We start from the raw sequence: 57,671 nt of genomic DNA, 5'->3' as shown, positions 1-57,671 counted from the left end.
TGCCAATACATATAATGCGATGATGGTTTGCTACCTGGCAAACCTGGTGCTACCCCGGGCAGGAGAGGTAATACGTTGCAGTATGCTAAAGCGTACAGATGATGTGCCTGTTAATACCGCTTTAGGTACTGTTATAGCAGAACGTTTTATAGATATGATTATGCTGGCGGTGGCAGTAGGCCTCGCTTTTTTGTTTGAGTTCTACAGAATCAGGGACTTCTTTTTAGATCTGCTGACAGATAAGTACAATAGCTTGGAACAAGCAGGGGCCTCTTTATATTGGCTAGGTGTTTTGCTAATTGTATTAATGGTGGTGCTTCTGATATCCGGTGCTATTTTTCTGAAGCGACTACGCCGTAACACGTACTTCTTAAAGATTGTCTCTTTTATGAAGGGAATCTTGCAGGGAGTGTTTAGTGTAGCGAAAGTAAAGAACCAGGGGCTGTTCTGGGGCCATACCGTGTTTGTATGGTTCATGTACTACACTTCCAGCTTAGTGGTGTTTTATGCATTGCCAGGTACAAGTGATTTGTCCTGGAGTGCAGGACTTTCTGTGTTGGTGGTAGGCAGTTTAGGAATGGCGGCACCTGTGCAGGGTGGAGTGGGCGTGTACCATCTGCTGGTGCAGTCTACATTGTTGCTTTACGGAGTCCCTAAGGAAGCTGGTATGGCTTTCGCCTTGTTAGCCCATACTTCACAAACGCTTTTGGTTGTTGTAATGGGAGTGCTTAGTTTTATAGCGAGTATGCTGCAACGCAATAAAGTTGCTGTTCAGCCTGCCGAAGTAGAACAAACAGCACATTACCATGAACTCGACCGATAAAATTTTTACTGTCTCACAACTGCAGAACCGCCTGCAAATCTGGCATAACCAGAACCAGACAATTGTCTTCACCAACGGCTGCTTCGATCTGCTACACCTCGGCCATGTCGATTACCTGGAGAAAGCCCGTAGCCTGGGCGATAAACTAGTGCTTGGTCTTAACACTGATGCCTCCATTAGTCGTATCAAAGGTCCGAGCCGTCCGCTCCAGGACGAAACGTCCCGGGCCAGAATTATGGCATCTTTATTGTTTATAGATGCAGTAGTGCTTTTTAACGAAGATACCCCCCTTGAGCTTATAAAGATCGTACAACCAGATATACTGGTAAAAGGTGATGATTACACCGTAGAAAGTATAGTAGGGCACGAGGTCGTATTGGCCAGGGGGGGAGAAGTAAAAACTGTTCCGCTCGTTAAAGGGTACTCTACAACAAATATTGTAAAGAAAATAGAGCAACAACTTAAACTAAAGTAAAATAGCTATGCTAGGTATATATTTCATAGGTATTATTTTTATGCTGGTAAGCATGGCCGTTAGTGCCCGCTTAAAAAGCAAATTTCAAAAGTACTCCCAGACACCGCTTAGTTCGGGCCTTAGTGGCCGTGAAATAGCCGAGATGATGCTGGCGGACAATGGCATAACAGATGTTCGTGTAATTTCGGTAGCGGGTAAGTTAACAGACCACTACAACCCTGCAGACAAAACCGTGAACCTCAGCGAATATGTGTATGAAGCACGTAGTGCAGCTGCTGCTGCCGTAGCTGCGCACGAATGTGGCCACGCTGTGCAGCATGCAAAGGCTTATAGCTTCTTGAAGTTCCGTTCTGCCATGGTGCCAGCGTTAAGCATTGCCTCACGTTACATGCAGTGGATTATACTGATTGGTATCTTTATGCTGCAGACAACTCCAATTCCATTGGCGATAGGGGTAGCTTTGTTTGGTCTTACTACTATCTTTAGTTTTATAACACTGCCGGTGGAGTTTGACGCAAGTAAACGTGCCCTGGCCTGGATAGACCAACGTGGTGTGGTAACAACGCAAGAGCATGGCATGGCTAAAGATGCGCTTAAGTGGGCTGCGCTTACTTACGTAGTGGCTGCTTTAGGTTCTTTGGCAACCTTGCTGTACTACGTATCCCTGTTACTTGGCCGTCGCGATTAATACTGCTTTAAATCTGCCTAATATATTTAGCGCCACCTGTTCTTAGAGCAGGTGGCGCTTCTTTTACTGTCCGGTTGTTACTCTTTCAGGTTCGTTGCTGTTATGCTGTATTGGAGAAATCTGTTAACAGGTTATACTTTTAAACTGCGTAGCGTAAACTATTAGTATGCTATAGTTGCTAAACTTTGCAGAGTGTATATTTGTTATGCATGCATACAATATAGCAGTAAATTTATAGTTTTGTATAAGAGTGACCAGTGTTTAACCATATTTTTCATCCTACTTTAGATATGAACTTTCAATTAACAGAAGAGCAATTGGCAGTACAGGCTGCCGCACGTGAATTTGCACAAAATGAACTATTGCCTGGCGTTATTGAGCGCGATGAACACCAGAAGTTCCCAGCGGAACAAATCAGGAAAATGGGAGAGTTAGGTTTTATGGGTATGATGGTTGACCCAAAATACAATGGTGGTGGAATGGATACTATATCCTATGTGCTGGCAATGGAGGAAATTTCTAAAATAGACGCCTCTGCTTCTGTTGCTATGTCTGTTAATAATTCGCTGGTATGCTGGGGGCTTGAAAAGTATGGTTCAGAAGAGCAGAAACAAAAATACCTGACACGTTTAGCAACCGGCGAGATCATAGGTGCTTTCTGTTTGTCAGAGCCTGAAGCAGGCTCTGATGCTACTTCTCAACAGACCACTGCTGAAGATATGGGAGACTATTACCTGTTGAATGGAACAAAGAACTGGATTACCAATGGCAGTACAGCATCAGTGTATTTGGTTATTGCACAGACACACCCTGAAAAGGGCCACCGTGGTATAAATGCTTTAATTGTAGAGAGAGGTGCAGAAGGGTTTGTGGTTGGCGCTAAAGAAAACAAATTAGGAATTCGTGGGTCTGACACACATTCGCTGATGTTTACAGACGTGAAAGTGCCAAAGGAGAACCGAATAGGAGAAGACGGCTTTGGGTTTAAGTTTGCTATGTCCACATTGGCCGGAGGTCGCATAGGTATTGCTGCTCAGGCTTTAGGCATTGCTTCTGGTGCCTTTGAACTGGCGCTTAAATACTCTAAAGAACGTAAAGCATTTGGGGTGGAAATAGCGAAACACCAGGCTATACAATTTAAGCTTGCTGAAATGGCTACAAACATTGAGGCTGCCCGTCTGTTGTGCCAGCAAGCTGCCTATGATAAGGATGTACATCAGGATTATGGTAAATCTGGTGCTATGGCAAAGCTTTTTGCATCAAAAGTAGCTATGGATACAACTATAGAAGCGGTACAAGTGCATGGTGGCTATGGTTTCGTAAAAGAGTACCATGTAGAGCGTTTAATGCGTGATGCTAAGATTACCCAGATATATGAAGGCACTTCTGAGATACAGAAAATAGTAATTTCAAGAGAGTTACTTAAGTAAAAAAGAGCTTAAGTAGTTGCTAGATAGCTATTTAATTGTATTTTAAGAATTGGCAAAATAAAATATATTATTTAAGTTTTTTGAATTTTATAAAGATTAATCTTAGATTTAGGCCAAATTTAAAGAATTTATAGTAATAAAGTTAGTGGGTAACACACATGGAAGATTACAATAAAATTATTGAATCGCTTGGGGTGCGCTTCATTAAGGCTAAGAACCTGGTGTTGCAACAGCCTTTCACGGTTCGCAACTTCTACGATGTAGGCAATAACCTGATCCTGCTTCATAAAGGTAGCATCTTCTTTGGGGGAGAAGAGCAAATGGTTGAAGAGGGAGAGTTGTTGTTTATACCTGGTGGTCGAAGCACACAAGTAACGTATGGTCCTGTTGGCGAAGGAAGAACTATCTCAAATGATGATTTGATCACTAACAGAGAGAAATTCTACAGAAGCAACAACGATCTGGACCTGATTGGTGACGCAGAAGAGAGCCACAGTTATGTAAGTTTTGAGGCAAAAGTATTTGACTCAGTTAATTTCTTTGCATCGCTGGATGTGCCGGCTTTCCTGATTTCTAATAACAATAAACTGGCCAATCTGGTTATTAAAGTTGTAGAGGAGAGCATGCAGGAGTTGCCTGGCAAAGAGCGTCTGATCAGCCTGTATACAGAGCAAATTGTGGTAGAGATTGTGCGCCATATTCTGCGTAACAGAATGTTCGTTGAGCAGCTGGCGACAAACAGTACTTATTTCAAAGACCCTCGTCTTATTGACCTGTTCAACTATATTAAAGAGAACATTGGCGGCGACCTTTCTAATAAAGTGCTTTCAAATGTAGCAAACGTGTCTGAGGATTATGTTGGACAGTATTTTAAAATGCTGACAGGCATCAACCCACAAGACTATATTGAATATCAGCGTATGGAGCGTGCAGTATTCTTACTGCGCACGACTAAGAAGAGTATTCGCGAAATTGGTAAAGATGTAGGTTACAAAGATACTGCTTACTTCTGCCGTCGCTTTAAAATGATGTTTGGTATACCTGCCGGTAAAATGCGTCGTCGTGAATCAGCGACAAACATCTAAGGTAATATTGTACGAAGCTATAATACCAGAAACCTCGGCCAAAAAGCCGGGGTTTTTTTCTATGTGGTTACCAACAACTAGTACGTCTGCGCCAGCTTCTAAAGCTGCCCTGGCCTTATCTGGTGTATTTATGCCTCCTCCAACTATAAGAGGAATTTCTACTGCCTGTCGTACAGCAGCAATCATTTCTGTTGAAACAGGATATTGGGCCCCGCTTCCACCATCTAAATAGATGTAGTTAAGGCCTAATAGTTCTCCAGCCATGGCTGTACAAGCTGCAATAGCAGGCTTGTCGTAAGGAATAGGGGTGGTACCACTCATGTAAGAGGCGGTAGTTTGTCGGCCAGAGTCTATTAGCATATAACCTGTCGGATAAACTTGGAGCTGGCTTGCCTTAAGCATGGGAGCTGAAACTACATGCTGCCCAATCAGAAACTCTGGGTTGCGGCCCGAAATAAGCGAAAGCAGCAGAATGCCGTCTGCCTGGTTATTTATGTGCTGGCTGTTGCTTGGGAAAAGAATAACAGGCGTAGTGCTGTTGTCTTTTATCAGGCCAATAATTGCTGCCTGGTTATTAGTAGTGATAAGGCTGCCACCTACAAAAAAGAAATCAACAGGGTTAGCTTTGCTCAGCGAGAGCAGCTGCAGGCAGCTAGCCTTATTTAGGTTGTCTGGGTCTAACAGTACCGCTAAGTGCTTTCTGCCTGATAATTGCTGTTTTTGTCTCTGGTGAAGGTTATCAAAGGGCATCCTTTTCCGGATAAATATATTCTGTGCTGTCTACTTCTATTACCTTGATAGGCGCAGGTTCAGGTGCAATATCGGTATTTTCAGGAACTCTGTTTAAATATTCTTCTATCTTTTTAGTAGCGTAGACCATCGCCAGTGCTGCCAGCTGATTAGTTACCAACTGAGCCAGCTCAGATTTTATAAAGCTTTTACCACCTTCAGTTTTTTTTTTATCTGAGTCCTGAGGATGGTTTGCCGTTTCAGAAGAGAGAATATGGTAGTTGCTCTCTGTAGAATAACCTCCGTCTATTCTGTAGCCCATTTCATCATAAGTAGCATTAGGGTCACGCTTAGGTAAAGTTTCTTTGCTTTTCTTCCCTTTCTTTAGCTTTGGAGACTTTACTTTAGGTGGTTTTACTTTGTTTTTTTTCTTTCCCCCGCTAAACAAACGCCGAACAAGGAAACCAGCTAGCAAAACGCCACCTGCCACGGCTGCTTTTTTGCCTATTTCCTGTCCTTGGCTCTTAATCTGTTCTACATCACCCATCAGGGCATTTTTATATTCTTCTTTCTGGCGCTCTAATAAATCTCGCTCGTTGTTAAATAGGGGGTTGTTTAGCTCACTCATATTGATTCTTCTCTTTTGTCTGATTTGTAAATAGTATTATCAAAAGTTTTGTCGGCTATGCCCTGGAACACCTTCTTATCGAGCCCAATTACCAGCACCACTGTTAGAATTATGTAGATAAGTGCTATAATTCCAAAACCCCAAAACGAGCTGCCAAGTAGGTGGTTAAGCAGTAAACCTAAGAAAATGTTTAAGAATATAAAACTCATAAAAGCGGCAAAACCTAACAAAATCACGTGAAGAAGACCAACAAAAGAAGCTTTTAGCTTTTCCTGTATCTCCAGCCGTATAATGTCAATGCGGGTATCGATGTACCCCATCAAGTGCTCTATAAGATTGTTGTTTTTCTCGCGTGTGCCGTTGTCTTGTGTAGCCATAATATTTTTTAGCTTTTTTATACTTTCTCTGTATACGAGGGTATACTTAAAAATTTACAGAAAGTATGAACTGTTAAAAAGTTAGTACGAATTTTGATGTATATTGCTCATTAATAGTTATTTTTAAGACTAATCTTTTTATAGATTTGCCTGCTTGGATTTGAATTACTATAGTATTCTGGGTATAAGCCAAACTGCCACCTCTAAGGAGGTTAAACTAGCTTATAAACAGCTAGCGATAAAATATCACCCTGATAAGAACCCTGGTAATGCGCGTGCCGAAGAACTGTTTAAGTTAATAAATGCAGCGTACCAGGTACTATCCAATCCCAATAAACGAGCACAATACGACTTTAAGTTACATTATCAGCAGCAACAGCGGCAAATTGTAAGGCAACAACAGCCATATTATGACACACGCTACCGCCAAACAAGGCCACCTGCTTCTGTGTCGGAGCGGCATTACCACAAGCGTCGGGCCAATAAGCGCTTCTCTAAAAAAGACCTGTACATTACCTTGATTTTTATAGCCGGCATCCTGCTTTTTAGCTTTTTGCTTAAAGGCATTATGGATTACGTTACTGGCGAAGATAAGTATGAAACTGCTGTTGCTTATATGGAGGATGGCAAATATAGCAGTGCTCATAGCTTGTTGTCAGATGCTATACGTTTTATGCCTAACAATGCTGAACCCTATGAGGCCAGGGCCAGTCTTGAACTAAACGTGTACGAAAACTATAAGGCAGCTCTACACGACCTTAATAAAGCCATTGCCCTGGAGGAGGAGCCATCGGCACAGGCTTATTATATGAGAGGGCAGAGCTTGTTACAGCTAACAGAGTATGAAAAAGCGGAAGCTGATTTAACTTATGCGCTGGAATTAGATAAAGAACTGTGGGAAGCATACCTGGCGCGGGGAGAGGTAAGGTTGTTTTACCTGAATAACTACGAGGATGCTATTGCAGACTTATCTGCTTATCTGGATCATGGAAGTAGTAGCGGAAAGAAATTGGTAGATGCCCTGACATATCGTGGATTCGCTTACTATAAAACAGCAGCTTTTTCTGCTGCAGAGAGAGACTACACCAGAGGGCTGGCTGAAGACAAAGAAAATGGCAGGCTACATTATTTACTTGGCAGGAACCAACTAAGGCAGCAGCAGCAGGATTCTGCCTGTGTACATTTCAACAAAGCTTATAACTTGGGTTATTCAGCAGCGTTGCTGGAGTTAAGGGCAAACTGCCACAGATTATAACCCCTTTCTTGAGCTACTGTGCTTTTCGAGAAATTAAAAATGTTGTACAGGGGAGCGCAACACACGATAAGCGAAAATAGATGCTGATAAAGAAGAAGTATGAAGAGGATATAAAACAAGGAAGCCCCACCGGTTAAGGCGAGGCTTTTTGTGGTGATGATTGGAATCGAACCAACGACACAAGGATTTTCAGTCCTTTGCTCTACCAACTGAGCTACATCACCAGCTCTGTTGTTTGCCCTTGTTCCGAAAGGGTATGCAAAAGTAGTAAGGAACTTTTAAGATGCAAACATTGCAGCAGAATTTTTTTTAAAAAATCTTTAGGCAGCTTTATTCTGTATATATCTGTATATTTTGTCGTAAATTAGTATGCATAACGAATAATTTACCGTGATAAAACTTGAGAACATAATCTTTCTGATTGTAGCGGCTGCAGGCATTGGCCTTTTTATATGGCAGATCCGCAAGATTCGTAAAAACGTACTGATGGGCCGCGACCTGGATATCACAGATAATCCGTCAGAGCGTGTTAAAAAGACGTTATTGGTGGCCTTTGGTCAGCAGAAAATGTTTAAGCGCATGCTGCCCGCAGTGCTGCACTTATTTGTATATGTAGGTTTCCTGGTTATCAATGTAGAGGTAATTGAAATACTGATTGATGGCATATCCGGCTCTCATAGGGTATTAGGTTTTCTGGGGCCGGTGTACAATGCCTTAATGTTTATCAACGAAATATTGGCGGCTCTTGTCATTGTGGCTTGTGCCATTTTTCTGTGGCGACGTAATATAATAAAGGTGCCGCGGCTTTCACGAGGCGTTGAAATGCGTGCCTGGCCAAAAGTAGATGCCAATACTATTCTCATTATTGAGATTGTGTTGATGTTCGCGCTGTTTGCCTTCAACATAGCCGGGCTAAAACTAGCCGAACTAGAAGGCGTTGCAGCAGTTGGCCGCTACCCTGTCAGTTCATTGTTTGTAAACCTGTTTGGAAATAACCCTGAAACACTGCATACAATTGAGCGTGCAGGCTGGTGGTTTCATATTATAGGTATTCTCGCCTTTATGAATTATCTGCCAAGCTCCAAGCACTTTCATATTATTATGGCTTTCCCCAACGTGTATTATTCTAAGCTGTTGCCGAAAGGTAAATTTACCACTAACCCAGCCATCACACATGAGATTAAAGCAATGCTGGACCCAAGCTATCAGCCGCCAACTCCTAAAACAGATGCAGAAGGCAATCCTGTTATAGAGCGTTTTGGTGCCAAAGATGTGGAAGACTTGACCTGGAAACAATTAATGGACTCCTATACCTGTACAGAATGTGGTCGCTGCACTGCTGTTTGCCCGGCCAACGTAACAGGTAAGCTGCTTTCGCCACGCAAGATTGTAATGGACACTCGTGACAGACTAGAGGAAAAGGGAGAGAGGCCAGCTATTTTTGCGCCAAACCACTACAAAGAGCTGGGAGTAGAGCGTGTGCATGTAACGGAAGAGAACACATTGCTGCGCGGCTATATAACGCCAGAAGAACTATGGGCCTGTACCACTTGTAATGCGTGTGTCGAAGCATGCCCGGTAGGTATAGATCAGTTGTCTACCATTATGGACCTGCGCCGCTTCCTAGTGCTGGAAGAGTCCGCTGCGCCAGCTTCGCTTAATACCATGTTCACCAACATAGAAAATAATGGAGCTCCCTGGGCTTTCTCGCCTGCAGATCGCTTTAACTGGTCAGAGGAACTCTATGTACCAAACAAAAATTAGGTTTAAGAAATTAGAAGTTAGATATTAGACTGTAGATTAACCTCCTTACGTTGGAGAATGATGAACAGTATCAATAGCTCTGGATCAGGAACATTAAATGATAATGTTTTCCAGATCTAACATCTAGCGTTTAAAGTCTAACATCTCAATATAAATCAGATGGAAGAAAATAAAAGATTAGTGAAAGTGCCTACAATGGCTGAGATGGCTGCCAATGGCGAAGAACCTGAGATTCTTTTCTGGGTAGGTTGTGCGGGCTCTTTCGATGACCGTTATAAAAGAGTAACACGTGCCTTTGTACAGATACTGGAGCACATAGGTATAAAGTATGCTGTGTTGGGTACAGAAGAAAGCTGTACAGGGGAGCCTGCCAAGCGTGCCGGTAATGAGTTCCTGTTCCAGATGCAGGCTATTACCAATATAGAGGTAATGAATGCTTATAATGTAAAAAAGATTGTAACAGCTTGCCCGCACTGCTTTAATACCATCAAAAATGAATATCCTGACCTTGGCGGGAACTACGAAGTAATTCACCATTCCACTTACCTGCAGCAGCTAATAAACGAAGGCAAAGTGCGTTTACAAGGAGGAGGAGACTTTAAAGGTCGCCGTATTACATATCATGATTCCTGCTATCTTGGCAGGGCCAACGATATTTATGAAGCTCCGCGTGATGTGTTAGCAGCCTTGGATGCTGACCTGGTAGAGATGAAGCGCATCAGGGCAAACGGCCTTTGCTGTGGAGCAGGAGGGGCGCAAATGTTCAAAGAGCCGGAGCCTGGCAGAAAAGACATAAATGTAGAAAGAACAGAAGAGGCCTTGGCAACTTTAGGGCAACAAGGAGACAGTGTTATAGCCACGGCATGTCCTTTCTGTATGGTAATGATGACGGACGGAGTGAAGAACAAGGAACAGGAAGAAAACGTAAAGGTTTTTGATATAGCCGAACTGATTGCTCAGGCCGAAGGCCTTAGTCGTTAGTGCTGCTGTTCCTCTCCAGTTTTTTGTGAATTTCTGTACGGAATATTGTCTTAGAGCAATAAATAATTTATTTAGGAGTAACCCAGAACTATGTATATACCGTTTGACCAATTGCCGCCGCAAGCGCGCCTTTGGATATATCAGGCAAACAGACCTTTAACAGAGGCTGAGCAAACCGAAATAAAACCATTGTTAGAGCGTTTTGCTACCGACTGGAGTAGCCACGGGAGAGGCTTGCAAGCTTCGGCACAATTACTACATAAACAGTTTCTGGTGCTGGCCAATAACGAAAGTGCAACTGCTGCCAGTGGATGTTCTATAGATAAGTCCGTTAATTTTGTACGGGAGCTGGAACAGCACTTTAATGTCGCTTTCTTTGATCGTACACAACTGGCCTTTCTGAAAGATGGAAATGTAGAAATGGTTGGCATGCAGGAGCTGAAAGCGAAAGTTGCGGCTGGCGAAATAGATGAAAATACCTTATACTTTGATACCTTAGTGAATAATTACGGAGACCTGCAAGCAGAATGGCCAAAGCCTGCCCGCCAAAGCTGGCTCTCCAGATACTTCTGATCCGGCTAATTCAAAAATACGTGTTCATGCATCAAACGCTAAAACTAAAACCTAAAGCCTGTCAACTAAAGCTTATTGGTATTTACTTATTTCTTTTACTGATGGTTGGTGCCTGTGGTGCAGGCAGGTATATCAGTAAAGGAGATAAACGCTTTGAGCAGGAGCAGTATCAGAGCGCAATAGAATATTACCAGCGTGCTTTAGGAAAGGCTGATAACTCAGGAGAGTTAAACTATAAAGTAGCAGAAGCTTACCGTTTGTCGAACAGGTTATCGCAGGCGGAAGAGTATTATAACGCTGCTCTGGACGCAAACTACCGCAAAGAAGATATATATTACTACTATGGCATGGCCCTTAAGGCTAATGGGAAGTATGAGCAGGCACAGGGGCAGCTACGCGATTATGTTAGGGTAGGTACTAATTCTAGGTTAAAAGCGCTTGCACAACGTGAACTTGAAAACTACAATGCCTTAAACAGTATCCTTCGTAAAGCTCCTGCTTTTGAAGTCAGGAACCTGGATACCTTAAACACCGATGCCTCTGAGTTCGCTCCTGCTGTAGCAGATAATGAACTGTATTTTTCTTCTACCCGGGGCGGACAAGAATATAGCGGCAATGGAGAAGGGTTTCTGGATATTTATGTCACTTCAATGGGTGACAGTGCCATAGGAGGGAATGTCCGGAAAGTGGAGGGGATAAATTCAGATGATCTGCATGAGGCTTATCCTACTTTTACTAACGAGGGCCGCACGATGGTGTTTGCCCGTGGTAACGAAGGAACAAAGAAAGGCCGGCAGAATGTGGACCTGTTTGTTTCCTACTTCCGCTCTAATGCCTGGACTGAACCTAAAATTTTAGGTATCAGTGATCCGCAAGCGTGGGACTCTTCCCCGGCTTTCTCTCCGGATGGAAAAACGTTGTACTTCTCGTCTAACCGTAGAGGGACGCTTGGCGGTAATGATATTTACAGGACTACAATAGATGGGAACGGCCGTTTTTCAACACCTGAAAACCTGGGGCCGGAAATAAACACACAAGGTAACGAAAGCTTTGTTTATGTAGCACCGGATGGCACGCTGTATATTGCCTCTGACGGCTTGCCAGGTTTAGGTAACCTTGATTTATTCAGGATAGAGGACGGAAAGCCTGTAAACTTAGGTGCTCCCCTTAATTCCCCCGGCGATGATTTTGGTATCTTCTATAAAGATGAAGCTACAGGTTATTTCTCTTCTAACAGAGATGGAGGAAGTGGTGGAGATGATATTTACAGTTTCACAGAGTCAGTACCAAAGCAGGTAAACTTTGTTGTTGATGGTACTTTGCTGCAACTGCGCGACGGAGCTCGACAGCAAACGGTGGTGCCAAACCATACAGTAGTGCTGCAAAATGAGGCAGGAGAGAGGCTTCAGGAAACGCAGACAGATACCAAAGGTAAGTTTACCTTTGAGCTTGAGCCGGAATCTACTTACTCTTTGATATCTCAAAAGCCAAATTTCTTTACAGCCCGGCAACAAATTACTACAGCGGGAAAAACACCTCCAGAAGATCAGTTGCAGGAGGGCGAAAACGAAGTGCGCCTGACAGCTACACTGGTGCTCAACGAAATTGTAAGAGATAAGCCAATTGTGCTGGAAAACATCTATTATGACTTGGATAAAGCTAATATCCGTCCGGATGCCGCAGCAGAGCTGGATAAGCTGGTACAGATACTAAAAGATAACCCGGGCATTTCTATTGAACTTAGCTCACATACCGACGTTCGTGGCAGTGATGAATACAACCAGGACCTGTCGCAGCGTCGTGCTGAGGCTGCCGTAGAATACATTATCTCACAAGGTATAGACAGAGACCGCATTACAGCCAGAGGTTATGGCGAGAGCCAGCTTATTGTAAAAAATGCACAGACAGAGGAAGAGCATCAGCGCAACCGCCGCACCGAGTTTAGAGTAATACGTGTGCAGGAGTAGTAGCTTAAAACCTAAACAATAAGCAGAAAGGCTGCCGGAATTTACTCCGGCAGCCTTTCTGCTTATTGTTTAAAAAGCTGAGACTGCACCTGCAAAGTGCAGGAACGAAAAGGCTGAGTTACTACTGCAAGAGGCTAAAGTCTTAAGCTTTTGTCATTAACATAGCTGGGTTCCTGACTTTTATAACCAAAGCCTGTCCGGCTTACAGGTTCTTTTACAGAGAGCGCACCGATACTTGTGGTCAAAACAGAGTTGGCGATGGGCTATCAGGGCATATAGGGTGCAACTGCTTTTATTTAACTTTAGGAACCTCAATATAGGATGTAGTACCTTTGTCTTCCTGGCTTTCAAACCAGATCTGGCCCTGATGCCACTCCACAATAGTTTTGATAATGGACATGCCCAATCCCACGGAGGGTTCATCTTTGATGCCAAGGCGTCGGGCACGGGTGAATTTATCAAACAAAGTAGCATGATACTTTTCTGGAATACCGATGCCTGTGTCAGATATTTTAAATAACACCGTTTCCTCCTTTTCTTCCAACGCCAGGGTAATTTCACCGCCATCCGGAGTAAACTTTATTGCGTTCGACAGCAGGTTATTGATCGCCTGCATGAATTTGTTGTCATCCAGATACAAGAAAAGGGTATCAATCGGAGTAACAAAATGGAAAGTTTATTAATGGGCTTGCCCGGTACTCCTGCATCATTTCTTTTAGCTTAATGACCAGGTCCACTCTTCTTTTAATTAACTCCACATTAGCGGACTCCAGAAACTCCTGCTTCACAAAATCCTGAATGAGCTGTATACCTTGCTTGCTGCTCCTTTCAATGATACTGATGACCTGCTGCATTTGCTTGAGTTCGGCATCATCTTTTATATTATCACCCAGCATGGCAGACAGGGCTTGGATATTGGCCAGTGGCCCAGCCAGATCATGGGAGAGGATGTTGAGAATAGCGTTCTTCTTGTTGGAGTACTTTTTCAGAACATCATTGTACTCCTTCTGAGCAGTGATATCCTGGGCATAGCCGATAATAAGCCCCTCTTCTGTCATCCGGGGCCTCAGGCAAACCCACCGCTGGCTTTTGTTGCGGAGTATAATCCGGAACTCTATATCATTGATAAGAACCCCTTCCTGCAGCTCGTGGTAAACTTGCTGTACATGTAGTCTATCTTCCTGGTGAATACTCTTCCATAAAGAAGTCGGATCATTCATCACTGTTCTGTGACTCCTGTTCCAAAGTTTTTCAAAGGCAGGGTTTAGAAAAGTGAACTGGGTAGACGCGATGTCGAAAGCAAAAGCTATCAGATCGGTCCCTTTGGTGAAAGTCAGTAAAACATCAAGCGCAGATTTTTCAGATGCCATATAACAGCATAACGCTGTTATCCCTTAGGCCGCTCCGTATCTTTCTGTAACTGCTTTAACCCTGAATTGATTCAGTAATTATTTTATTTTGAGTCAATCCTACACCCTTGTTTAAATTTGTGAGGCTTATCCTGATTCGTGGAAGATAGGTACTTACGACGAGATAAGTTATTTCTTCATGCAGCTGCCCTTGACTACTATATTGGACGGTTATACTCAAAGAAGTACTATCTTTCAGCGAGAGTATTTGTTTCTTAGTACTAGTTTGAGATAAGTTTACTATTGACCATATTATAAAAGTACAAGTTATTCAAGAAGCTGGTTTTAACTTTTATTTACTGTTCAAAAAGGAACAATCCTAGTTTCTGTTAGTTTGGGTACAAATATTTAATGATTAACTACTTGCCTGTATTAACAACTTTATGTAAGTTTGAGGCCAAATGAAGAAGTTGTTAATTAGATTTTTTCTATTACTGTGTATCTTCCTGTTAAGCGGGTATGGGCAACTGCATGCCCGTACATTTCAGGATGTTATACACGATTCTTCAATAAAAATCCTTAAAAAGTCTGGACATGCCAGCTTTGGCATAATGCAAAATAGCCAGAGCTTGGCTCTCAAGTCCGCTGTATTTGCTACAGAAAAAAAGAGCCACAGAACAGATGTTGCGGAGATTGAGGAGAAAGATTATGAATCTATTTCTTTCAAAAAGCTTTTAGAGGGCAGTAATTACTTTACTACACTCTTTTACGCCCTTGCTCTCGTATATTTCTTCCGATATATTAAAACAAGCTTACTTTTCTGTAAGCACTTTTCTTACACCTCATCAAAAAGAAGGTATCTCATATTCCATGTCTTCAGGATATGATTTAAAACCTCAGTAGGTATAACAATTCAATAGTCATCATGTAATTGTGCAGTCGGGTGTTGGCAGACAACATAGAACCTGACGGTATAAGCGCTAATTTTTTCTTTCGTAGTTTCTTTACACCCTGATAAAGTGGCACTACGGAGGTAGAATTCACCTATGCGCTTACATGGTGTTGTAGTTCAGCCCACTCACTCATTGTATGTGATTATATAGTGGTAACTACACAACATTGAAATTGCCTACCCATCCTCTCAATTATTTTTTAGTATCCAGTATCCAATAGCATTGTGCTAGCTGGATGCACTAATCTATCGTGTAACATACATTTTAAAGAAGTTCTCAATAAACCCTTATCGTTTAAAAAATCAAAATTATCATGAAGAGAATCCTCATGCTCATGGGCTTGTGCGCCTTGTTGTGCCATACAGGCTGTGAATCCAAGAAAGAAGAAAAGGAAACAGAAACCGAGTTCTTAGTCACCAGTCCAGTAAGAAAGGACACTACCATCACGGAAGATTATGTGAGCCAGGTGAGATCAATAAGTCATATTGAACTAAGAGCCCAGGAAAGAGGCTATCTGCAGAAGATTTTTGTAGACGAAGGCCAGTTTGTAAAAAAAGGGCAGCTGTTGTTCCAGATTATGCCTACGCTTTACGAAGCTGAACTACAAAGAGCACAAGCTGAAGCTAATTTCGCCCAGATAGAATACCAAAACACCAAGAGGCTTGCAGATAGCAGTATAGTTGCGCCAAATGAACTGGCTATGGACAAAGCCAAACTTGATAAGGCAAAAGCTGAGTTAGCCTTAGCGCGGGTTCACCTGCAATTTACCGAAATCAGAGCTCCTTTTGATGGCATCATCGACCGCTTTCATGTAAGGCTGGGAAGCCTTGTAGATGAGGGAGAACTGCTTACAGAGCTTTCGGATAACAGTAAAATGTGGGTTTATTATAACGTTCCGGAAGCTGAATACCTGGAATACCAATCAAAGGCACATACAGACAGCAAAATGAATGTAAACCTTTTAATGGCTAACAATAAACAGTTTGAGTATCCGGGTGTGGTAGAAACCATTGAAGCTGATTTCGACAACGAAACAGGAAATATCGCGTTCAGGGCCACATTTCCTAATCCAAAAGGATTACTAAGGCATGGCGAAACAGGTAACATACTCATGAGCGTGCCTATGAAAGATGTGCTGCTTATCCCGCAGAAGGCCACCTTTGAAGTACTGGACAAGAAGTATGTTTATGTGGTGGATAAAGACGATGTGCTGAGGTCAAGGGAAATTACCATAGCAGCTGAAATGCCGCACATTTATGTAGTACAGGATGGCCTGTCTGAAAATGACAAGTTCCTGTTGGAAGGCCTGCGCCTGGTACGTGAAAACGAAAAAATACACTACAAGTTCGTGAAGCCTGATTCTGTCATGTCGCAGTTAGACTTGTATGCAGAATAATCAGGTATCCTAAAAAACAGAAGAAATGTTTAGTAAGTTTATAAAAAGGCCCGTATTTGCGATTGTAATATCGGTCATGATTGTTTTTGTTGGGACATTGGCTATTAAAAAGTTGCCAATCTCTCAATTCCCCGAAATTGCCCCCACCACAGTAAACATTTTTATTGCTTATCCCGGAGCCAGTGCCGATGTGTTGGTTAAGTCCACGCTGATTACACTAGAACAGGCTATCAATGGTGTCCAGGATATGCGATATATAGCAACTGATGCAACCAGTGCCGGTGAGGCTACACTTCGGGTGATCTTCGAACCAGGTACAGACCCCAATGATGCGGTTATTAGGGTGAAAACGAGAGTGGACCAGGTAATGCCACTCTTGCCTGAACTGGTGCAGCGTGAAGGTGTTGTGATTACCCCTATTCAGCCGAGTATGTTGATGTACGTCAACCTCTACTCCAAGAATGAAAGTATGGATGAGAAGTTCTTGTTCAACTACGCTACCGTTAAGATGATCCCTGAAATACAGCGGACCAAAGGGGTAGCCAGAGCACAGATACTCGGTAGTCGCAGATATGCGATGCGCATTTGGCTAAACCCTGACCGCATGCGAGCCTACAATATCTCGGTAGATGAAGTGATGAAGGCTTTAGGGGAGCAGAGTATAATAGGCCGGCCGGGTAGGTTAGGGCAAAGCTCTGGTATAGCAGCTCAGTCACTGGAATATGTACTCACCTATAAGGGGAGGTACAGTGAACCGGAAGAGTACGAAAATATAATTGTCCGGGCCAATGCCGAAGGTGAAAGCATACACTTGAAAGACATAGCCACCGTTGAGTTAGGCAGCGAATTCTTTGATATTTATTCTAACCTGGATGGTCATCCTTCAGCGGCTATCGTGTTAAAGCAGAACTATGGTAGTAACGCCAGCGATGTAATTGAGGAGGTAAAAGCCAAGCTAGAGGAAATGAGACCATATTTTCCTCCGGGAATGGACTATAAAATCAGCTATGACGTTTCTCAGTTCCTGGATGCTTCCATAGAGCAGGTGATTCATACCCTTAGAGATGCCTTTATACTTGTTGCCATCGTTGTTTTTATTTTCCTGGGTGATTGGCGTTCTACTCTCATACCGATTCTGGCTGTGCCGGTGTCGTTGGTGGGGGCATTTTTTGTCATTCAGTTCTTTGGGCTTTCCATTAACCTGGTTACGCTGTTTGCACTTGTGCTGGCCATTGGTATTGTGGTGGATGATGCGATTGTGGTGGTGGAGGCCGTCCATGCCAAAATGGAGGAAAAGCCGCGTTTGTCGCCCTATAAAGCTGTTCAGGAAGTGCTTGGAGAAATCAGTGGTGCCATCATCGCCATAACGGCTGTCATGGTATCAGTATTCCTGCCTATCTCGTTTATGTCGGGTCCCGTAGGTACTTTTTACCGACAGTTCTCCATTACTATGGCCAGCTCCATCGTAATTTCGGCCCTGATTGCCCTTACACTTACCCCGGTACTTTGCGCCATGTTGTTAAAGAACCATCATGGAAAACCAAAGAAGAAAAACCTGCTGACAAAATCGCTTGATAGCTTTAACCGTGGGTTTGATAAACTTACCGGAAGATATGTAGGCTTGCTAAGGTCAATTGTGAGCAGAAGATGGCTTACTTTCGGAATATTATTAGCGTTTGGTGCCGGTATATTCTACGAAAATCAGGTGCTGCCAGCCGGCTTTATACCTAACGAAGACCAGGGTACTATATATGCCATTATCCAGACACCTCCGGGTTCTACCCTCGAGAAAACCAACCAGGTATCCCAGAAGCTTCAGAAGATATGTGAGGAGATTGAAGGTGTAGAATCAGTATCTTCTCTGGCAGGCTACGAGATTATGACTGAAGGACGTGGCTCCAATGCCGGTACTTGTCTTATCAACTTGAAAGCTTGGTCTGAGCGCGAGCATACCGTGAAAGAAATCATGGAAGAGTTAGAGGAGGAATCGAAAGGCCTTGGCGCTGTTGTCGAGTTCTTTGAACCGCCGGCAATCCCGGGCTTTGGTTCTTCAGGAGGTTTTTCGATGCGTTTGCTGGATAAAAATACAGATACCGACTACCATGAGTTTGATAAAGTAAATCAGGAGTTCTTGGATAATTTGCGCAAACGTAAAGAGCTTACGGGTCTGTTTACCTTTTTCGCGGCCAATTATCCGCAATACGAATTAGAGATTGACAACAGCCTGGCTATGCAAAAAGGAGTTTCTATCGATAATGCGATGGAAAACCTCAATATCTTGATTGGTAGTACCTATGAACAAGGCTTTATCAAGTTTGGCCAGTTTTTCAAGGTTTACGTGCAATCTGACCCCAAATTCAGAAGGCTTCCATCCGATCTTCTAAAGCTTTTTGTTAAAAACGATCAGGGTGAGATGGTGCCTTACTCATCGTTTATGAAGCTTAAAAAAGGTCAGGGCCCTAACGAAATCACCCGTTTCAATATGTATAATTCGGCAGCTATCCAGGGGCTTCCGGCTAAGGGATATACCACTGCAGATGCCATTCAGGCCGTACGGGAAGTAGCCAGTCAGACATTGCCACAAGGCTACGACATTGCCTGGGAAGGCCTTTCATATGACGAAGCGAGTAGGGGGAACGAGGCGCTTTATGTGTTTCTTATTGTGTTGATGTTCGTGTACTTTGTATTGGCAGCCCAGTACGAGAGCTTTATTATCCCGTTGGCGGTAGTGTTCTCTCTGCCAGTTGGTGTATTCGGTTCGTTTATGTTGCTGAAACTGATGGGGCTGGAGAATAACATCTATGCTCAGATAGGACTGATCATGCTGATCGGTCTGTTAGGTAAAAATGCCGTGTTGATCGTAGAGTTTGCCGTTCAGAAGCGCCAGGAAGGAGCTTCTATATTTGATGCCGCTATTGAAGGTGCGAAGGTGCGTTTCCGTCCCATCCTGATGACCTCGTTCGCCTTTATAGCCGGTTTGATACCATTGATTATTGCAACTGGTGCAGGAGCCATTGGTAATCAGACGATTGGTGCGTCTGCTCTTGGTGGTATGTTATTTGGAACGATCTTCGGTGTCGTTATCGTCCCTGGATTGTATTATATATTCGCCCACTTGGCAGATGGCCGTCACATGATTAAAGATGAAGATGAAACTCCTTTAACCGAAGATTATGTCCACCATGCTTAAAAAAATAATATATAGATGCTTAGGAGTAGCCTGCCTGTCGTTGACCTTTACGGCTTGTATAACTCCATCTGTAGTAGAAAGAACAGCAAACACGGCAGTACCTGCGAGTTATAATAACTCGCAAGATACTACCAACACAGCAACCCTGAAGTGGAAGGAATATTTTACCGACCCGTACTTGACTGCTCTGATTGATACGGCACTGCAGAACAACCAGGAGCTGAACATTACATTGCAGGAAATTGCGATTTCAAGTAACGAGGTAAGGATTAGAAAAGGGGAATACCTGCCGTTTGTCGGACTACAAGGTGCTACTGGCCTTGACAAGGTGCCGCGATACACCAACATAGGAGCTATGGAGGCTACCACCGACATTAAACCGGAAAAAGAAATGCCTGATCCGCTACCAGATTTTTTGGTAGGGGCCTATGCTACCTGGGAGGTCGATATTTGGAATAAGCTGCACAATGCCAAAAAAGCGGCCGTAAGCAGGTACCTTTCTAGCGTTGAAGGGAGAAACTTTATGGTTACAAACCTGATTGCCGAAATTGCTAACTCTTACTTTGAATTGCTGGCACTCGATAATCAACTGGCTATTGTAAATCAGAACATCGAGATACAAAGCAATGCCCTGCGAATTGTAAAACTGCAGAAAGAGGCTACGAGAGTTACCGAACTCGCAGTCCGCAGGTTCGAGGCACAGGTATTTAGCACGAAAAGCCTTCAATACGACATTCAGCAGCGGATTACAGAAACTGAGAACAGGATTAACTTCCTGCTGGGGCGATACCCACAGCCGATTCCAAGGAACGATGAGTCTTTTGGCACTTTAGTACCTGCTGCCATCCATGCCGGGTTGCCGTCGCAGTTGTTAGCCAACCGGCCTGATATCAAGCAGGCAGAACTGGAATTGGCAGCATCAAAGCTGGATGTAAAGGTGGCAAAAGCACAGTTTTATCCCTCTGTAGGCATTTCCGCAGCTATTGGATACCAGGCGTTCAATCCATCCTACCTGCTAAAGTCCCCTGAGTCGATGTTGTTTTCATTGGCTGGAGATCTAGTGGCTCCGCTGGTTAACAGAAACGCGATAAAGGCGACCTATAGTAGTGCTAACGCCAAGCAACTACAGGCTGTTTACAATTACGAACGTACCATCTTAAATGCTTATTTTGAGGTGGCTAATCAGTTAGCCAAAATCAATAACCTGGAAAAAAGCTACGATTTAAAATCAAAGCAGGTGCAGGCGCTGACCCAGTCGATTGATATTTCAAACGACCTTTTCACATCAGCCAGGGCAGATTACATGGAAGTACTGATGACCCAACGAGATGCGCTGGAATCGAGGTTTGAACTGATTGAAACCAAAATGCAGCAGATGAATGCCATGGTTAATATTTACCGGGCATTGGGCGGCGGATGGAATTAAGCATGAAGCTAATAAAAAATAATTAGCTGTCCGTAAAAGAATATTAGAACACAAGAAAAGCCATTTTACAGCATTGTAAAATGGCTTTTCTATGTTTATAAATAATTGGCCGGCAAACGGTAGGTGAATAACAAAACTCCCTTTAGATACCAAACTATACAGAAGCTTTTGCCAAAAGTAATATTTACATGGTTAAAGTTATTTTCTATGATGAATCCAATCCGAAGCTAATGCGCTAAGTAATATAAGAGTCTCCGACTTACTTCTATACTGTTAAAAAAGCTGAGAGCAAAAAAGCTTCACAGCTGATTTTATACTTTTCTCTGCTGATTATACCGTGCCCTTTCTTAAATTTGTGAGGAAACCATCCTGATTTATGGAAGACAGATACTTACGCCGAGGTGTGTCGGCTTCGAAAGAAGACGTCCACAATGCCATCAAAAACATAGATAAAGGCCTTTTCCCAAAAGCTTTCTGCAAAATTATCCCTGATATTCTGACAGGTGACTCAGAGTACTGTGCCATTATGCATGCCGACGGAGCTGGTACAAAATCATCACTGGCTTATATGTACTGGAAGGAAACCGGCGACCTGAACATCTGGAAAGGTATAGCGCAGGACGCTGTTGTAATGAACACCGACGACTTGCTTTGTGTGGGTGCCACAGACAATATACTGCTATCTTCTACCATAGGCAGAAATAAAAATCTTATACCAGGTGAGGTTATTGCAGCTATAATTAATGGTACTGAAGAAGTACTGCAGATGCTTCGCGATAATGGAATTGGCATTTACAGCACAGGGGGCGAAACAGCTGATGTTGGCGACCTGGTGCGTACTATCATTGTAGATAGTACCGTAACGGCCCGTATGCGCCGCGATGAGGTAATCTCGAACCATAATATACAGCCCGGCGATGTAATTGTAGGCTTTTCTTCTTACGGCCAGGCAAAGTATGAAACTGAGTATAACGGCGGCATGGGCAGTAATGGCCTTACCTCTGCCCGGCACGACGTTTTCCACAAATATCTTTCTGCATCTTACCCGGAAAGTTATAATCCGGAACTGCCTGCCGATTTGGTGTACGCTGGCAACTACAAACTGACAGATGTGAATGAGGAGACAGGGCTGGAAGTAGGAAAACTGGTGTTATCTCCAACACGAACATATGCTCCCATTGTAAAGGAAATTTTGAAAGCGCATCAGCAGCACATACACGGCATGGTACATTGCAGTGGAGGTGCTCAAACAAAAGTGCTTCACTTTACAGATAAGGTGCACATTGTTAAGGATAACCTGTTCCCGGTACCACCGCTGTTCCGTATTATCCAGGAGCAGAGCCACACCGATTGGAAAGAGATGTATAAAGTGTTTAACATGGGCCACCGCTTGGAGATTTACCTGCCGGAGCAGTATGCCGATGATCTGATTGCTATTTCCCAAGCCTTTGGTGTAGAAGCGCAGGTTATTGGCCGCGTAAAAGACAGTAAAGCAAACGAGCTGACGTTGAAGAGCCCTCACGGGGAGTTTTATTACAAAGGCTAGTTGGGGAGTTCTGGGTTAAAAATATCTGGTTTTGAGAATTAGCCATGGGCATGTTACCCATGGCTAATTTATTTTACAACCTATGTTACAAAACGTAGTTGTTTAAACATTAAAAAGTGCTTCAGGACCTGCTGAAGGTGCTTTTAGGTCAGTAAGTATAGTGTATGCCATGTTACCTAAGCCCATAAAGTTCCCTTTTTTATAGATTTAAAGCTGTCTATATTGCTATACATTTAAACATTTAAATTTTAAGCAGTATGAAAAACAAACTTTTACCCCCCCCCACATTTTAGAGCAACATGGCTAAGGCTTTTCCTGCTCCTCTTCCTCTCCACAAACCTGCTGTTCTTTGGCTGCGATAAAGCTAAGGATGCCGTGGCTCCCGAAACAGAAACACTGACTGCTGAACAGACACAAGCTGTAAAAGATGCAAAGGACAAGGAAGACAAAGACGAGAAGTATAAAACTGACAAAACAGGCCAGTATGTAAGCAAGGAAGTGCAGGTAACAGGCTACGAAGGAGCCGAAAGACCTACACGCCCAAAGTATGATGCGACCAACAGTGAAGATGTGACCGCAATGGTGATTGCTCCAATTGATCCAGGCACGGGAGGCGGAGGCGGCACTCCACCAGCTCCAACTTCTAAATTTGTTAGTTCGGTAGGGATAGGATGTGTTAGTCATCCAGCTGGCTTCTATACTAACATTGACAATGTTAGTATGGATTTAAAGATCAGAAAAGGCAGCTCTTCTACTATAAACACTAGTGATTTACCTGGATACTATAAGATACCTGTAGACCTTAATAAAGGTGCAGGGGGGCAATATATTTACTTATGCTTTACACGTGATCCAAATAAAGTGCAAGGTTCAGATTCAGGTCAAAGTGCATGGGTGAACAGTTCAATGATGGGTAGAAGTGTTTCTGTAAAAAACATAGTTGTAAAAAGTTATTCAGTTGGTGGGTTTAATAGTTGGCCAACTAACTGTTCGCCTCCTATCGAAGCAAAAGATGATTTGGGTTTTCATACTCCTGATCTTAATGATGGGTCAGGTGGAAAATACATTTATGCATATCAGGAAAAATGTACTATTTATAGTCCAAATACAGTCATGGAAGTAGGAGTAATTTATGGAAACAGCAGTTCCTTTCAGCCTCCTAATGGTTGGATAAAAATACCTGGAGATTTAAATGAAGGAGCAGAGAGAGTTGAAAACAGGGGCACCGTACAAGTTAGCAGTAGGAGGTAGAGGATTTAACCCTGTAGGAGAGTTTGACCTTGGGCTCGCTGCAAAGTACTTCATAAGCGGCAGCAGTGCTTTGGAATTGGGGCTCTCCAAGGTTATACTCGATAAGCAAGCTTATCAGCTTTCCTTAATGTATGAACGGCACAGCAGTGTATTCAAATCAAGAAATCTTTTGTTATACTATGGGGTTGGAGGTGGTATGCTGATATTGAATCAATATTCCAGCACCTTGATAGGAAAGATGCAAGAGGACGGAGATATAAATTTACGAGGCGGCATTGGTTATATAGCAGGCGTGGAGTTAGGCATAGGTAAAATTCCTTTAGCCCTTTCTTTTGATTTCAGAGGGATATACTACATTGGAGTCAACAGCTACAGAGATGATGGCAGCGTATTAAATGTTGCAAGTCCTGCTTTAGGTTTAAAGTACAGGTTCGGGATGAGGAATTAAGAACTACCTAATTGAAGGAGCAGGAGGAGATTATATCTACTTCTATTATAGAAGATAACTTACAACCACTACCATAAGAGAAACTAGCGGTGCTTTTCTTTGGGGTAATCAGTCAGGCTGTGGCGCAAGCCCAGTTTGACTCCCTTAGAATACAAAAACAAGTGGATGCCGCGACTTCTCCAGCATATAAGTTTGCTTTAGGAGTACGAAGAGCGGTAATAGTCGGTGAATATGATTTTGGTATAACCGGGAAATATTTTCTTAGTGGAACAAGCGCTTTAGAAGTCGGAATGTCAAAAGCTTTATTAAAAAGCCATGCCTATCAACTATCTGGGATGTATGAACGACATAACAGGCTGTTCAGGTCAAAGAATTTCTTCCTATACTACGGGGCAGGAGGAGGAATACTTGTTTTTGATAAACAGGCAGATGGATTATTAGATGAGAATGATAAAGTTACAGCGAAAGGGGCAATAGGTTACATAGCTGGTATAGAAGCCGGTTTAGGTAAAATACCGTTAGCTGTTTCATTTGATTTTAAAAGCTTATATTATATCAAGGGAAATACGCCAGTATACAGAGTTCTTAATGTGGTTGGCCCTGGTATAAGCTTAAAGTATAGGTTTGGGATGAACAGGTAAGAGCTACCTAAATGAAGGAGCAGGAGGTGATTATACATACTTCTGCTATAAGAGATAGTTAATACTTGATTTACACATTGTACCATGTTTGTGAAAAGCAGATTCATGCGTTTCACAAACATGGTATTTTATAGAATACATTATATGTACAAATATGTCTTTATTTTAATTGCTGCTTTAGTGGCTCCTCTATTTGCTACAGCGCAGCAATTACTTCTTGATAACCTGCTGGAAAGCTTTACATAGGCGTTACTGCAACAGCTATTGGCTACAACTTAGAATATAAGAATGCACCAAATGGAGGCAACATTAATCCTTACGGTTCAATCAATATTGGCTATAAATTATCTGAGAGGGCAAGGCTGCAAGTTGGCCTCTGGTACGGCACGGCAAAGGCAGACCATTCAGACATTTATGTTGAGTCTGATGATGTGTTTGTTTATAACAACGACATCACTCGCACCGAAGGGTGGGGTGTACCTGTTACCTTTGATTACGTTCTGCTTTACCCTTTCAGACGGGTGCAGTTTTATGGCACAGTAATGCTTACTCCTATGTTTAGCAAAACAGAGCAGGAAAAGTCTCAGCTTAGAGATGGAGTGACTACTATTTCTTATAGTGCTAAGACTTCGGGCATAAACACTTACCTGACAGCTGGCTTTGGTCTTGGGTATTCTATAAGCAAACGTTTCGATGCCTACGCTAACTATCATTTAATAAGCCGCAATTTCAATAGGGACTTAAGACCAAGAGATGAATACCCGTATCCTGGTTCATTATTCGTTGGCCTCAACTATAGATTAAAAGCTAAACCAGAGTAGTCGTAGTAGTATAGTATCTTCTATATACTGTTTTCCTTGTTGCTTCTATCAATCTTTTACTGCTGCTGTCCAGCGGTTTCCTTCCTCAGGCACTACAACGGCAAGTAAAGCTCTTGTAGGAGTTGGGTTAAGCACTATCTCCTATCACATTTACTATGAAAATAACAAAGAATTCGGACCTGTACGCTCTGGCTATTTTGTGCCAGTAGGGCTGCACACAGGTTATAGAATATCAGATAGATTAAGTTTGCAGGTAGGCGTAGCCTATGGGGGAGATAGAGATGAAGCCACAGTTATAACGCAGGGTACCGAAGGAATTCCTATAGAAAACCACTCTCGGTCTAAAACGCAAGCAGTAGCTATTCCTGTAACCATAAATTTTACTTTCTTAAAAGCCCTGCAACGCTTTCCTGTTTATGCAACAGCTACAGTTATGCCTGCTTTTAGGCGTACTATAGCAGAAAATGAACCGCCACAGGCTAATGTAGCTGGAGAAAAGGTTCGGGTATGAATGCCTTTGCAACGGCTGGTTTAGGCTTTAACTATAAAATCAGTAGTCGCTTTAATGGCTATGTCACATATTACTTTTACAAAGACAATTTAACGGGTAGTAATTCTTTTTATTATGATTGGGAGCAGAGTGGAAACAAGATAAGGAGATTTATAAAGTCGTTTGGTTTGGGTATAAACTATACGCTATAACATTAACTCTTTGTTTTCAGAAGTATAGCCTATAGGAGGCGGCAGTTTAGCTTTTAATCTGGCACAGAAATTGGTACGGCAGCAGCATAAGCAAAAGCCTATGCTGCAATGAAAAAGTTTTTATTTCCGCTCTTGCTTGTGCTACTGGTGTTGCCGGTATGGGCACAAGCCTCTGTACTAACTTTTGCTACCCCTAAAGGTGAACCATTCCAGATAAGGCTGAATGGCAAGATGGTAAACTATACTGCCTCAAACTTTGTACGGGTAACAAACCTGAAACCGGGAAAACATTATGTAGAGTTTAAGGTAATGAGCCGCCGGGGTGTCTATCGTATGGCAGCTAATGTGTTAGTGCCCATAGGAGTAGAGGCAAATTATGCCGTGCGTACAGCCAACAGAGGCAGGGTATACCTGCGCCTGATAAACGAAGTACCTTTAGTGCCGCCTCCGGTTACGGCAAGGCCACAACCAATTGTGCCTCGCTATCCTGATAACCACAACAACCGTAATGAGCCGGCTCCACCAGTACAGGACAGTGAAGAAGATGCTTGCCGCAACCTGATGGACAAGTATGATATAGACAAGCTAATAGAGTCTGTTGATGGACGAGAATTTGAAAGCACGAAGTTAACCATTGCCTGTGAAGCAGTACGTAGTGGCAGTATTCTGGCAGAGGACCTGAAGCGTTTGCTGGAGCAGTTTTCTTATGAAAGCTCTAAAGTAGAACTCGCCAAATTTGCCTACAATTATGTATGCGACAAAGAGCATTTCTACTATGTGTATGATGCCTTTGAAAACGATATCAGTATAAGAGAACTGGGAGATTATGTGAACAGAAGGTAATGAATGGTTTATATTAATGTATGTGGCGTAATACAAAGAGGCTCTGCTATCAACTTAGCAGAGCCTCTTTGCTAGTAAGAAAAGTCTCTTTGTTATCTTAGTCTGTCTACAGACCTTACTAAGGCTTCATCGCGCTTTATGTAGCGATTAGCTAAGCTATTTAACACAAGCGCTAAAACAGGCATATAGAAACCCGCATGAAAAGAACCATTGTCTGTTCCTTGTACCAGGTCTACGCCAACCACTCTGGCATAATAAAACTCAGCCACAAAGCAGGCTCCAATCAGTAAAGAGTTCAGCATGCCTAACTTCATCTGGTTTAGGCGGCTTTTGTATTGAAATATTTCATAAACAGCTACAACAGCGGCAGCAATGGCTAAAAGGCCTATTGCTATAGTGCCTGTTTGGGGCACATTCCCGGCTCCGGTTGGCTCGCCCTGCTCATTAAGAAAGTGCGACTTAAGGTTCCAGGCAGTCAACACCACCGTTTCGCCTGTTGTGGCATCAGTCTTAGACCATAGTGACAGAAACAGCATACAGATCATAGCTATCGCCAGCAAAAACAGAAATACAGTTTGAATTCTTTGTATCATAAGGCAAATAAATTTCAGGTTAAAGAACTGCAAAATTAGACAAACCCCTTAAAAAGCAAAATAAGAGTTACTTGCTAAATAATTAGAGGCAGCCGAAGGCGAAGATGTGTTCTTCCAAAGGACCAAAATGATTCACGAAGAATATGTAACTTTGTCTTATGCGGTATTTTTTAGACATAGCTTACGATGGTACCCGTTTTCATGGCTGGCAGGTGCAGCCAAATGCACTGTCGGTACAGGAGGTGCTGGACGATTGTCTGAGTAAAGTGCTGCGACAGCCTGTCAACTCTACAGGCAGTGGCCGCACCGATACAGGCGTACACGCCAGTCAGCAGTTTGTGCATTTCGATGTGGCTGAAAAGCTGGACGAGGAACAAATGGTGTACCGCTTTAACCGTCTGCTCCCCAACGATATCGTGGCTAAAAAATTGTATTTAGTGCCTGACGATGCCCATGCCAGATTCGATGCTTTTGAGCGTACGTATCATTATTACATTACACTCGCCAAAAATCCGTTCAAGCGCTACTATGCGCATTACCTTAGCAGCCAACCAGACCTGGAAAAGATGAATGAAGCCGCTGCTATATTGCTGAAGTATGAGGACTTTACCACGTTCAGCAAAGTAAAAGGCGACACCAAACATTACAACTGTAACATGTACGAAGCTGTATGGCAGCAAGAGGGAGACGAGCTTAAATTTACAATAAGGGCAAATCGTTTTCTGCGAGGCATGGTACGGCTGGTGGTAGGTACCTTACTGGACGTAGGCAAGGGAAAGTTAACTGTAGAAGCATTTGAGCAGACAATAGCCAGTAAAGACCGGAGCAAAGCAAGTGGCGCAGCACCGGCTGAAGGGCTATACCTGGCTAAGGTGGCATACCCGGAGGGCAAGTTAAAAGTACCGAGTGACACATCAGCTAAATAAACCCGCCTAAAACTATTAACTTTACAATCACTTAGAAACAGTTGCACGTAACAAAATAGGCTGCCACAGTAGCGGCACAGTGCTATTTCTAAAGAACTGATTTGACTTAACTAAACTTGGAAAATAAACTTAACGACGCAGGTAAAGTATTTGATGCAGAGGTATTGCGGAGGCTGTACTCGTTTGTGAAGCCGCACGTCAAGATATTTTATTTGATAGTCTTTCTTACTTTCGCTTCGGCTGTACTGGCTGCAGTGCGTCCGTTCCTGATTCAGTACACTGTGGATAACGAGATTCTGCAGAACGATTGGAACGGCCTTAATAGAATGTTCGTGATATTAACTGTGCTATTGGTTCTGAATGCCATTGTACAGTACCTGCACACCTATTTTGCCGGATGGCTGGGGCAGCACGTGGTGCGCGATATCCGCATTAAACTATACCGCCATATTCTGGACCTCCGCCTGAAATTCTTTGACCACACGCCAATTGGTACACTGGTTACCCGAAACGTGTCGGACGTGGAAACGTTGTCCGATGTGTTTAGCGAGGGTATGGCAGCTATGATAGGAGACATTCTGCAACTGGTGTTCATTGTAGGCTTTATGTTCTACATTGACTGGGAACTGACATTGGTGAGCCTTTCTACCTTCCCGCTCATGGTTATCAGTACCTATATTTTTAAAGAGAAAGTAAAAGACTCTTTTCAGGAAGTGCGTACGGCGGTGGCCAGGCTAAACTCTTTCGTGCAGGAGCACATTACGGGTATGAGTATCGTGCAGATATTTAATAACGAGAAGCGCGAAATGGAGAAGTTTGAAGCGATCAACAAAGAGCATACGCGTGCTAATATCCGGTCTGTGCTGTACTATTCTATTTATTATCCCGTAGCGGAAATCATAGCGGCTGCAGGGTTAGGCATATTGGTATGGTATGGTGCCTACGGGGTAATAGACAACGACATGTCTTTAGGTACACTGATGGCCTTTATCCTGTACATTCAGATGTTCTTCCGCCCGATACGCATGATTGCAGACCGCTTTAACACCTTACAGCTGGGTGTGGTAAGTACAGAGCGTCTTATGCGCCTGCTTGACAGCAGAGAGATGATTGCAGATAAGGGTACACATGCACCTGCTCATATAAAAGGAGACATAAGCTTTCAAAAGGTATGGTTTGCTTATAATAATGAAGAGTGGGTACTCCGGGACCTTTCTTTTGAGGTGAAAGCTGGTGAAACTGTGGCTTTTGTAGGAGCTACAGGTGCCGGTAAAACATCTGTTATCAACCTCCTTAACCGGTTTTATGAAATTAATAAAGGGAAAATAGTTATTGATGGTCACGACCTGAAAGAGTTTGACCTGAGCGTGTTGCGGCACCATATTGGCGTAGTATTGCAGGATGTGTTCCTGTTTTCTGGTACAATAGCCGACAACATTAGCCTTGGGAATAAGAATATTACTGAGGAACAGATGTGGCAGGCAGCAGACCTGGTGGGGGCACGTAAATTTATAGAACGCTTACCAGGAGGCTTACATTACCAGGTAATGGAGCGAGGAGCTACACTCTCTGTAGGACAGCGCCAGCTTATTTCTTTTGTGAGAGCGATGGTATATAACCCCGAGATTATTATTCTGGATGAAGCCACCTCTAGTGTAGACTCCGAGACAGAAGAGCTGATCCAGTACGCTATTGACCAACTGATGCATGGGCGTACATCTATTGTAATTGCTCACCGACTTTCTACCATACAAAAAGCTGATAAAATAATTGTGCTGAATAAGGGTGAGATAAAAGAAATGGGTAACCATGAGCAACTGCTGCGCCATAATGGCTATTATGCTCAACTTTACCAGATGCAGTACAAAAACATGATTAATTTATGAAGAAGTTCTTCTATGTAATGGCGGCAGCCGCCGCTCTGTTGTTAATTTTTTATGTGTATATAGGAGGGTTTACTGCTCCGGATGTAATAACTTCTACTTCTAAAACAATGTACATTGCTGGCCAGCCATTTAAGGGTTCTATAAAAGACGAGGCATTGGGGGAGGCGTTTAGTAAAGCAGGCAATATTCTGGAAGATAGTATGCTGATAGGGGTACTTGGTAGCGTCTACTATAATAACCCTGAGAATGAAGGCGACAGCTTAATAGCTTTTATTGGTATTGTAGTGCCTGATAAGAATGTAACACTGCCAGAAGGGTATGAGCTTCGCACTATTGAGGGTGGAAGAAAAGTATTGCGGGCTGAAGTGAATGCAAGCTATATGGTAGCACCCGGTAAATTGTATGGGGCTCTGTTTGAGTATGCTGAGCAGCATAAAATAGAACTGGAGAAGTTTTATGTGGAGTGGTTTCCGGAGGAGAATAAAGGTGTGGTAGAGGTGCCGGTAAAACAGTAATATTACAGCCTGTAAGTGTATGTTATTGCCATTGTTCAGATAAAAGTTATTTGGTGTAAACTATTTTATTCTCTAAAACTACACACACGGTACATTGGGCAAAAAAGGAGATGCACGAAAAGAGCTGATTTTGGAAGCTGCCAAATCAGTTTTTGGTAAGATGGGCTACAGTAAAGCCACTCTGGATGACATTGCCTTGGCCTGTGACCTGAAAAAGCCTTCTCTTTACTATTACTACAGTAGTAAAGAAGTGCTGTTTATGGAAGCCTTCTCTCAAGAATGGATAGACAGCCTTTGCCGGATAAAGCATATTGCAGAGCAAGAGGCTGACCCATATAAGCGTTTATTGTTGTACATTACATCATCGCTGCGGTACTACCAGGAGATTGTTACACAGCATACCATTTCCATCAAGGTACTCATAGAAACAAGAAGTCTGTTCCAAAAGCTATTTAAAGAATCCCGGGCAAAAGAGGCAAACTTTTATGCTTCTGTGATAAAGGAAGGTATTATAAATAATATATTTATTCCCTGTGAGGAAGAACGCGTAGGAAATTCTATAATGGTTGTAAAAGACCTGATTCAGTTCGATGAGTTTGAGCATGCCTTTTACAACCAGCTTCCAACTATCAACTTTAAGAAAATAGAAGAAGATGTGCTTTTTACTATAAACCTAATACTGGATGGTATTAGCAGTAAGAAGCGTTAGCTAAAGCTACTTTACAGTACTGTAAGTTTAGGCATTGGGGAACAAGTTCATTCAGGATACCAAACCTACAGGTAAGCAACATAAGAACAGCGAAACTATTCCGAAGCTTCTTTCAGCTGATCCAGCTTTGCCTTTAGTGCGTTTACATCGGCATGATGGCCTTTTGCTACTTCGGCAGCGTCCAGCTCAATAAGCATGTCTTTCATTTGCTGCAGGTAAGCAGCCTTGTCTTTCTGCAGGCAGCCTTTATGGCCATCAGGACAGTTGCCATCTTCATCCATTGGCTTAAACATGCTGCCCTCGCCATAAATAAGCCACTGTGGATTAAGGTCGTTAAAATTTCTGACAATGGCTACTAACTCGTCTAGCAGGAAATTCTTTCCACATATAATGTTAGAAAGGGTGGTTTCGTCACTGCCAGTAATGGATACCAGTTGCTCCATTTCCAGCTCTTTCAGATTAGTATAGAACCTGAATCTTTTGCCGATTTGCTGTAAGTCAATAGCCATAGATAGAAGGGTTTAGTTCTTTCAAACATGCATACGTACTTATAACAGAATCTGACCGAAATAATTCCTCTTAATATAATTGAAATGTAACTACTATTGAAAAAGGTAGCTAAGAGGAGAAGTCTGGTGTCGAAAGTCATTCAGAGTCTTCTGGCTGCAGTTGGCGCTCATACAGCGTTTTATAAAGGCCATCTACGGCAATGAGTTCGTCGTGTGAGCCGTGCTGCACAATTTCTCCGTCTTCCATCACTAAAATTCTGTCTGCCAGCTTTACCGACGACACCCGGTGTGAGATAATAATAGAGGTGCGGTTGGCCATAATGCGGCGTAGGCTGTTCAGAATAGCATTTTCGGTTTTAGTGTCAACTGCTGAGAGCGAGTCGTCAAGTATAAGAATGCTTGGTTCCCGTACCAATGCCCGTGCAATAGATACCCTTTGCTTCTGCCCACCAGATAAGGTAATACCACGCTCACCCAGCTTCGTCTCAAACTGCTCCGGAAAATGGATGATATTCTCATAAACATCAGCATCTTTAGTGGCCTGTATCATTTGCTCTTCAGTTATGCTAGGTAAGCCGAAGCCAATATTGTTGCGGATAGAGTCTGAGAACAGGAACACATCTTGCGGCACATAACCAATCTGACTACGCAGGTTTTCTATATTATAATCCCGTACGTCTATACCATCAATCAGAATACGCCCGCTTGTTACGTCGTACATGCGTGGCAGCAGGTTCGCAATAGTGCTCTTACCCGAGCCCGTATTTCCGATTACTGCCAGTGTCTCGCCGTGGTTTATCTGGAAAGATATTTTCTTTAAACCATGAATGTGAGTGTCAGGGTAAATGAAATCAACATCCTCAAAAACAATATCGCCTTTAAGTGGTTTTTTTATATCCTGGCGTGAGATAATATCTGTCTTGGTATTAAGAAACTCATTGATACGTGCCTGTGATGCAGCAGCACGCTGCACCAGGCTTGCCGTCCAGCCCAGCGAAGTAACTGGCCAGGTCAGTATGTTTACATAAATGATGAATTCCGCAATGTTACCAGTCGTAATACTGCCATTAATTACCTCCTGACCTCCTATATAGATGGTGATAATGGTGCTCAAGCCTACCAGGAACAATACTAAAGGAAAGAAGAGCGAGTTAACAAAGTTTAACTCCAGCGACTTGTCTTTATAAGTATTGCTGGCGGTTGTGAAGTTATTATGAGAGTCTTCTTCCCGCACAAATGACTTTATAACACGAATGCCAGAGAAAGCCTCTTGCACAAAAGTAGTGATGCCCGAAAGGCTTCGCTGTATTTCGTCAGACTTGCGCTGTATAATATTGTTAACGTAGTAAATGCTTATAGCCAGTACAGGCAATGGGAGTAATGTATAAATAGTCAGCTTCACGTTAACCGACAGCATATACGGAATTACCATCAGAAACAGCACAAGCAGGTTAATACCATACATGATAGCCGGGCCAAGGTACATACGTACACGGCTTACATCCTCCGAAATGCGGGCCATCAGGTCTCCGGTGTTGTTTTTGCGGTAGAAGCTCAGTGGCAGGCTCTGGTAGTGTTCGTAAATCTCATTCTTAAGATCATACTCTACCAGGCGGCTCATGACAATAATTGTCTGGCGTACCAGAAAAAGAAACGCTCCCCGCAGCAGAGCCATCACCAGAATTACGACGCCATATACCAGTATGCTCTGGGCAAATACATCATACACTAATGCCTGTTGGTTTAGCCCCTCGTAAAGGTTATAAAGGCTAATGCCTTCCTTAATAAGGTTAAAGGAATAGCGTACCACCTGAGCTGGCAGTATCTGGAAAAAGTTAGATATGATAGTAAACACAAGCCCCAATAAGAGCCTGTATTTATATTTTATAAGATATTTGTTTAAGTATTTTAGTGATTTCACGTTAAAGATTTAAAGCTTAGAAGCTTTTACGCATGATGCAGGGTTTGAAGTACAAATTGAATTAATGAAAAAAAGAATTAATTTTGCACTCGAAAATGAGGGAACGATTGTTCCCCCCTGCCACACAAATATAGAACAACCCTTAATCAATTCATAAATGGTCGAAGTTAAAGACGTAGAATTGAGTAAAGACAAGTCTGTTTTTAGTCAGTTGGCAGAGCACAATCATGAGAAGGTTGTCTTCTGTCATGATCATGATACTGGCTTAAAGGCTATCATTGGCATCCATAATACAGTGCTTGGCCCTGCTATAGGTGGTACGCGTATGTGGGCCTATGCCTCTGAAGCTGAGGCCCTGGATGACGTTCTGCGCCTTTCAAGATGGATGACATATAAAGCCGCTATCTCTGGTTTGAACATGGGAGGAGGCAGCGCGGTAATAATAGGCGATGCCAAAGAAGCCAAAACGGAAGCTCTGCTCCGCAAGTTTGGGCGCTTTGTAAAAAACCTGAACGGGGCCTTTATTACAGCAGAAGACATAGGGATGACGGCCAAGGACATGGAGTACATCCGTATGGAGACACAGCACGTGACAGGTTTGCCTGAGGCTATGGGCGGCGGCGGAGATCCATCTCCTGTGGCAGCTTATGGTACTTATATGGGCATGAAAGCCGCCGCTAAAAAAGCTTTCGGGTCTGATTCGTTACAGGGCAAGAAAATTGCCGTGCAGGGTGTTGGTAATGTTGGTGCTTATTTGATAGAGTTACTTGCAAAAGAGAATGTACAGCTCTTTATCACAGATATCTATGAGGATCGTTTACGCGAGGTGTCTTCTAAATATGGCGCCAGGGTAGTGGGCATGAACGAGATATATGGTTTAGAGGTAGATATTTATGCCCCATGTGGTCTCGGAGGCACGATCAACGATAAAACCATTGATCGACTGAAATGCAAGGTGATAGCTGGTAGCGCTAATAACCAGTTGCGCGATGAAACGGTGCACGGGGCTGCTTTGGAAGCACGCGGTATTGTGTATGCCCCTGACTTTCTGATTAATGCCGGAGGTTTGATAAACGTGTGTTCGGAGCTGGATGGCTACAACCGTGAAAGTGCTTATGCACAGACAGAAAGAATTTATAAGTATACCTTAGATATATTGGATCTGGCAGAACGCGAGGGAATCCATACGCAGCTTGCCGCCATAAAAATGGCAGAGAAGCGTATTAACAATATCAGCAAGGTTCGCTCCACTTACTAGGGGGTAACAGACAGAATATAAAACGCAAAAGTGCTGTACCAAGCTGTGCCACTTTTGTTTTGCACTGTTAGCTTAATTACTTGGAACTATAAACCGGCCGCTTTGCATTCAGAGAAGAGGTATTAATTAAAAGTACAGCATAGTCTAAGACTTTGCCGGAGGCTATACATTTGAGCGCCAGATGGCGCTATTGTTTTTAAGAAATATAAACACGCTCTTTACAATAAGATTATGCTCAACCGCAGAACACTACGAATTAAGGCAATGCAAGCTATTTATGCCTATATGCAGGCCGAAGGTTCCGATTATCTGCTGGCGCTAGACCAGATAGGGGAGGAATTTGCACCAGACCTTAATTCAATGGAAGTGCAGGACAAAAAGCTGCTGGAAGGCCAAAAGCAAATTGCCACACTACTTTTCAAAGAGTGGTATGAAACCCGCCAGTTCGATACAGAGGAGACTGACACAGCAATTGTCAGTGCGGTAAACAGAGCGATTGTTTACTATCAGAACCTCACCAAGAAAGACTACAAGTATTACGGTAACCAAATGCTGAGCGCTGTGGAGCGCATCTACGATCACTACATTGCCACACTTCAGATTCTGGAGGTACTGGTGAATTTGATAAAGGAAGAGGAAGAAAAAAAAGCCACCCGTTTTACCGAAGCAAAAGGCCCCGATGTGAAACGTTTCCTGAATAACAGGGTAGTGCTCCGCCTGCTGGATAATAAATCCTATCAGCAAAGCATCATTCGCAGAAATATAAGCTGGGGCTCCGATATTAGCGATATCAGGCAAGTTTACAAATTGGTTTTAAAGCAGGATGAGGTCTTTTTGAACTACTTAGCCGTACCTGCACCAAGCCTGGAAGAGGATCTCGAGGTGGTTAAACATATTTTTAAAAACATTATCTTTAAAGAAAAAAACTTACAATCTTTGTTTGAAGAGCAGGATTTGAACTGGGTAGAGAACAAAGGGATTGTTAAGAGCTTGGTAAACAAGACGGTCAAGATATTTGGAGAAGATACAGAGGAAGATCAGGTGTTGCTTGATCTTTCTGCAAACTGGGACGATGACAAAGCCTTTTTTGAGGAGCTTTATCACCAGACAGTGCAGGACGAAGAAAAGTATGAGACTATGATTGCCACCAGTGTGAAGAACTGGGACGTAGAGCGTGTGGCTGTGTTAGATAAAATCATACTTAAGATGGCACTTTGCGAGATGTACATCTTCCGAAGCATTCCTGTAAAAGTAACTATTAACGAGTATATCGAAATATCTAAGCTGTATAGTACACCTAAAAGTAAACAGTTTATTAACGGCGTGCTGGACAAAATGGCACAGGATTTGACAAGTAAAGGCGAGATTCGTAAGTCTGGCCGGGGCTTGATTGATAATAAGTAAGCTTTATTAGCTTAACTATAAGCCGCTATTTCGCCGTAAAAGAAATTATAAATTGAACCTGACACATTAGAACATATACACTATGGGTAAGAAGACAGTCGCCTTATTAGCCTTTATGTCAGGCTCAGCTGTTGGTGCAGCTGCTGGCATTTTATTTGCTCCTGAAAAAGGAAGAGAGACACGTTATTGGCTAAGCTATCGCTTGGAGAAGTATCGTGATGCACTTTCAGACCTGCTGGAACAAATCGCTAACCGTGATAATTTGCCATCAAGTGCTAAATCAGAGGGGCAACGGGTTATTCAGGATGCAAAAGATAAAGCCGAGAAGTTATTAGGGGATGTAGATTCACTCATCAACGAAATAAATAGCCGCAAAGAACTACTATAAATCTAACCATGACACAAATTACACTTATTCCTGGAGATGGCATTGGCCCCGAAATTACAGAAGCTGTAAAATCAATTTTTAGTGCAGCCAATGTGCCTGTAACCTGGGAAGAAGAAAACGCTGGACAAACTACTTTTGATTCGATTGGTGAGTTGATACCAGCATCACTGATTACGTCTCTTAAGAAAAACAGAGTAGCACTTAAAGGTCCTATTACTACACCTGTAGGCAAAGGCTTTAAGAGCATAAATGTGCAGTTGCGCCAGATGTTTGACCTGTACTCAAACGTTAGACCAGCCAAAACAACAAAAGGCGTAAACACGCGCTTCGAAAATGTAGACCTGGTATTGTTCCGCGAAAACACCGAAGGCTTGTATTCAGGACTGGAAGTTGTTGATGAGCGTCTGCAAATTGTTGACTCTATTTCTCGTGTAACGCGTACAGGTTGCGAAAAAATTATTCGTGCTGCCTTTGAGTATGCTGATAAGCATGGCCGTAAAAAAGTTACTGCTGTACATAAAGCCAATATTCTAAAGTCTGTTGGTGCTATGTTCCTAAGCATTGCCAGCGAAATTGCCAAAGAGTTTCCGCACATCCAGTACGACGATAAAATTATCGACAATATGTGTATGCAGTTAGTGGCTAAACCTGAGCAGTTTGATGTTGTGGTAACAACTAACTTGTTTGGCGATATCCTGTCTGACCTTTGCGCCGGCCTTGTTGGTGGATTGGGTGTAGTGGCAGGAGCCAATATTGGTAAAGAAATGGCAATTTTCGAAGCAGTGCATGGTTCTGCTCCTGATATAGCCGGTAAAGGTATTGCTAACCCTACCGCACTTCTCCGTTCTGCTATAATGATGCTACACCACATCGATCTGAAAGATGAGGCTAACCGCATTGAGGCAGCTCTAGAGACAATACTAGGTAACAAAGAAGAATGTACTGGTGACCTGGGTGGGCGTGCAAGCACAATGGAATTTGCACAGAACATTATTGCAAAACTTTAATAAGTAACTAATAACTGTTCTTGATATGAAAAAGAACTTTTTTTTAATAGCAAGTCTGGCTGTAGCAGCTTTAACAACTAGCTGCGATAATAGTGGTGCCAATAATAATGTTGTAACTGCCGACGAAAGCACTGCAGCAGCAACAGAAACTTCCCAGCCTGTAATAGAAAACCCTAATGTAGCTTCTGAGGAAACAAATGCTGTTGCTTCTGCAGATGCTCCTGTTATGGCTTTTGAAGAAACAGAGTATGACTTTGGCACTATCAAACAGGGAGAGGTAGTAGAGCATACATTTGCCTTCACAAACACAGGTAAGTCTCCTTTGGTTATTGAGAGTGCTTCAGCCACATGTGGTTGCACTGCTCCTGAGCCTCCAAAAGAGCCAATTGCTCCTGGTGAGAAGAGCAGCATTAAAGTTAAATTTAACAGTGCCGGTAAAATGGGGCAGCAATACCCAACAGTAACTGTTCGTGCTAACACAGAACCAAACATCGTTAAAATTTCTATGAAAGGTAATGTGGAGACTAGCAATATCCCAACTGCAGGTGCAGAGGGGCCTGTTAGAAGAAACTAATTCAAGCTTTTAAAGCAAGAGAATAATACACATGCAAACAATTTTCCTACAAGCTACATCAGATGGAGGTATGCTGCCTCAGCTACTCATGTTTGGTGGCATCATCCTTGTTTTCTACTTTTTCATGATCCGCCCGCAACAGAAGAAGGCCAAAGATCAGAAAAAGTTTCGTGATGAGTTAACCAAAGGCATGAACGTGGTAACCATAGGCGGCCTGCATGGTAAGCTTATCGGAATAGAAAATGACATAGTGGTGATAGAAGTCGACAAAGGCGTTCGCCTGACGCTTGAGAAAAGCGCTATCTCCATGGAGGCTACCGTAAAGGTGCAATAAACAAATACAACGTTGCCGTTTGAGAAGATTAAAAATATCTTACTATGGCTGTTTGTAAGACCATTCAGACCACAGACAAAGCAATACTGGAGAGTAGTATTGCTTTGTTTTGTGGCGGCCTCTACTTTCTGGCTTCTTAATGCCTTAAATAAAAGCTACTCTACACAAATTACCTACCCCATCCGGTTTTTGTATAACGAGAACAAACTGATGCCTGTCAGGCCCCTGCCTGAAGAAGTATCTATTAACGTAACTGGTAAAGGATGGAAGCTGCTGCGGAAGTCACTAATGTTCGAAGTGCAGCCTGCTGATATCTTTATCCGGAACCTCCCCAGAAACAATTACCTGTTAGGTTCTGCCTTGCGCCCAGCCCTAGTTAACGCCTTGGATGGCTTGGAGCTGAATTTTGTGGCTACAGATACCCTATTTTTTGATTTTGATGCTAAAGTAACGCGTAAGGTGGGGCTGCAGTTAGATCCCAACCAGAAGTTGACAGGCGATCGTTCTGCCTTGGCAGGACCCGTAGGCATTACGCCTGACTCCATTACTTTTACCGGACCATCTACTATGGTAGATACTATCCCTGATCCTATCCTGCTTCGCTTGCCTAACCAGGGGCTTACTGAATCTGCTAAAGTAGAGGTGCCTGTTCCTTATAGTAACAGGTCTTTGGTAAAGGCTAACGTAGATGAGGCTGTTGTAACGTTGAACATTAAGAACCTGCTGCAGGAAGAGCGCCAACTGGTACCTGAACTGGTAAATTTCCCTGCTGGGCGTGATGTAACGTTAAGGCCACCTTTTGTACTGGTGCGTTACCAGCTTTTAGAAGACTCTGCCGCTACTTTAAACAGAACCTACTTTAGAGCCGTACTGGACTTTGCCAAATATAATTGGCATGATTCTACCTTGGTACCGGAGCTAGTACAGACTCCAGCCGGTGTACGGAATGCAAAGCTTTGGCCAGAACGTGTAAAAGCCACTATAGAAACTCAATAACTGATGCTGAAAATAGGAATAACAGGTGGAATAGGCGTAGGTAAAACAGTTGTTTGCCGTATGTTTGAGCTGCTTGGCATACCTGTGTATGACTCTGACGCACGTGCTAAGTGGGTCATGAAGAACAAAGAGGCACTGCGGTTAGAGTTGCAGGCTGCATTCGGAAAAGAAGCCTATAATGATGATGGCGAACTGAACAGGTCTCACGTAGCAGGTATTGTGTTTAATAACCCTGAACGTTTAGCTATATTAAATAATTTAGTTCACCCTCATGTAGCCACTGACTTTGCCCTTTGGGCAGCGATGCATAGCGATAAACCTTATGTGCTAAAAGAAGCAGCCCTGATGTATGAGTCTGGTGCCTGGAAGCAGATGGACCAAATGATAGCCGTTTACGCCCCTCTGGAGGTGCGTATGAAGCGGCTGTTATTACGTGATAAGCATCGTACGGAAACAGACATCAAAGCAATAATAGACAAACAACTGCAGGAAGAAGAAAAGATATCTCGTGCCGATCATGTCATTTATAACGATGATCAGCAACTGCTTATTCCGCAGGTGATAAAGCTGCATGAACAATTTCTTGATCAGGTAAAATAAGTCTAGGTAAGCTAAAAGGCTTTTTATTCCTGCACTTTCCTCCCAAGTGCGTGCTCGTTTCTGCAAATCTCATTATCAGTTGAGAGAGCTGCCTCAATTTTCTTATAAAGATTTCACGATCATCAAATCTTCTGTTTCTGCTTATAAAAAGTATAGCTTCTTTGTCATATTATGCTGATTAAGAGGCAATACTGCTCATGGCTTAAGAGATAAACAGAAGTAAAGGCTTGGTAAAGAAAGTTTTTTATTGCTATTAGCAGGAGGAGCAAGAAAAGTATGTACATAAAAAAAGGACAACTTTTAAGCTATCCTTTTGGTGGGGCGTACTGGATTCGAACCAGTGACCCCCTGCTTGTAAGGCAGGTGCTCTGAACCAGCTGAGCTAACACCCCTTTTTCCCTCTCAGGAACCTGCTGTCCTGTTTGGTGATGCAAATATGGTAGATATTTTTTTAACTGCAAAACTTTTACGATAGTAATAAACTGATTGATCGGAAAAGTATGTACATAAAAAAAGGACAACTTTTAAGCTATCCTTTTGGTGGGGCGTACTGGATTCGAACCAGTGACCCCCTGCTTGTAAGGCAGGTGCTCTGAACCAGCTGAGCTAACACCCCTTTTTCCCTCTCAGGAACCTGCTGTCCTGTTTGGTGATGCAAATATGGTAGATATTTTTTTAACTGCAAGACTTTTACGATAAAAAGCTAAAAAAAATTTATGCTTTTATAGTCTGTTGGACACATGTTAGAACTAGTGTACCTTTACGTTAACATAAGAGGCTTAAAATCTGAATGTTCTATTAGTGAGAAAAGGAGCTGTAAAAAAAGTGCTATTTTATGTAGTGCTGGGAGTGGTGGTTGTGCTAGGTATAGCAGCGGGATTGGTGCATACTTATCAAGACAAAATAATTGGGCTTTTTGTAACGGAGGCTAATAAATACATCAACACAAAGGTGGAAGTAGAGAAAATTTCGCTTTCGCTCTTTGATAAGTTTCCTGATGTGGCCGTAACGCTGGACAAAGTAAATGTGCTGGAGGGTTTACCGGAAAGTAAAGAGTCGCTGGCCCGGGCAGAAAAGCTATATTTTACCTTTAGCTTACTGGATGTAGTTACAGGGAAATATAATGTAAAGCAACTTTTTCTGGAGAATGGGCAAGTGTACGTAAAGGTACTGCCAGATGGTAAGGTAAATTATGAGATTATCAGCACAGACAGTACTACGGCTGAAAGCGAAGGCTTCTCGTTTGATTTGGAAAGAATAAGCCTGGAGCAGGTAAGCGTTCTTTATATAGACCAGCAACTGAAACATACGTATGAGGTCGATGCACATCAGTTTACAGCTTCTTTGGGAGTATCCTCTAAAATAATAGAGGTAGAGGCTGATGGGAAAGCCACTGTGCAAACAATCCATGTAGGCACAGGAGAATATTTTAAAGGCAAAGCTGTAGATGTAAGCACAGCGCTGGCGATAAACAGAGAGACCCAGACTATACAATTTCAGCCATCGCTGGTGCAGGTAGAAGGAGCAGCTTATGAAGTTGGAGGTGTGATAGGTTATACAGGGCCTACTTACCTGGATCTGTCGCTCAGCGGCAAGAATACTAATGTACAGTCGCTGTTATCGTTGCTGCCGCAACATATTACAGAGCAGTACAAGCAGTATCGTAGCGAGGGCGATATCTATTTTAATGGAATAATAAAAGGAAACGCATCAGAAAATGAGAACCCTCAAATGGTGTTTAACTTTGGCTGTCGCGATGCTACTTTTTATCATCCGGATGTAAAGCAGCGGGTAGAAAAGATTAATCTTACAGGTTCTTTTACAAATGGCAGCGGCCACAATGCCAGCACCTCTACACTGGAGCTTAAAGGTCTTACAGGAGTACTACAAGAGCGTCCTTTTTCCGGCAACCTGAAGTACAGTAACTTTAATAACCCACGCATATCTTTTGATGTGCGTGGTATGCTGGATGTAGGCTATGTGCTGGGGCTGACTAAGCTGGAGGAAGTGCCTGGCGGCATGGGACTGGCAGATGTACATATAGCTTTCTCTGGTAATCTAAATGAGTTTGAGGCCAGGCCGGGTAACAACACGATAAATACTTCCGGAGATATTACGCTGCACAATGTCTCCTTAACCTTAAAGGAGCTTCCGCTGCCGCTGACAAACCTGAATGGCAACTTCATGTTCAAGAAAAACGATGTGGCTGTTTCTAATTTTAAAGGTAAGGCAGGAGAATCTGATTTCCTGATTAACGGAATGTTTCGGAATGTGCTGTCGTGGTTGCTGCTGGACAAGCAGCGCCTGTTGGTAGAGGCCGATTTTGATAGCAACTACATCAATTTTGATCAGTTGTTAAAAGAGGAGCTGAATACGCCAGAAGAGTCACGTGAAGCAAGTAGTACAGCATCAACCTATAAGTTTGCAGTTTCCCCTTATGTGGCTTTTGATCTTAGTGCTACAGTTAAGCGGATAAAATTCAGACGGTTTTTAGGCAAAGATGTTAAAGGGCAGGTGAAGCTGCGCAAGCAGGTCGTGTCGTCTCCTAATGTTTCTTTTAGTGCTGTTGGCGGCAACTTTGCTGTAAAGGGTAACCTTGATGCCCGTGTACGTGATCATATAAAAGTAAGCACTACAGCCAAGTTAAGCGACATGAGCGTAGACAGCCTGTTTTATGTGTTCGAAAATTTTAACCAGGACTTTATTCAGGATCGTCACCTTCGGGGCCGGCTCACGGCTAATATTGTTTCAGATATTTATTTCGATAGCCAGCTAAATCCTAAGACAGACTTGCTGCAGGCTGAAATAGAGGCTACAGTGCGAAATGGTCAGCTTATTAGCTTTGAGCCAATGAACAAAATGTCGACGTTCGTAAAACGCTCTGAGTTGGCTAATATGCACTTTGCTGAATTGCATAACAGCTTCTGGATTCAGCAACGGACCATATATATCCCTGAGATGGATATACGCTCAAATTTAACAGCAGCCCCTGTTGTTTCTGTATCAGGTACGCATACGTTTGATCAGGACATGGATTATAAAATTAAGCTGCCCCTTTTCTACAAGCGCCGCCCTGACAAAGACTCAAGATATGGAGTTGTAGCCGAAGATCCGGATGCTGGTAACAGTAACCTTTTTCTGACATTGAGAGGCAAAGAGAATAGTTTTAAAATCGCCTACGACAACGCACGTGTGCGGCAAAAGATTAAAACCGATCTGCGGGAGGAGGGGCGTGAACTCCGTGATCTGCTGCAGGGTAAAAAGCCAAAGCAGAAGAAAGAGAAAAATGTAGAGCTGCAGGAGGGGGAGTACTTTGACTTTGACTAGCGTCTAAAGCTTTGTTCAGAGAAATTATATAGAAAGTGTAAGATAAGAAATCTTTAATACTTTTCCTGTGCCAGTTGAACGCAACTTGAACTTTATGGCAGAACCTGTATGTACGTTTACATTAAAATATGATGCGCTTACCTAAAAAAAGATATCCTTACCTTGATAAATTACCTACCTGCTATAACTATAGCTGAGGCTGTTCGTTAAAGAAATCAAAACTGATAACAAAAAGTAAGTCAGTGAGATAGGGCTAAGGTTTGTGGTTGATTTGATTCTTGATTAAGTTGATTGAAACTAAGGTAGTAGGATGTAGTTCCTAAAGATATAGTTAAGTAGAAATAAAGATATAAGGGTGAAAAAAAGCCGGAGCTTCTCCGGCTTTTTTATTGTACCTGATTTAGTTTATAAAGTAGCAGACCTAGTTAAGCTTGTGGTTCAGGCTGCTGCAGATAAACCGTTGAAGTAGGAAAGGCAAACTCAGCCCCATGTATGTCCTCTACAATCTCTACAATCTTGTAGTTGATTTCTTCCTTCACTGACAGATACTCATTCCAGTCCATGGTGTCTACAAAATATTGTACCATCACGTCTTTTGAGTGAGCCCCTAAATTTATAAAAGAAACACGTCCGTCCTGGTTCGTATGCGGGTGCTTATCAATCAGCTCCTGTACATCACGAACTATACCGCGAATCTGGTCAGATGTTGTGTTATAAGTTAAGTTGATATCAAACCTTGCCCGGCGGAAAGTACGGAGCGTAAGGTTATCAAGAGGCTTATCTATCATGTGCTTATTAGGCACGGTTACAAAGCTCTTTTCTAATGTACGGATACGGGTACTTCTGAAACCAATCTTTTCTATTGTTCCGGTAATGCCACCTACTTCTACTAAGTCACCTACAACAAAAGGATGGTCAAGAAAGATGGTGAAAGAAGCCAGCAGGTTTTCTAAGCTCTCTTTGGCAGCAAAGGCAATGGCTAAGCCACCCACTCCCAGGCCTGCTAATAAACCTGCCACGTTTACGTTAAAAACAGAGCCTAATACTACAAGAAACGCAAAGATGGATATCAACACCTTAACGAAATCCATAAAAAATGGGACCAGCTGATCATCCAGTTTCGATGCTGTCTTTAATGCCCGGTTCTTAAATATTAGGCCTAAGAAATCAATAAAGCGGAGAATAACCCATGTTACCGAGACTATCACAAAAATGTGATAGGTACGAATCATAAAGATCTTTATGAAAGGGTCATTCTTCCTGCTCTCCGTAGGGTCTAGTGGGTAGTTTAAGAATTTAAAGGCAAAGAACAGAAATACCAGCAGCAGTAGAATTTCCAGTGGTTGTATAAGCAGCCGCTTAAAAGAATGGTTATCCTCCTCTTGGGAAAACCGTTTTACCAGTCTGAACATTACATTCGACAGCAGCCTTGATAAAAGTGTCTTAAAGAAGAAACCAAGCAGTAAAATACCTGCGAACCAGGCTAGGTTAACGATGGTATTGCCCCAAATCTCAAAGTTTAAGATATCTCTCCACATAATTGTAAGTTATAGCAGCTTACCTTTGCTATTTTTAAAATGAATTTCACAAAATTAGTCTGGAAAGGATTTGCTTGTGTATCTCATTCTAAATCTTTTTCAGAGTAATGTTATGTATTGTCTCCTCTAAAGTTTTTATAAAAATAGCAGACAGTAATTCCCGTTTTCAAGGTATTCTTTGATGAGCCATGGCAACATCAGCACATGTATATGGCTCCTCCTGCGTTGTTGTGTCTGGCCCCGGTAACACTGCTAAGGCAGTTGTGTTCTCCGCGCCAGCGAAGCACCCCTAAAAAGGCAAAAATCAATGCTTCCTTAAAAGATACTACTTCAGGGGCGGGTACTTCTACTATAAAGCTTTCCCCTAGGTATTCTTTAATCAACTCAACCAGATATAGGTTAAAGGCACCACCTCCTGTTAACAGTAAACGGTGTTGCCCATTGTGCAGCCTTGGGAGGGCTTTTTTTAACTGTATGGCAATATGATGGCAACAGGTATGCAACTTATCTGGAACAGAGGCACTAGAGGCTGTAAGAGTTTGCAAGCTGTGCTCCAATACCCACTCTTTACCCAAAGACTTCGGAAAGGGGGAGGTAAAGTAAGCAGGGGAGTTTAGCTGGTGCAAAAGATCCTGCTGTATGCTACCAGATCTTGCCACAGCCCCGTCTTTGTCATAAGGCATGTCTAAAGTATTTGCCAGCGTGTTCAGCAACATATTACAAGCCGATACATCAAATGCCAGGCATTGTTCGTTTTGCTGAAAAGACACATTGGCAATACCTCCCAGGTTGAGGCAGAAGTCATAGTTGCTGAAGAGCAACTGATCACCAATAGGAACTAATGGCGCACCCTGCCCACCTAAGGCAATGTCAAGGGTGCGGAAGTCGCACACAACCGGTAAACCCGCATGTGCAGCTATGTAAGCTCCATGGCCGAGCTGCAGTGATGTGTGCTGCTCTGGCTGGTGAAAAATCGTATGGCCATGGGAAGCAACAAAATCCGGCTTTAACTGGTGGTGGCCTACGAACTCTTTTACCAGTTTCCCGAGGTATTCTCCGTAGGCATGGTCCAACGCTACCAGGGCTCTGGCACTACCTGTTTCAACTTCTTTGAGAGAGTCAATCCAGTGGTTGCTATAAGTTGCCGTAGTATAATTAAGTATATCATATATCCAATTTTCTTTTGCATACGTAAGTCTACAATATGCTATGTCTACCCCATCCAATGAGGTGCCTGACATTAGTCCGATAGCATGATAAGTTTCCATGGCATGAAGTTACACAAATGCTTTTATTGCACTCAGCCAAATAGCGAAACAACCGTATATATATATAGTTGAGCAAGAGTCTAAATGAATTTAAAAACTGTTAGGTATTATTTTAATTATGAAAAGCTTATTATCAAGAATTGAATCGAAGAAGATAGATAAGGCGGCGGCCATGCTAAAAGTACTGGCTCACCCGAAGAGATTGGCTATCGTAGATTTGCTGGGGAAAGAGGACAAAATGACTGTTACTGAGATATATAAGTACTTGGACCTTCCTCAGGCAATTGCTTCGCAGCACCTTATTACACTTAAAGACAAGGGAGTTTTGTCGTCTTTTAAGGTAGGAACTAAAATCTATTATTCACTTGCTATTCCTAAGTTAATCGATGTGATTGACTGTTTGGAAGAGTGCTGTGTAGACATTTAACACTGCAGAAAAAGTGCTTATAACGCTTCTGTTTCTATATGAAAATAGTAGCATTAGCTCACTTTCTGGTCTTTGAGATAGCTAACAAGAGATTTTGGCTATTTCATTCACTAAAAAAAAGATGCCGTTCACCTACGAAAACTGACATTTTTTTCTGTCTATAATCAAGCTTCTGGGCGTAAAATGTAAGGCCCTTACTCTGTTAAATGTAGTTCTTTTATAAGAAGTTCCAGAGGAGTAAAGCTTGTTAAAGTACAAAAACATACCTGAGAAGTATGATGCGCTAACATGAAAACAAATTGATGAAAACAAAAGAAGCTGACACCTTAGTGCCAGCTTCTTCTTTATTTACAGAGTATACTTGTTAAAGTTAGCCTGCCTATTCTGCTGTATCAACAGCCTGGCTTTCTAAATCAAACAGGTCGTTTAGTAAATCAATAAGGGTTTCAGCCTCTCCACGTTTACAGGCCGCCTTAAGCTGTAGTACTGGTAGCTTAATAACCTTCTGCATCATAGACTTTGTGATGTTGTCGATTAGTTTAGCCTCTTTAGGGCCAAGCTTTTTCATGTAACGCGCCATTTCCTCCTGGCGGATAGTCTCAAGTGCGTTCTTTAGCTTATGTATCGTTGGAGAAACCATCATCTCCTTAGACCAGTCATTAAATTGATCAATAGACTCTGTAATAATCTCCTTAACCTGCGGAATAGAGTTAATGCGGCGCTGCAGCGCTTCAGAAGCTTTATTCTGAATAGTGTCGATATTATAAACAAGTACGCCTGGTACTGTCTCTACATCTGTCTCCACGCTACGCGGCACCGACAGGTCAATAAAGAATTTAAATGAAAGCACGTTCAGGCGTTGCACCATTTCTTTGGTGAAGAAAGGGGTTTCCCTTGCCACAGAAGAGATAATAACATCTGCCTCTTTCAAGCCTTGCACAATATCTTCAAAAGGAAGTACTTCCATATCACACTCCTCAGCCAAAAGCTTTGCTTTAGCTAGGGTGCGGTTGGTAATTTTTACATTCTTATGGCCGGCATCTCTCAGGTTGCGGCAAACATCAGCACCAATCTCACCTAAGCCTACTACTAATATTTTAGGATCTATAATATCAGCAGTCAGCTCTTCAATCAGTTCTATAGCAGCATAAGAAGTAGAAGCGGCACCGTCACGGAAAGAGGTTTCCTGCACAACTCGTTTATTCGTGAAGAAGATGGTGTGCATCAGTCGGTGCAGGAATGGCCCGGCAGTTTCGTTATCGGCAGCCCACTGGTAAGAGTGTTTTACCTGGTTAGATATCTGCATATCACCAACCACCTGCGACTCCAGCCCCATCGATACATCGAACAAGTGCTGTACGGCATCGTCGTGCTCATTAAGTACGGTAAAGTAGTCCAGGTACTGCGAAATATTGTCGATGCCCTTGGTAATACCAAGCAGCTTCACGATCTCTTTACTATAGTCAATGTCAGCGTTGTAGTATACTTCGGTGCGGTTGCAGGTAGAAAGAACCAGTATATCAGAGGCCTGGATGAAGTTCTTGAGGGTTTGAAGAAATAACCTGCAGGAAGTTTCATCTAAGGCAATCAGTTCCCTGATATCCAGCGGCGCTTTCTTGTACGACAGGCTGATTGCTTTAAAATTCTGAAGCATAATAGCGTTTAAAGTACTAAGGTACAAATTTACAGCATCATTTTTTTAAAATGAAACTTCTTGCCCTTATTAATTAATTTATACTAATTTCAAATAATTTACGTGTACACTGCATGATTCCCATCTATTCTCAGAAGAACAGAATAAAATTCATTGTTGTAATTATTGCGCTAATTATCGGTGCTGCTACCATTACCTATACAAATATACTTGTCAATAAGTTGGCCGAGCGGGAGCAGGAGTTGGTACAACTCTATGCTAAAGGCCTCCGATACATGATTAGTGCACCCAGCGACGATAACATCGTTTTTATAGAAGAAGAAATTCTGTCGTCTAACCATACAGTGCCTGTTATCTTAACGGACGATAAAGAGAATATTCTCGATTCTAAGAACATTAATTTGCCCGAAAACATTTCAGAAGAAAGAAAAAATGAACTGCTACAGCATGAGATAGAGAAAATGAAGGGGCAGCATACTCCTATTGTGGTGCCATGGGGAGAGGGCTCTGAGAATTATGTCTTTTATAAAGACTCCGCCTTACTGGCTCAGCTTCGCTACTATCCTTATGTACAGTTGCTTGTTATTGCCTGCTTCGCCTCTATGGCCTACTTTGCCTTTAGCTACTCCCGCAGAGCCGAGCAAAACAGAGTGTGGGTAGGGCTGGCCAAAGAAACAGCGCACCAGCTTGGTACTCCTCTATCTTCGTTAATGGCCTGGTATGAGTACATTAAAGCCAGCCCTAAGTTTGAGCGGGAGCCTATTGTGGAGGAGTTAGGGAAAGACATCCGCCGTTTAGAGATAATAACGGAGCGCTTCTCCAATATAGGTTCAGTACCTTTACTTCGTGATGAGAATATTTTGCAGGTGACACAGAATGCCATTAACTACCTACAGAACCGGATTTCTAAAAAAGTAGATTTCAGCGTTTCCTCCAGCTTTTCCCCTGATATTACGGCTAAAGTTAATGTGCCGCTTTTCGACTGGGTAATAGAAAATATCTGCAAGAATGCTGTAGATGCTATGGAGGGAAAAGGAAGTATTACCTTACAACTTTTGCTATTAGGTAAGAGCAGCATTGCACTTGATATAACCGATACAGGCAAAGGTATACCTAAGAGCAAAATGGCATCTGTTTTTTTACCAGGCTTTACGACCAAAAAACGTGGCTGGGGATTAGGACTTGCCCTGGCTAAACGCATAATCGATAACTACCACGACGGCAAACTATATGTAAAATGGTCGGAGGTAGGAAAGGGAACAACTTTCCGTATTGTGTTAAACAGGTAGTATGGTACAGGTTGAGAAGTACATACCTGCGCATAAAGCTGCCTGGGATGCTTTTGTACATCGTTCAAAGAACGGTACCTTTCTACTGCAGCGGGACTACATGGAGTACCATGCCGATAGATTTACAGATCACTCGCTGCTGTTCTACAGAAAAGGAAAGTTAATAGCACTGTTGCCAGCCAACGAAGCAGGGAAAGAAATACAATCACACGGCGGGCTTACTTACGGTGGCATTATCAGCGATAATCGGATGAAAGTGTCTATCATGCTGGAGGTGTTTGAAGTAATGTTACAATACTTTAAGCAATGTGGCTTTGATAAAATTAACTATAAAACTGTTCCGCATATTTACCATCAAGCGCCTGCCGAAGAAGATTTGTATGTGTTGTTTAGAAATAAAGGCAGACTTTACCGGAGAGATGTTACTTCTGCTATAGACATGGCTCAGCTTTTCGGCTATAGCAGAAAACGGAAGTGGGAGGTAAGCAAAGCTAAGCGGAACAATATCAAGGTAGAGCTTTCTTTAGATTTTGCTGGTTTTATGAGAATAGAGCAGGAGTTGTTGAAAGAAAGGTATGACATACCACCTGTCCATACTGTGGAGGAAATAACCTGCTTAGCTAACTTATTCCCAAATCAGGTAAAGCTTTGTGCAGCCTTTGAAGAAAGTTTAATGTTGGGAGGTATTATAATATATGAAACTCCAGCAGTAGCACATTGCCAGTACATTGCTTATACGGCACGTGGAAAGGAGTTAGGTGTACTAAACGTGATCATAGATTACCTGCTAACAAAAGTGTATCAAGATAAAAAATATTTTGACTTCGGTATTTCAACCGAGCAGCAGGGGGCGTACCTGAATGAAGGGTTAATCAGCAATAAAGAAAGCTACGGAGCACGTGCTGTAGTACATGATTTCTATGAGATCGTGCTTTGAGTAAAACAAGAGTGGCAATTTATATAAGTTGCCACTCTTGTTTTACCAGCTAGACCGTTGTTGTTGCAAAAGAGTTCTTTTTGCCCAAGAACCTGATTAATAGCCAGAGTATTGCTGCCCCGATTAAATATACAAGTGCCCAGTGTACTCCTAAGGTAGAGAGGTTTGTGCAAACTAAGTTACACACAAGCGCTACAGTAACCGCATAAGGTAGCTGTGTTTTCACGTGGTCGATATGGTTACAGCCAGATGCCAGTGAGCTAAGGATGGTTGTGTCAGAGATGGGGGAACAATGGTCGCCAAAAACGGAACCTGCCAGAACTACCGATATTACGTTATAAATAATAGGCATTGTCTCTTCCAGGCTATAACCTTGCATCTGGCACACGTACCAAGCAGCTGGCATCATTAATGGGTAAAGTATAGCCATAGTGCCCCAACTAGAGCCAGTAGAGAAAGCAATAATGGCCGCCAGAAAGAAAGTGATCTCAGGCAGAAACTGCGGCGAAATGTTGCCAGAAAAAAGAGAAGTAAGGTATTCTGCTGTATACAACTGTTGCGTAACCGCTGCCAGAGACCAGGCAAGAACAAGTATAAGTATGGCCGGTAACATAGCTTTGAAGCCTGTTGTCAGAGACTCCATTGTCTCATACAGGCTCATGATGCGCTGGCTTACTGTAAGCATCACAGCTATTATTACACCAGACAGAGATGCCCAGATAAGTGCCACATAGGAGTTAGAGTCTCCAATGGTGACAGACAGCTTACGGAAGAACCCAAGCGAAGTATCGGTCCAAACAGCAGGGTTGTAGCCTGTGTACAACAAGCCGACTACAGTGCCAAAAATAACCACCAAGACAGGTAGCAGTGCATTAAAGGCCCTGGTGCGAGAAGGGTCAACAGGTTCGAATTCTGCCATTTCCTGCTTTTGCTTCTCTTCGCCTTTGCTATCTAAGTGAACGGCACTTACCGCACCTGTTGTTCGGGCACGTTCTTCAGCACGGTGCATCGGCCCAAAATCACGGTTCATTAGCACCAGCATCAGCATAAATACCAATGTCAATATCGGGTAGTAGGCATACTCTAACGAGTGAAAGAAAAGGGAATAAGCACCTTCTTCTATGCCCAGGGTGGTGGCAGCATCTTTAATATAACCCAATTCCGCTCCTACCCATGTGGTTACAAAAGCAATGGCCGCAACAGGTGCAGCGGTGCTGTCTACAAGGTAAGCCAGTTTTTCGCGGGAAATATTATGCTTGTCTGTTACAGGTCGCATGGTATTACCGACAATAAGTGTGTTGGCATAATCATCAAAGAAAATAGCCACACCCAAAAACCAGGTAACAACCTGGGAGCTTTTGGCCGAGCGGGCATATCTGGATAGGAGGTTTACCACACCTGCCATTCCTCCGTTTTTAGATATGATTGCTACCATCCCACCTATCAGCATCGAAAAAATAATGACCGACACGTGATCAGAATCTGTAAGAGCTTCCATTAGGTAGGTATCGCCTACGGCGAGTAAGCCTGTGAAGAGAGATGTAAAAGACAGGCCGTAAATAACGAAGCCACCAACCCATATGCCCGCAAAAAGGGCTAATAACACTTCCCGAAAAATAAGGGCCAATATAATGGCTAACAGTGGAGGTAAAATAGAAAGCCACATCGGAAACTCCCGCACTCCTTGCGGTGATTCCTCATCAAGGCGGTAAAGGCGAGCTAGTGTATGGTTACCTAAATTAGCGCTTACCTGTACTAATTCTGCTTGCTTTTGTAGCGAAAATCGCGCCTCTCCGTTTACAAAGGCAAGCTCTTGCAGCTCTCCATTAACTCTTAGCGGAAGGGAACCACTGTACTTTACAAGATTGCCAGAAGTATTTGTGGTGAGCAAGGTAAAGGCCGTGTCGTTAACAGCCTGTACTTTTAATTCTTCAATGGCAGACTTACCTGTCTGTTCCTGCGCCTGCGCCTGCGCCTGCGTTTGTAATGCTAATAACAGGAAAACAAAAAGGTATAGAAAGGGCTTATAGAGCTTCATTCAATGAGCGTTTCAATTTTTCAAACTGTTAAAATTAGCTAAAAAATCAATATGGTAGGGAATGAACTAGGCCTTACTAGTACTTTATTTGCAAGTAAAGTAGGGTTTATGAAATGTTAAGACGAGCTACTTTGCCCTGTTTACGATAAAAACACCGGCTAAAATAACGACCATTCCCATGTAGTGCCACAGCTGAATGGTTTCTCCGTCTAACACGCCCCACATAAGCGCTACAATAGGAATAAGGTAGTTGGTTGAACTGGCAAAAAGAGGCGTTGAAATATGAATAAGCTTGTTTAGAAGGATGAGACCAATGGCAGTACTGAACACAGCAAGAATAGCAATGTACAGCAGTGCCTCCCATGCACCCAGCGTATGTTGTAGCTTGTCCACCGCGTTTGTAGTAAAAAGATAAACAGCTGCTATTGGTCCTACTGTCAATAATGCAAGGCTGGACATAACAATTGGAGGGATGCCTTTAAGTCTGAACTTAATAATGTTGGCGCTGCCTCCGTAACAGATCGTAGCTACTACAATGTACAAACCGTAAAATTTATTATCAAGGTCAGCACTGCCGTTGTCGGAAAAGATAAGCATGGCTGTGCCTGCTATACCCACCACAATACCAAGCATGCGCATCCAAGTAATAGATTGCCGGAAGAAAGCGGCACCGATCAGTAAAGTAAAAAGTGCTGTCAGAGAGTTTAAAACACCAGCCAGACCACTTGCAAGCCGCGTTTCGGCGTAGGCAAACAAAAAAGCAGGAAACAGGTTGCCTAATAAGCCACTTGCTAAAATGAACTTCCAGCGGTGCGGTTCTACCTTATGTAAGTTGCTTATTGCAAAAGGCAGTAAAGCCAAGCAGGCAATAACAATGCGCAGTGCCCCCAGTTCATCAGAACTAAAAACAACCAGCCCTTTTTTTATCAGGATAAAAGAGGTGCCCCAGATAAAGGTTAGCACAACTACCAGCAGCCAGACAAGTGGCGAGGTAGATGTTTTTTCTTGTGTGGGCGCGGTTTCTGTTTTGATAGTTTTTAAAGTTTAGAAAGGTGAAGAAACTAAAGATAATTTATACAAAATATATAGAGTTGAATTTGGGAAAGCCGTTTAAGCAGAAGCCATCCACTGATACAATGACAGCAGATGGCCTCTAAATGCTCTGGTTATCTAACATGTTAACTCAAGCGTAACTCATCGTCTGAGCAATTTCATCAAGCGTGTCGTAAATTTCGTTGATGTCTTCGGACTGCACCAGGCGCATGCGCAGTGGTTTAAAATGTGACAAACCACGGAAATAGTTGGTATAGTGGCGGCGCATTTCAAAAATGCCCAACTTGTCACCTTTCCACTCTAGTGAGTGTGTGAAATGCTGGCGGCAAACTTCTACACGCTCGTCTAGCGTTGGCCCCGGCAGTATTTCGCCGGTTTTCATGTAGTGCTTAACCTCATTAAAAATCCAAGGGTAGCCAATAGAAGCACGGCCAATCATAATGCCGTCTATGCCATACCTGTTGCGGTACTCCAATGCTTTTTGCGGAGAATCTATGTCGCCGTTACCAAAAATCGGGATCTTCATGCGTGGGTTGTTTTTTACCTCCGCAATCAGGCTCCAGTCGGCTTCTCCCTTATACATCTGTACACGCGTGCGGCCATGTATACTTAAAGCCTTAATGCCAATATCCTGCAGGCGTTCGGCTGTCTCTACAATGTTTTTGCTGTTCTCGTCCCAGCCCAGGCGGGTTTTTACCGTAACAGGCAGGTTGGTCGCTTTTACGATCTCCTCTGTCATTTTCACCATTTTCGGGATGTCGCGCAGCAAAGCTGCACCGGCACCTTTACAGGCTACATTCTTTACAGGGCAACCGTAGTTAATATCGATCAGGTCAGGACCGGCCTGTGACGAAACAATGGCAGCTTCTCGCATTGACTCAATCTCAGAGCCAAAAATCTGGATGCCTATGGGGCGTTCATAATCAAATATATCGAGCTTCTGTATACTTTTAGCAGCGTCACGAATCAAACCCTCTGACGATATGAATTCTGTATACATTAAATCTGCGCCATTAGCCTTACATACCTTCCGGAATGGCGGGTCGCTTACGTCTTCCATTGGTGCGAGCAACAACGGAAACTCACCCAACTCTATGTTCGCTATCTTTACCAAAGCCAAATCTTAAAATTTCACGTAAATTTACGTCAATTAAACCTAATTTTCTCTATGAAAGGTTTCATCTCTAAAGATATACACCCGTTTCTTGTGTTTCTGTTACTGATAGTGTTAATGTCAGGCGGCTATTTTGTAGCCAGCTTTGTCTATAGCTTATTGGTAAACTGGATTTTTGACATTAGTATTTACCAGTTGTTAGACGTGGTAGAGAATCCTTCAGAGTACCCAAACGGGCCTGATGCCATGTTGCTGTTCCAGGCTATAGTCTCCTTTTTCTCCTTTATAGTGGCGCCTGTTTACTTACTAAGAATAATGGGCTTTAACCTGAACAACTACCTGAACTGGAAAATTACTCCAGGGCTTGGACTGGTGCTGCTGAGCGGCCTGTTGATTGTGATTATTATGCCCTTCAACTCTGCTGTTATTGATTGGAATGCCAACCTTCAGTTTCCTGAGTCTATGAAAGGTTTTGAGCAGTGGGCCCGTTCCGAGGAAGACAGATTAGCTGAACTTACAAAGCTGATTGCCAATTTTGGTACATTGCCCCGCTTCTTGCTGGGGCTTGTGGTGTTTGCAGCCATACCGGCCATAGGAGAGGAACTGGTTTTCAGGGGAGTTATGCAGCGGCAGCTGCATCGTTGGTTTGGGAACATGCATGTGGCTGTATGGGCTGCCGCTCTTATTTTTGCTGCCATTCACGTGCAGTTCTTTGGCTTTGTGCCCAGGGCTATACTAGGAGCCCTGTTTGGTTATCTTTACTTCTGGTCAGGCAGGATAATTATACCGATGGTGGCACATTTTGTAAACAACGGCTTTACAGTCTTCCTGCTTTACTTGCAACAATCAGGAGCTATAGATGCCGATGTAGAGTCTACAGAGGCAATGCCCTGGTATAGTGTTATCCTGTCTTTAGTATTAAGTGCGGCTATATTATATTATCTTTACCAGCGTTTTCTCGATCAGCCTTTGCGGCCGGAAAGCGTGGCAGAAGTAGAGGTGCCGGATGTGGAATCTTCTGAAAATGGTTAAGGATTCTTGTGAAGAAATCAATTATATTCTGATTTAACCTGATGTGTTAGCCCTGCTTCTAATTGAAATAAACTCCAAAGCCCTAAATCAATTTTACATCTGTCGCTCCGGCGGCGCAATTCCGTTACATGAGCAATAAAATATCCACCCTAAGTAATTTGCAACAACGTGTTATTGTCGGGGTGTTGGGTGTCACAGTCTTTATCGGCGCGATATGTTTTAGTGAGTGGACGTACTTTTTGCTCTTCCTGGGGCTTACTTTGTTAGGAATAGCAGAATTTTACAGGCTGATGGAAGTGCAGGGTATTCTGCCAAACAAACAAGCAGGCCTTGTAGTTGGTGCTCTTTTCTTTATTGCTGTGTTCCTGATTGAGAAGGAAATGCTGGCTATGGAAGTGCTGTTTCTAATAGTGCCGCTGTGCTTTCTAGTTTTTATACTGGAGTTGTATCGTAAGAAGCCGCTACCATTTACCAACATAGCCTTTACCTTGATGGGGGTTGCTTATGTGGCAGGGCCATTTGGATTGTTGCACTTGCTGGGCTACCTAAAAGGGGAATATAGTTGGCAACCCATACTTGGAGTAATGCTGTTGATATGGGCCGCAGACACAGGAGCATACATTTTCGGGAAAAACTTTGGTAAGCACAAACTGCTGGAGCGGGTTTCGCCTGGTAAAACCTGGGAAGGCTGGGCCGGAGGCACGGCGTTAGCCGTAGTAGTAGGCTATGTACTGGCACTGTTTTTTACGGATCTGGCACTATATCAATGGATAGGAGTAGCTGTGCTTATCGCTGTTTTTGGTGTGTTGGGCGATTTAGTAGAGTCGCTTTTAAAGCGAAGCCTGGGAGTGAAAGACTCTGGAACATTACTGCCAGGGCATGGCGGCATCTTAGACCGTTTTGATAGCTTACTGATGGCTGTGCCTTTTATTGTAGCCTTTCTTAAAGTATTTTAAATAGCTTCGTCTACGGTCTTTAGAAGCTGTCAGGAGCAGCTTCTAGAACTTTGTTGCTCAGGTTCGTATCTAATTAT

The 57,671-nt window shown here is 43.0% G+C and carries 53 protein-coding genes and 3 tRNA genes (1 of these 56 cut by a window edge); 39 read left to right on the top strand and 17 right to left on the bottom strand.

The features are described from left to right. From LN995_RS09515 to LN995_RS09495, 5 genes are all read left to right on the top strand, one after another. Positions 1-823 carry the 3' portion of a lysylphosphatidylglycerol synthase transmembrane domain-containing protein gene (locus LN995_RS09515; protein ID WP_229960686.1) on the top strand. It extends 227 nt beyond the left edge of the window, so only the last 823 of its 1,050 coding nucleotides appear in the window; its start codon lies off the left edge, out of view; the stop codon is at positions 821-823. Next, positions 807-1,298 (top strand): D-glycero-beta-D-manno-heptose 1-phosphate adenylyltransferase, encoded by a 492-nt coding sequence (gene rfaE2 / locus LN995_RS09510; protein WP_229960684.1) that lies wholly within the window; start codon positions 807-809, stop codon positions 1,296-1,298. The genes LN995_RS09515 and rfaE2 overlap by 17 nt, the downstream gene beginning before the upstream one ends. Positions 1,299-1,305: 7 nt before the next feature. Next, positions 1,306-1,986: a zinc metallopeptidase gene (locus LN995_RS09505; protein WP_229960683.1), complete on the top strand. Its 681-nt coding sequence runs from the start codon at positions 1,306-1,308 to the stop codon at positions 1,984-1,986. A 290-nt stretch (positions 1,987-2,276) separates the two neighbouring features. Then, positions 2,277-3,416, top strand: a complete 1,140-nt coding sequence (locus tag LN995_RS09500; protein WP_229960681.1) for an acyl-CoA dehydrogenase family protein — start codon at positions 2,277-2,279, stop codon at positions 3,414-3,416. A 158-nt stretch (positions 3,417-3,574) separates the two neighbouring features. Beyond that, positions 3,575-4,501 (top strand): AraC family transcriptional regulator, encoded by a 927-nt coding sequence (locus LN995_RS09495; RefSeq protein ID WP_229960679.1) that lies wholly within the window; start codon positions 3,575-3,577, stop codon positions 4,499-4,501. On the opposite strand, the gene LN995_RS09490 is transcribed toward LN995_RS09495, so the two are convergent. Genes LN995_RS09490 through LN995_RS09480 form a run of 3 tightly spaced genes read right to left on the bottom strand, consistent with a single transcriptional unit; the run spans position 4,484 to position 6,235 of the window. After that, positions 4,484-5,251, bottom strand: a complete 768-nt coding sequence (locus LN995_RS09490; protein WP_229960677.1) for a geranylgeranylglyceryl/heptaprenylglyceryl phosphate synthase — start codon at positions 5,249-5,251, stop codon at positions 4,484-4,486. The genes LN995_RS09495 and LN995_RS09490 overlap by 18 nt on opposite strands. Next, a complete protein-coding gene (locus tag LN995_RS09485) occupies positions 5,241-5,858 on the bottom strand; it encodes a hypothetical protein (protein WP_229960675.1) in 618 nt (205 codons plus the stop codon). The genes LN995_RS09490 and LN995_RS09485 overlap by 11 nt, the downstream gene beginning before the upstream one ends. Continuing rightward, complete coding sequence (locus tag LN995_RS09480) at positions 5,855-6,235, bottom strand: phage holin family protein (protein WP_229960673.1); 381 nt, start codon at positions 6,233-6,235, stop codon at positions 5,855-5,857. Before LN995_RS09480 ends, LN995_RS09485 begins: the two co-directional genes overlap by 4 nt. Before the next feature lie 160 nt (positions 6,236-6,395). On the opposite strand from LN995_RS09480, the gene LN995_RS09475 reads away from it, so the two are divergent. Beyond that, a complete protein-coding gene (locus tag LN995_RS09475; RefSeq protein WP_317206941.1) occupies positions 6,396-7,490 on the top strand; it encodes a tetratricopeptide repeat protein in 1,095 nt (364 codons plus the stop codon). A gap of 151 nt (positions 7,491-7,641) precedes the next feature. Here LN995_RS09475 and LN995_RS09470 read toward each other — a convergent pair. Then, positions 7,642-7,714, bottom strand: a tRNA-Phe gene (locus LN995_RS09470). A 166-nt stretch (positions 7,715-7,880) separates the two neighbouring features. Here LN995_RS09470 and LN995_RS09465 point away from each other — a divergent pair. The 4 genes from LN995_RS09465 (at position 7,881) to LN995_RS22030 (ending at position 12,775) form a co-directional block, all read left to right on the top strand. After that, positions 7,881-9,254 carry a 4Fe-4S dicluster domain-containing protein gene (locus LN995_RS09465; protein ID WP_229960669.1) on the top strand — a complete coding sequence of 458 codons (1,374 nt, stop codon included), beginning with the start codon at positions 7,881-7,883 and terminating at the stop codon, positions 9,252-9,254. Positions 9,255-9,413: 159 nt separating this feature from the next. Next, positions 9,414-10,235, top strand: coding sequence for a (Fe-S)-binding protein (locus tag LN995_RS09460; protein ID WP_229960667.1), 822 nt, complete (start codon positions 9,414-9,416; stop codon positions 10,233-10,235). A 90-nt stretch (positions 10,236-10,325) separates the two neighbouring features. Next, the gene (locus tag LN995_RS09455) at positions 10,326-10,808 is read left to right on the top strand and encodes a hypothetical protein (protein ID WP_229960665.1); all 483 of its coding nucleotides are present in this window, start codon (positions 10,326-10,328) and stop codon (positions 10,806-10,808) included. 26 nt (positions 10,809-10,834) lie between these two features. Continuing rightward, the gene (locus tag LN995_RS22030; protein ID WP_317206939.1) at positions 10,835-12,775 is read left to right on the top strand and encodes an OmpA family protein; all 1,941 of its coding nucleotides are present in this window, start codon (positions 10,835-10,837) and stop codon (positions 12,773-12,775) included. A 292-nt stretch (positions 12,776-13,067) separates the two neighbouring features. Here LN995_RS22030 and LN995_RS09440 read toward each other — a convergent pair whose 3' ends face one another. Together LN995_RS09440 and LN995_RS09435 are read right to left on the bottom strand one after the other, a co-directional pair. Continuing rightward, positions 13,068-13,415, bottom strand: a complete 348-nt coding sequence (locus LN995_RS09440) for a sensor histidine kinase (RefSeq protein ID WP_417629325.1) — start codon at positions 13,413-13,415, stop codon at positions 13,068-13,070. 10 nt (positions 13,416-13,425) lie between these two features. Further along, positions 13,426-14,145: a PAS domain-containing protein gene (locus LN995_RS09435; RefSeq protein ID WP_229960661.1), complete on the bottom strand. Its 720-nt coding sequence runs from the start codon at positions 14,143-14,145 to the stop codon at positions 13,426-13,428. A 1,245-nt stretch (positions 14,146-15,390) separates the two neighbouring features. Here LN995_RS09435 and LN995_RS09430 point away from each other — a divergent pair. The 11 genes from LN995_RS09430 (at position 15,391) to LN995_RS09380 (ending at position 27,341) form a co-directional block, all read left to right on the top strand. Next, entirely contained in the window at positions 15,391-16,473 is a 1,083-nt protein-coding gene (locus tag LN995_RS09430) for an efflux RND transporter periplasmic adaptor subunit (RefSeq protein WP_229960659.1), read from the top strand. A 25-nt stretch (positions 16,474-16,498) separates the two neighbouring features. Continuing rightward, the gene (locus LN995_RS09425) at positions 16,499-19,663 is read left to right on the top strand and encodes an efflux RND transporter permease subunit (protein WP_229960657.1); all 3,165 of its coding nucleotides are present in this window, start codon (positions 16,499-16,501) and stop codon (positions 19,661-19,663) included. Next, entirely contained in the window at positions 19,656-21,089 is a 1,434-nt protein-coding gene (locus LN995_RS09420; protein ID WP_229960655.1) for a TolC family protein, read from the top strand. The genes LN995_RS09425 and LN995_RS09420 overlap by 8 nt, the downstream gene beginning before the upstream one ends. Before the next feature lie 376 nt (positions 21,090-21,465). Then, entirely contained in the window at positions 21,466-22,635 is a 1,170-nt protein-coding gene (locus LN995_RS09415) for an AIR synthase related protein (RefSeq protein ID WP_229960652.1), read from the top strand. Between the two features lie 375 nt (positions 22,636-23,010). Continuing rightward, the gene (locus LN995_RS09410) at positions 23,011-23,886 is read left to right on the top strand and encodes a hypothetical protein (protein ID WP_229960650.1); all 876 of its coding nucleotides are present in this window, start codon (positions 23,011-23,013) and stop codon (positions 23,884-23,886) included. After that, on the top strand, positions 23,828-24,334 hold the full coding sequence (locus LN995_RS09405) for a hypothetical protein (RefSeq protein WP_229960648.1): 507 nt from the start codon (positions 23,828-23,830) through the stop codon (positions 24,332-24,334). The genes LN995_RS09410 and LN995_RS09405 overlap by 59 nt, the downstream gene beginning before the upstream one ends. 89 nt (positions 24,335-24,423) lie before the next feature. Further along, positions 24,424-24,975: a hypothetical protein gene (locus tag LN995_RS09400; RefSeq protein WP_229960646.1), complete on the top strand. Its 552-nt coding sequence runs from the start codon at positions 24,424-24,426 to the stop codon at positions 24,973-24,975. 431 nt (positions 24,976-25,406) lie between these two features. After that, positions 25,407-25,796: a hypothetical protein gene (locus tag LN995_RS09395; protein WP_229960644.1), complete on the top strand. Its 390-nt coding sequence runs from the start codon at positions 25,407-25,409 to the stop codon at positions 25,794-25,796. Positions 25,797-25,995: 199 nt separating this feature from the next. Further along, complete coding sequence (locus LN995_RS09390) at positions 25,996-26,307, top strand: hypothetical protein (protein ID WP_229960642.1); 312 nt, start codon at positions 25,996-25,998, stop codon at positions 26,305-26,307. Continuing rightward, positions 26,304-26,498: a hypothetical protein gene (locus tag LN995_RS09385; protein WP_229960640.1), complete on the top strand. Its 195-nt coding sequence runs from the start codon at positions 26,304-26,306 to the stop codon at positions 26,496-26,498. The genes LN995_RS09390 and LN995_RS09385 overlap by 4 nt, the downstream gene beginning before the upstream one ends. A gap of 108 nt (positions 26,499-26,606) precedes the next feature. Next, positions 26,607-27,341, top strand: coding sequence for a DUF4476 domain-containing protein (locus tag LN995_RS09380; RefSeq protein ID WP_229960638.1), 735 nt, complete (start codon positions 26,607-26,609; stop codon positions 27,339-27,341). Between the two features lie 92 nt (positions 27,342-27,433). Here LN995_RS09380 and LN995_RS09375 read toward each other — a convergent pair whose 3' ends face one another. Continuing rightward, complete coding sequence (locus tag LN995_RS09375) at positions 27,434-27,934, bottom strand: DUF4293 domain-containing protein (RefSeq protein WP_229960636.1); 501 nt, start codon at positions 27,932-27,934, stop codon at positions 27,434-27,436. 158 nt (positions 27,935-28,092) lie between these two features. Between LN995_RS09375 and truA the strand changes: the two genes are divergently transcribed. The 4 genes from truA (at position 28,093) to LN995_RS09355 (ending at position 31,970) form a co-directional block, all read left to right on the top strand. After that, a complete protein-coding gene (truA, locus tag LN995_RS09370) occupies positions 28,093-28,860 on the top strand; it encodes a tRNA pseudouridine(38-40) synthase TruA (RefSeq protein ID WP_229960634.1) in 768 nt (255 codons plus the stop codon). 116 nt (positions 28,861-28,976) lie between these two features. Continuing rightward, positions 28,977-30,746, top strand: a complete 1,770-nt coding sequence (locus tag LN995_RS09365) for an ABC transporter ATP-binding protein (protein ID WP_229960632.1) — start codon at positions 28,977-28,979, stop codon at positions 30,744-30,746. Next, positions 30,743-31,261, top strand: a complete 519-nt coding sequence (locus LN995_RS09360) for a GyrI-like domain-containing protein (RefSeq protein ID WP_229960630.1) — start codon at positions 30,743-30,745, stop codon at positions 31,259-31,261. The genes LN995_RS09365 and LN995_RS09360 overlap by 4 nt, the downstream gene beginning before the upstream one ends. A gap of 94 nt (positions 31,262-31,355) precedes the next feature. Continuing rightward, complete coding sequence (locus LN995_RS09355; protein WP_229960628.1) at positions 31,356-31,970, top strand: TetR/AcrR family transcriptional regulator; 615 nt, start codon at positions 31,356-31,358, stop codon at positions 31,968-31,970. 95 nt (positions 31,971-32,065) lie between these two features. Here LN995_RS09355 and LN995_RS09350 read toward each other — a convergent pair whose 3' ends face one another. Beyond that, the gene (locus LN995_RS09350) at positions 32,066-32,479 is read right to left on the bottom strand and encodes a helix-turn-helix domain-containing protein (protein WP_229960626.1); all 414 of its coding nucleotides are present in this window, start codon (positions 32,477-32,479) and stop codon (positions 32,066-32,068) included. Between the two features lie 136 nt (positions 32,480-32,615). Continuing rightward, on the bottom strand, positions 32,616-34,400 hold the full coding sequence (locus LN995_RS09345; protein WP_229960623.1) for an ABC transporter ATP-binding protein: 1,785 nt from the start codon (positions 34,398-34,400) through the stop codon (positions 32,616-32,618). Positions 34,401-34,557: 157 nt separating this feature from the next. On the opposite strand from LN995_RS09345, the gene LN995_RS09340 reads away from it, so the two are divergent. The 8 genes from LN995_RS09340 to coaE all read left to right on the top strand — a co-directional run bounded on the left by LN995_RS09340 (position 34,558) and on the right by coaE (position 40,961). Continuing rightward, the gene (locus tag LN995_RS09340) at positions 34,558-35,658 is read left to right on the top strand and encodes a Glu/Leu/Phe/Val family dehydrogenase (protein ID WP_229960621.1); all 1,101 of its coding nucleotides are present in this window, start codon (positions 34,558-34,560) and stop codon (positions 35,656-35,658) included. A 231-nt stretch (positions 35,659-35,889) separates the two neighbouring features. Continuing rightward, the gene (nusB, locus tag LN995_RS09335) at positions 35,890-37,062 is read left to right on the top strand and encodes a transcription antitermination factor NusB (protein ID WP_229960619.1); all 1,173 of its coding nucleotides are present in this window, start codon (positions 35,890-35,892) and stop codon (positions 37,060-37,062) included. Positions 37,063-37,144: 82 nt separating this feature from the next. Beyond that, a complete protein-coding gene (locus LN995_RS09330; protein WP_229960618.1) occupies positions 37,145-37,450 on the top strand; it encodes a YtxH domain-containing protein in 306 nt (101 codons plus the stop codon). Positions 37,451-37,458: 8 nt separating this feature from the next. After that, the gene (locus tag LN995_RS09325; RefSeq protein WP_229960616.1) at positions 37,459-38,457 is read left to right on the top strand and encodes an isocitrate/isopropylmalate dehydrogenase family protein; all 999 of its coding nucleotides are present in this window, start codon (positions 37,459-37,461) and stop codon (positions 38,455-38,457) included. A gap of 25 nt (positions 38,458-38,482) precedes the next feature. After that, complete coding sequence (locus tag LN995_RS09320) at positions 38,483-39,031, top strand: DUF1573 domain-containing protein (RefSeq protein ID WP_229960614.1); 549 nt, start codon at positions 38,483-38,485, stop codon at positions 39,029-39,031. A 31-nt stretch (positions 39,032-39,062) separates the two neighbouring features. After that, entirely contained in the window at positions 39,063-39,365 is a 303-nt protein-coding gene (yajC, locus tag LN995_RS09315) for a preprotein translocase subunit YajC (protein ID WP_229960612.1), read from the top strand. A gap of 12 nt (positions 39,366-39,377) precedes the next feature. Then, a complete protein-coding gene (locus LN995_RS09310; protein ID WP_229960610.1) occupies positions 39,378-40,361 on the top strand; it encodes a YbbR-like domain-containing protein in 984 nt (327 codons plus the stop codon). A gap of 3 nt (positions 40,362-40,364) precedes the next feature. Beyond that, on the top strand, positions 40,365-40,961 hold the full coding sequence (gene coaE, locus LN995_RS09305) for a dephospho-CoA kinase (protein WP_229960609.1): 597 nt from the start codon (positions 40,365-40,367) through the stop codon (positions 40,959-40,961). A 314-nt stretch (positions 40,962-41,275) separates the two neighbouring features. On the opposite strand, the gene LN995_RS09300 is transcribed toward coaE, so the two are convergent. Continuing rightward, positions 41,276-41,353 (bottom strand) — tRNA-Val (locus tag LN995_RS09300). Between the two features lie 146 nt (positions 41,354-41,499). Beyond that, positions 41,500-41,577, bottom strand: a tRNA-Val gene (locus tag LN995_RS09295). 209 nt (positions 41,578-41,786) lie between these two features. Here LN995_RS09295 and LN995_RS09290 point away from each other — a divergent pair. Then, a complete protein-coding gene (locus LN995_RS09290) occupies positions 41,787-44,288 on the top strand; it encodes an AsmA-like C-terminal region-containing protein (protein WP_229960607.1) in 2,502 nt (833 codons plus the stop codon). A gap of 425 nt (positions 44,289-44,713) precedes the next feature. Here the strand turns inward: LN995_RS09290 and LN995_RS09285 are convergent, their stop codons facing one another. Beyond that, positions 44,714-45,826, bottom strand: coding sequence for a mechanosensitive ion channel family protein (locus tag LN995_RS09285; protein WP_229960603.1), 1,113 nt, complete (start codon positions 45,824-45,826; stop codon positions 44,714-44,716). Between the two features lie 197 nt (positions 45,827-46,023). Then, positions 46,024-47,094 carry an anhydro-N-acetylmuramic acid kinase gene (locus tag LN995_RS09280; RefSeq protein ID WP_229960601.1) on the bottom strand — a complete coding sequence of 357 codons (1,071 nt, stop codon included), beginning with the start codon at positions 47,092-47,094 and terminating at the stop codon, positions 46,024-46,026. A 118-nt stretch (positions 47,095-47,212) separates the two neighbouring features. On the opposite strand from LN995_RS09280, the gene LN995_RS09275 reads away from it, so the two are divergent. Further along, the gene (locus LN995_RS09275) at positions 47,213-47,521 is read left to right on the top strand and encodes an ArsR/SmtB family transcription factor (protein ID WP_229960599.1); all 309 of its coding nucleotides are present in this window, start codon (positions 47,213-47,215) and stop codon (positions 47,519-47,521) included. A 379-nt stretch (positions 47,522-47,900) separates the two neighbouring features. Here LN995_RS09275 and hemA read toward each other — a convergent pair whose 3' ends face one another. Then, positions 47,901-49,175 carry a glutamyl-tRNA reductase gene (gene hemA, locus LN995_RS09270; protein ID WP_229960598.1) on the bottom strand — a complete coding sequence of 425 codons (1,275 nt, stop codon included), beginning with the start codon at positions 49,173-49,175 and terminating at the stop codon, positions 47,901-47,903. A gap of 113 nt (positions 49,176-49,288) precedes the next feature. On the opposite strand from hemA, the gene LN995_RS09265 reads away from it, so the two are divergent. Together LN995_RS09265 and LN995_RS09260 are read left to right on the top strand one after the other, a co-directional pair. Beyond that, complete coding sequence (locus LN995_RS09265; RefSeq protein WP_229960596.1) at positions 49,289-50,464, top strand: sensor histidine kinase; 1,176 nt, start codon at positions 49,289-49,291, stop codon at positions 50,462-50,464. Position 50,465: 1 nt separating this feature from the next. Further along, the gene (locus tag LN995_RS09260; RefSeq protein ID WP_229960594.1) at positions 50,466-51,401 is read left to right on the top strand and encodes a GNAT family N-acetyltransferase; all 936 of its coding nucleotides are present in this window, start codon (positions 50,466-50,468) and stop codon (positions 51,399-51,401) included. Positions 51,402-51,450: 49 nt separating this feature from the next. On the opposite strand, the gene LN995_RS09255 is transcribed toward LN995_RS09260, so the two are convergent. The 3 genes from LN995_RS09255 to dusB all read right to left on the bottom strand — a co-directional run bounded on the left by LN995_RS09255 (position 51,451) and on the right by dusB (position 55,606). Continuing rightward, entirely contained in the window at positions 51,451-53,439 is a 1,989-nt protein-coding gene (locus LN995_RS09255; protein ID WP_229960592.1) for a Na+/H+ antiporter NhaC family protein, read from the bottom strand. Positions 53,440-53,565: 126 nt separating this feature from the next. Then, complete coding sequence (locus LN995_RS09250) at positions 53,566-54,402, bottom strand: DMT family transporter (protein ID WP_229960591.1); 837 nt, start codon at positions 54,400-54,402, stop codon at positions 53,566-53,568. A gap of 220 nt (positions 54,403-54,622) precedes the next feature. Further along, positions 54,623-55,606, bottom strand: coding sequence for a tRNA dihydrouridine synthase DusB (gene dusB, locus LN995_RS09245; protein ID WP_229960746.1), 984 nt, complete (start codon positions 55,604-55,606; stop codon positions 54,623-54,625). Between the two features lie 54 nt (positions 55,607-55,660). On the opposite strand from dusB, the gene LN995_RS09240 reads away from it, so the two are divergent. Both LN995_RS09240 and LN995_RS09235 read left to right on the top strand, forming a co-directional pair. Next, positions 55,661-56,638, top strand: a complete 978-nt coding sequence (locus LN995_RS09240; protein ID WP_229960590.1) for a CPBP family intramembrane glutamic endopeptidase — start codon at positions 55,661-55,663, stop codon at positions 56,636-56,638. 128 nt (positions 56,639-56,766) lie between these two features. Beyond that, complete coding sequence (locus LN995_RS09235) at positions 56,767-57,594, top strand: phosphatidate cytidylyltransferase (RefSeq protein WP_229960589.1); 828 nt, start codon at positions 56,767-56,769, stop codon at positions 57,592-57,594. Positions 57,595-57,671 lie beyond the last annotated feature (77 nt).

Source organism: Pontibacter silvestris, assembly GCF_020907275.1.
Classification (GTDB): Bacteria; Bacteroidota; Bacteroidia; order Cytophagales; family Hymenobacteraceae; genus Pontibacter; species Pontibacter silvestris.
Note: the sequence above shows the minus strand (reverse complement) of the source record. Positions and strands in the feature narration are given on the sequence as shown.

Excerpts from the sequence above, each read along its gene's own strand:
- rfaE2 (WP_229960684.1), top strand. The coding sequence starts at position 807 with ATGAACTCGACCGATAAAATTTTTACTGTCTCACAACTGCAGAACCGC.
- LN995_RS09505 (WP_229960683.1), top strand. The coding sequence starts at position 1,306 with ATGCTAGGTATATATTTCATAGGTATTATTTTTATGCTGGTAAGCATG.
- LN995_RS09500 (WP_229960681.1), top strand. The coding sequence starts at position 2,277 with ATGAACTTTCAATTAACAGAAGAGCAATTGGCAGTACAGGCTGCCGCA.
- LN995_RS09495 (WP_229960679.1), top strand. The coding sequence starts at position 3,575 with ATGGAAGATTACAATAAAATTATTGAATCGCTTGGGGTGCGCTTCATT.
- LN995_RS09490 (WP_229960677.1), bottom strand. The coding sequence starts at position 5,251 with ATGCCCTTTGATAACCTTCACCAGAGACAAAAACAGCAATTATCAGGC.
- LN995_RS09485 (WP_229960675.1), bottom strand. The coding sequence starts at position 5,858 with ATGAGTGAGCTAAACAACCCCCTATTTAACAACGAGCGAGATTTATTA.
- LN995_RS09480 (WP_229960673.1), bottom strand. The coding sequence starts at position 6,235 with ATGGCTACACAAGACAACGGCACACGCGAGAAAAACAACAATCTTATA.
- LN995_RS09460 (WP_229960667.1), top strand. The coding sequence starts at position 9,414 with ATGGAAGAAAATAAAAGATTAGTGAAAGTGCCTACAATGGCTGAGATG.
- LN995_RS09455 (WP_229960665.1), top strand. The coding sequence starts at position 10,326 with ATGTATATACCGTTTGACCAATTGCCGCCGCAAGCGCGCCTTTGGATA.
- LN995_RS22030 (WP_317206939.1), top strand. The coding sequence starts at position 10,835 with ATGCATCAAACGCTAAAACTAAAACCTAAAGCCTGTCAACTAAAGCTT.
- LN995_RS09435 (WP_229960661.1), bottom strand. The coding sequence starts at position 14,145 with ATGGCATCTGAAAAATCTGCGCTTGATGTTTTACTGACTTTCACCAAA.
- LN995_RS09430 (WP_229960659.1), top strand. The coding sequence starts at position 15,391 with ATGAAGAGAATCCTCATGCTCATGGGCTTGTGCGCCTTGTTGTGCCAT.
- LN995_RS09425 (WP_229960657.1), top strand. The coding sequence starts at position 16,499 with ATGTTTAGTAAGTTTATAAAAAGGCCCGTATTTGCGATTGTAATATCG.
- LN995_RS09420 (WP_229960655.1), top strand. The coding sequence starts at position 19,656 with ATGCTTAAAAAAATAATATATAGATGCTTAGGAGTAGCCTGCCTGTCG.
- LN995_RS09415 (WP_229960652.1), top strand. The coding sequence starts at position 21,466 with ATGGAAGACAGATACTTACGCCGAGGTGTGTCGGCTTCGAAAGAAGAC.
- LN995_RS09405 (WP_229960648.1), top strand. The coding sequence starts at position 23,828 with ATGAAGGAGCAGAGAGAGTTGAAAACAGGGGCACCGTACAAGTTAGCA.
- LN995_RS09385 (WP_229960640.1), top strand. The coding sequence starts at position 26,304 with ATGAATGCCTTTGCAACGGCTGGTTTAGGCTTTAACTATAAAATCAGT.
- LN995_RS09380 (WP_229960638.1), top strand. The coding sequence starts at position 26,607 with ATGAAAAAGTTTTTATTTCCGCTCTTGCTTGTGCTACTGGTGTTGCCG.
- LN995_RS09375 (WP_229960636.1), bottom strand. The coding sequence starts at position 27,934 with ATGATACAAAGAATTCAAACTGTATTTCTGTTTTTGCTGGCGATAGCT.
- truA (WP_229960634.1), top strand. The coding sequence starts at position 28,093 with ATGCGGTATTTTTTAGACATAGCTTACGATGGTACCCGTTTTCATGGC.
- LN995_RS09360 (WP_229960630.1), top strand. The coding sequence starts at position 30,743 with ATGAAGAAGTTCTTCTATGTAATGGCGGCAGCCGCCGCTCTGTTGTTA.
- LN995_RS09350 (WP_229960626.1), bottom strand. The coding sequence starts at position 32,479 with ATGGCTATTGACTTACAGCAAATCGGCAAAAGATTCAGGTTCTATACT.
- LN995_RS09340 (WP_229960621.1), top strand. The coding sequence starts at position 34,558 with ATGGTCGAAGTTAAAGACGTAGAATTGAGTAAAGACAAGTCTGTTTTT.
- nusB (WP_229960619.1), top strand. The coding sequence starts at position 35,890 with ATGCTCAACCGCAGAACACTACGAATTAAGGCAATGCAAGCTATTTAT.
- LN995_RS09330 (WP_229960618.1), top strand. The coding sequence starts at position 37,145 with ATGGGTAAGAAGACAGTCGCCTTATTAGCCTTTATGTCAGGCTCAGCT.
- LN995_RS09325 (WP_229960616.1), top strand. The coding sequence starts at position 37,459 with ATGACACAAATTACACTTATTCCTGGAGATGGCATTGGCCCCGAAATT.
- LN995_RS09320 (WP_229960614.1), top strand. The coding sequence starts at position 38,483 with ATGAAAAAGAACTTTTTTTTAATAGCAAGTCTGGCTGTAGCAGCTTTA.
- yajC (WP_229960612.1), top strand. The coding sequence starts at position 39,063 with ATGCAAACAATTTTCCTACAAGCTACATCAGATGGAGGTATGCTGCCT.
- coaE (WP_229960609.1), top strand. The coding sequence starts at position 40,365 with ATGCTGAAAATAGGAATAACAGGTGGAATAGGCGTAGGTAAAACAGTT.
- LN995_RS09285 (WP_229960603.1), bottom strand. The coding sequence starts at position 45,826 with ATGTGGAGAGATATCTTAAACTTTGAGATTTGGGGCAATACCATCGTT.
- LN995_RS09280 (WP_229960601.1), bottom strand. The coding sequence starts at position 47,094 with ATGGAAACTTATCATGCTATCGGACTAATGTCAGGCACCTCATTGGAT.
- LN995_RS09275 (WP_229960599.1), top strand. The coding sequence starts at position 47,213 with ATGAAAAGCTTATTATCAAGAATTGAATCGAAGAAGATAGATAAGGCG.
- hemA (WP_229960598.1), bottom strand. The coding sequence starts at position 49,175 with ATGCTTCAGAATTTTAAAGCAATCAGCCTGTCGTACAAGAAAGCGCCG.
- LN995_RS09265 (WP_229960596.1), top strand. The coding sequence starts at position 49,289 with ATGATTCCCATCTATTCTCAGAAGAACAGAATAAAATTCATTGTTGTA.
- LN995_RS09260 (WP_229960594.1), top strand. The coding sequence starts at position 50,466 with ATGGTACAGGTTGAGAAGTACATACCTGCGCATAAAGCTGCCTGGGAT.
- LN995_RS09255 (WP_229960592.1), bottom strand. The coding sequence starts at position 53,439 with ATGAAGCTCTATAAGCCCTTTCTATACCTTTTTGTTTTCCTGTTATTA.
- LN995_RS09240 (WP_229960590.1), top strand. The coding sequence starts at position 55,661 with ATGAAAGGTTTCATCTCTAAAGATATACACCCGTTTCTTGTGTTTCTG.
- LN995_RS09235 (WP_229960589.1), top strand. The coding sequence starts at position 56,767 with ATGAGCAATAAAATATCCACCCTAAGTAATTTGCAACAACGTGTTATT.